47 protein-coding genes and 1 pseudogene (1 of these 48 running past the window's edge) are annotated in these 57,497 nt (G+C 71.4%); 23 read left to right on the forward strand and 25 right to left on the reverse strand.

Annotation, left to right across the window (positions count from 1 at the left end; translation table 11 throughout):
• Positions 1-99: 99 nt before the first annotated feature.
• Positions 100-426: pseudogene (locus ACFYZE_RS21130) on the forward strand (TetR/AcrR family transcriptional regulator); the annotation flags it as partial.
• Positions 427-491: 65 nt separating this feature from the next.
• Here ACFYZE_RS21130 and ACFYZE_RS21135 read toward each other — a convergent pair.
• A complete protein-coding gene (locus ACFYZE_RS21135) occupies positions 492-4,664 on the reverse strand; it encodes a hypothetical protein (protein WP_388996087.1) in 4,173 nt (1,390 codons plus the stop codon).
• A gap of 193 nt (positions 4,665-4,857) precedes the next feature.
• On the opposite strand from ACFYZE_RS21135, the gene ACFYZE_RS21140 reads away from it, so the two are divergent.
• Entirely contained in the window at positions 4,858-5,832 is a 975-nt protein-coding gene (locus tag ACFYZE_RS21140; protein WP_388996090.1) for a helix-turn-helix domain-containing protein, read from the forward strand.
• 264 nt (positions 5,833-6,096) lie between these two features.
• Here ACFYZE_RS21140 and ACFYZE_RS21145 read toward each other — a convergent pair whose 3' ends face one another.
• Positions 6,097-8,250, reverse strand: a complete 2,154-nt coding sequence (locus ACFYZE_RS21145; RefSeq protein WP_388996093.1) for a SpoIIE family protein phosphatase — start codon at positions 8,248-8,250, stop codon at positions 6,097-6,099.
• A gap of 194 nt (positions 8,251-8,444) precedes the next feature.
• On the opposite strand from ACFYZE_RS21145, the gene ACFYZE_RS21150 reads away from it, so the two are divergent.
• Genes ACFYZE_RS21150 through ACFYZE_RS21160 form a run of 3 tightly spaced genes read left to right on the forward strand, consistent with a single transcriptional unit; the run spans position 8,445 to position 11,228 of the window.
• Complete coding sequence (locus ACFYZE_RS21150) at positions 8,445-8,654, forward strand: ferredoxin (protein ID WP_388996095.1); 210 nt, start codon at positions 8,445-8,447, stop codon at positions 8,652-8,654.
• Positions 8,644-10,011: an NAD(P)/FAD-dependent oxidoreductase gene (locus tag ACFYZE_RS21155; protein WP_388996098.1), complete on the forward strand. Its 1,368-nt coding sequence runs from the start codon at positions 8,644-8,646 to the stop codon at positions 10,009-10,011. The genes ACFYZE_RS21150 and ACFYZE_RS21155 overlap by 11 nt, the downstream gene beginning before the upstream one ends.
• 29 nt (positions 10,012-10,040) lie before the next feature.
• On the forward strand, positions 10,041-11,228 hold the full coding sequence (locus ACFYZE_RS21160; protein WP_388996101.1) for a cytochrome P450: 1,188 nt from the start codon (positions 10,041-10,043) through the stop codon (positions 11,226-11,228).
• A 152-nt stretch (positions 11,229-11,380) separates the two neighbouring features.
• Here the strand turns inward: ACFYZE_RS21160 and ACFYZE_RS21165 are convergent, their stop codons facing one another.
• A complete protein-coding gene (locus ACFYZE_RS21165) occupies positions 11,381-12,010 on the reverse strand; it encodes a TetR family transcriptional regulator (protein WP_388996104.1) in 630 nt (209 codons plus the stop codon).
• Positions 12,011-12,302: 292 nt separating this feature from the next.
• Here ACFYZE_RS21165 and ACFYZE_RS21170 point away from each other — a divergent pair, with 292 nt between their 5' ends.
• Together ACFYZE_RS21170 and ACFYZE_RS21175 are read left to right on the forward strand one after the other, a co-directional pair.
• Complete coding sequence (locus tag ACFYZE_RS21170; RefSeq protein ID WP_388996107.1) at positions 12,303-14,777, forward strand: SpoIIE family protein phosphatase; 2,475 nt, start codon at positions 12,303-12,305, stop codon at positions 14,775-14,777.
• Between the two features lie 149 nt (positions 14,778-14,926).
• On the forward strand, positions 14,927-17,299 hold the full coding sequence (locus ACFYZE_RS21175; protein ID WP_388996684.1) for a SpoIIE family protein phosphatase: 2,373 nt from the start codon (positions 14,927-14,929) through the stop codon (positions 17,297-17,299).
• Between the two features lie 36 nt (positions 17,300-17,335).
• Here the strand turns inward: ACFYZE_RS21175 and ACFYZE_RS21180 are convergent, their stop codons facing one another.
• The 7 genes from ACFYZE_RS21180 to ACFYZE_RS21210 all read right to left on the reverse strand — a co-directional run bounded on the left by ACFYZE_RS21180 (position 17,336) and on the right by ACFYZE_RS21210 (position 24,853).
• Positions 17,336-17,809: a DUF1348 family protein gene (locus ACFYZE_RS21180; RefSeq protein ID WP_388996111.1), complete on the reverse strand. Its 474-nt coding sequence runs from the start codon at positions 17,807-17,809 to the stop codon at positions 17,336-17,338.
• A 120-nt stretch (positions 17,810-17,929) separates the two neighbouring features.
• Complete coding sequence (locus ACFYZE_RS21185) at positions 17,930-19,432, reverse strand: metallophosphoesterase family protein (RefSeq protein WP_388996113.1); 1,503 nt, start codon at positions 19,430-19,432, stop codon at positions 17,930-17,932.
• A 49-nt stretch (positions 19,433-19,481) separates the two neighbouring features.
• Positions 19,482-20,294: a lysophospholipid acyltransferase family protein gene (locus ACFYZE_RS21190; protein ID WP_388996116.1), complete on the reverse strand. Its 813-nt coding sequence runs from the start codon at positions 20,292-20,294 to the stop codon at positions 19,482-19,484.
• Between the two features lie 170 nt (positions 20,295-20,464).
• Positions 20,465-21,235 (reverse strand): GNAT family N-acetyltransferase, encoded by a 771-nt coding sequence (locus ACFYZE_RS21195; protein WP_388996119.1) that lies wholly within the window; start codon positions 21,233-21,235, stop codon positions 20,465-20,467.
• Between the two features lie 240 nt (positions 21,236-21,475).
• The gene (locus ACFYZE_RS21200; RefSeq protein ID WP_388996122.1) at positions 21,476-22,225 is read right to left on the reverse strand and encodes a succinate dehydrogenase/fumarate reductase iron-sulfur subunit; all 750 of its coding nucleotides are present in this window, start codon (positions 22,223-22,225) and stop codon (positions 21,476-21,478) included.
• Complete coding sequence (locus ACFYZE_RS21205; RefSeq protein ID WP_388996126.1) at positions 22,222-24,180, reverse strand: fumarate reductase/succinate dehydrogenase flavoprotein subunit; 1,959 nt, start codon at positions 24,178-24,180, stop codon at positions 22,222-22,224. Before ACFYZE_RS21205 ends, ACFYZE_RS21200 begins: the two co-directional genes overlap by 4 nt.
• A gap of 1 nt (position 24,181) precedes the next feature.
• Positions 24,182-24,853, reverse strand: a complete 672-nt coding sequence (locus ACFYZE_RS21210; protein ID WP_388996687.1) for a succinate dehydrogenase — start codon at positions 24,851-24,853, stop codon at positions 24,182-24,184.
• A 119-nt stretch (positions 24,854-24,972) separates the two neighbouring features.
• Between ACFYZE_RS21210 and ACFYZE_RS21215 the strand changes: the two genes are divergently transcribed.
• Positions 24,973-25,857 carry a LysR family transcriptional regulator gene (locus ACFYZE_RS21215; RefSeq protein ID WP_388996128.1) on the forward strand — a complete coding sequence of 295 codons (885 nt, stop codon included), beginning with the start codon at positions 24,973-24,975 and terminating at the stop codon, positions 25,855-25,857.
• A 12-nt stretch (positions 25,858-25,869) separates the two neighbouring features.
• On the opposite strand, the gene ACFYZE_RS21220 is transcribed toward ACFYZE_RS21215, so the two are convergent.
• A complete protein-coding gene (locus ACFYZE_RS21220; RefSeq protein ID WP_388996130.1) occupies positions 25,870-26,760 on the reverse strand; it encodes an NAD(P)H-binding protein in 891 nt (296 codons plus the stop codon).
• Positions 26,761-26,882: 122 nt separating this feature from the next.
• Between ACFYZE_RS21220 and ACFYZE_RS21225 the strand changes: the two genes are divergently transcribed.
• Complete coding sequence (locus ACFYZE_RS21225) at positions 26,883-27,746, forward strand: LysR family transcriptional regulator (RefSeq protein WP_388996132.1); 864 nt, start codon at positions 26,883-26,885, stop codon at positions 27,744-27,746.
• 4 nt (positions 27,747-27,750) lie between these two features.
• Here ACFYZE_RS21225 and ACFYZE_RS21230 read toward each other — a convergent pair whose 3' ends face one another.
• The 3 genes from ACFYZE_RS21230 to ACFYZE_RS21240 form a co-directional block, all read right to left on the reverse strand.
• On the reverse strand, positions 27,751-29,907 hold the full coding sequence (locus ACFYZE_RS21230; protein ID WP_388996135.1) for a putative bifunctional diguanylate cyclase/phosphodiesterase: 2,157 nt from the start codon (positions 29,905-29,907) through the stop codon (positions 27,751-27,753).
• Positions 29,904-30,716 carry an SAM-dependent methyltransferase gene (locus tag ACFYZE_RS21235; protein WP_388996138.1) on the reverse strand — a complete coding sequence of 271 codons (813 nt, stop codon included), beginning with the start codon at positions 30,714-30,716 and terminating at the stop codon, positions 29,904-29,906. Before ACFYZE_RS21235 ends, ACFYZE_RS21230 begins: the two co-directional genes overlap by 4 nt.
• 319 nt (positions 30,717-31,035) lie before the next feature.
• Positions 31,036-31,986 carry an SCO0930 family lipoprotein gene (locus ACFYZE_RS21240; protein ID WP_388996141.1) on the reverse strand — a complete coding sequence of 317 codons (951 nt, stop codon included), beginning with the start codon at positions 31,984-31,986 and terminating at the stop codon, positions 31,036-31,038.
• 297 nt (positions 31,987-32,283) lie between these two features.
• Between ACFYZE_RS21240 and ACFYZE_RS21245 the strand changes: the two genes are divergently transcribed.
• The 9 genes from ACFYZE_RS21245 to ACFYZE_RS21285 all read left to right on the forward strand — a co-directional run bounded on the left by ACFYZE_RS21245 (position 32,284) and on the right by ACFYZE_RS21285 (position 39,634).
• A complete protein-coding gene (locus ACFYZE_RS21245; protein ID WP_388996144.1) occupies positions 32,284-32,877 on the forward strand; it encodes a hypothetical protein in 594 nt (197 codons plus the stop codon).
• A 16-nt stretch (positions 32,878-32,893) separates the two neighbouring features.
• Complete coding sequence (locus ACFYZE_RS21250) at positions 32,894-33,658, forward strand: DUF4239 domain-containing protein (protein WP_388996147.1); 765 nt, start codon at positions 32,894-32,896, stop codon at positions 33,656-33,658.
• 241 nt (positions 33,659-33,899) lie between these two features.
• Positions 33,900-34,466, forward strand: a complete 567-nt coding sequence (locus ACFYZE_RS21255) for a hypothetical protein (protein WP_388996150.1) — start codon at positions 33,900-33,902, stop codon at positions 34,464-34,466.
• Between the two features lie 52 nt (positions 34,467-34,518).
• The gene (locus tag ACFYZE_RS21260) at positions 34,519-35,238 is read left to right on the forward strand and encodes a class F sortase (protein WP_388996153.1); all 720 of its coding nucleotides are present in this window, start codon (positions 34,519-34,521) and stop codon (positions 35,236-35,238) included.
• 260 nt (positions 35,239-35,498) lie between these two features.
• A complete protein-coding gene (locus tag ACFYZE_RS21265; RefSeq protein ID WP_388996156.1) occupies positions 35,499-35,960 on the forward strand; it encodes a universal stress protein in 462 nt (153 codons plus the stop codon).
• A 95-nt stretch (positions 35,961-36,055) separates the two neighbouring features.
• Entirely contained in the window at positions 36,056-37,480 is a 1,425-nt protein-coding gene (locus ACFYZE_RS21270; RefSeq protein WP_388996159.1) for an amino acid permease, read from the forward strand.
• Between the two features lie 134 nt (positions 37,481-37,614).
• On the forward strand, positions 37,615-38,163 hold the full coding sequence (locus tag ACFYZE_RS21275; protein ID WP_388996162.1) for a sigma-70 family RNA polymerase sigma factor: 549 nt from the start codon (positions 37,615-37,617) through the stop codon (positions 38,161-38,163).
• A gap of 136 nt (positions 38,164-38,299) precedes the next feature.
• Positions 38,300-38,815 carry a hypothetical protein gene (locus tag ACFYZE_RS21280; RefSeq protein ID WP_388996165.1) on the forward strand — a complete coding sequence of 172 codons (516 nt, stop codon included), beginning with the start codon at positions 38,300-38,302 and terminating at the stop codon, positions 38,813-38,815.
• A gap of 159 nt (positions 38,816-38,974) precedes the next feature.
• Positions 38,975-39,634, forward strand: a complete 660-nt coding sequence (locus tag ACFYZE_RS21285) for a zf-HC2 domain-containing protein (protein WP_388996169.1) — start codon at positions 38,975-38,977, stop codon at positions 39,632-39,634.
• A 41-nt stretch (positions 39,635-39,675) separates the two neighbouring features.
• Here the strand turns inward: ACFYZE_RS21285 and ACFYZE_RS21290 are convergent, their stop codons facing one another.
• Positions 39,676-40,536 (reverse strand): Fpg/Nei family DNA glycosylase, encoded by an 861-nt coding sequence (locus ACFYZE_RS21290; protein ID WP_388996171.1) that lies wholly within the window; start codon positions 40,534-40,536, stop codon positions 39,676-39,678.
• Positions 40,537-40,583: 47 nt separating this feature from the next.
• The gene (locus ACFYZE_RS21295; RefSeq protein WP_388996174.1) at positions 40,584-42,656 is read right to left on the reverse strand and encodes a SpoIIE family protein phosphatase; all 2,073 of its coding nucleotides are present in this window, start codon (positions 42,654-42,656) and stop codon (positions 40,584-40,586) included.
• 204 nt (positions 42,657-42,860) lie between these two features.
• On the opposite strand from ACFYZE_RS21295, the gene ACFYZE_RS21300 reads away from it, so the two are divergent.
• Entirely contained in the window at positions 42,861-44,285 is a 1,425-nt protein-coding gene (locus ACFYZE_RS21300) for a lipase maturation factor family protein (RefSeq protein ID WP_388996176.1), read from the forward strand.
• Here ACFYZE_RS21300 and ACFYZE_RS21305 read toward each other — a convergent pair.
• The 8 genes from ACFYZE_RS21305 to ACFYZE_RS21340 form a co-directional block, all read right to left on the reverse strand.
• Positions 44,273-45,112: an amidohydrolase family protein gene (locus ACFYZE_RS21305; protein ID WP_388996179.1), complete on the reverse strand. Its 840-nt coding sequence runs from the start codon at positions 45,110-45,112 to the stop codon at positions 44,273-44,275. The genes ACFYZE_RS21300 and ACFYZE_RS21305 overlap by 13 nt on opposite strands.
• Entirely contained in the window at positions 45,109-45,462 is a 354-nt protein-coding gene (locus tag ACFYZE_RS21310) for an L-rhamnose mutarotase (protein WP_388996181.1), read from the reverse strand. Before ACFYZE_RS21310 ends, ACFYZE_RS21305 begins: the two co-directional genes overlap by 4 nt.
• Complete coding sequence (locus tag ACFYZE_RS21315) at positions 45,462-46,445, reverse strand: aldo/keto reductase (protein WP_388996184.1); 984 nt, start codon at positions 46,443-46,445, stop codon at positions 45,462-45,464. Before ACFYZE_RS21315 ends, ACFYZE_RS21310 begins: the two co-directional genes overlap by 1 nt.
• Entirely contained in the window at positions 46,442-47,197 is a 756-nt protein-coding gene (locus ACFYZE_RS21320; protein WP_388996187.1) for an SDR family NAD(P)-dependent oxidoreductase, read from the reverse strand. The genes ACFYZE_RS21315 and ACFYZE_RS21320 overlap by 4 nt, the downstream gene beginning before the upstream one ends.
• Positions 47,194-48,534: an L-fuconate dehydratase gene (locus ACFYZE_RS21325; protein WP_388996190.1), complete on the reverse strand. Its 1,341-nt coding sequence runs from the start codon at positions 48,532-48,534 to the stop codon at positions 47,194-47,196. The genes ACFYZE_RS21320 and ACFYZE_RS21325 overlap by 4 nt, the downstream gene beginning before the upstream one ends.
• A 77-nt stretch (positions 48,535-48,611) precedes the next feature.
• Complete coding sequence (locus ACFYZE_RS21330; protein ID WP_388996193.1) at positions 48,612-49,637, reverse strand: ABC transporter permease; 1,026 nt, start codon at positions 49,635-49,637, stop codon at positions 48,612-48,614.
• Positions 49,630-51,126, reverse strand: coding sequence for a sugar ABC transporter ATP-binding protein (locus ACFYZE_RS21335; protein ID WP_388996195.1), 1,497 nt, complete (start codon positions 51,124-51,126; stop codon positions 49,630-49,632). The genes ACFYZE_RS21330 and ACFYZE_RS21335 overlap by 8 nt, the downstream gene beginning before the upstream one ends.
• On the reverse strand, positions 51,123-52,193 hold the full coding sequence (locus ACFYZE_RS21340; RefSeq protein WP_388996197.1) for a sugar ABC transporter substrate-binding protein: 1,071 nt from the start codon (positions 52,191-52,193) through the stop codon (positions 51,123-51,125). The genes ACFYZE_RS21335 and ACFYZE_RS21340 overlap by 4 nt, the downstream gene beginning before the upstream one ends.
• Positions 52,194-52,358: 165 nt before the next feature.
• Between ACFYZE_RS21340 and ACFYZE_RS21345 the strand changes: the two genes are divergently transcribed.
• Positions 52,359-53,060 carry a FadR/GntR family transcriptional regulator gene (locus ACFYZE_RS21345; RefSeq protein WP_388996200.1) on the forward strand — a complete coding sequence of 234 codons (702 nt, stop codon included), beginning with the start codon at positions 52,359-52,361 and terminating at the stop codon, positions 53,058-53,060.
• A 24-nt stretch (positions 53,061-53,084) separates the two neighbouring features.
• Here the strand turns inward: ACFYZE_RS21345 and ACFYZE_RS21350 are convergent, their stop codons facing one another.
• Positions 53,085-53,330 (reverse strand): hypothetical protein, encoded by a 246-nt coding sequence (locus tag ACFYZE_RS21350; protein ID WP_388996203.1) that lies wholly within the window; start codon positions 53,328-53,330, stop codon positions 53,085-53,087.
• Between ACFYZE_RS21350 and ACFYZE_RS21355 the strand changes: the two genes are divergently transcribed.
• The 3 genes from ACFYZE_RS21355 to ACFYZE_RS21365 all read left to right on the forward strand — a co-directional run.
• Positions 53,329-53,865, forward strand: coding sequence for a hypothetical protein (locus ACFYZE_RS21355; RefSeq protein WP_388996205.1), 537 nt, complete (start codon positions 53,329-53,331; stop codon positions 53,863-53,865). The two genes, ACFYZE_RS21350 and ACFYZE_RS21355, sit on opposite strands and share 2 nt — an antisense overlap.
• Positions 53,866-53,952: 87 nt before the next feature.
• Complete coding sequence (locus ACFYZE_RS21360) at positions 53,953-56,136, forward strand: alpha-galactosidase (protein WP_388996208.1); 2,184 nt, start codon at positions 53,953-53,955, stop codon at positions 56,134-56,136.
• A gap of 142 nt (positions 56,137-56,278) precedes the next feature.
• Positions 56,279-57,497 carry the 5' portion of an amidase gene (locus ACFYZE_RS21365; protein ID WP_388996211.1) on the forward strand. Its footprint extends 158 nt past the window's final position, so only the first 1,219 of its 1,377 coding nucleotides appear in the window; the start codon lies at positions 56,279-56,281; the stop codon falls past the right edge of the window.

Below are 57,497 nucleotides of genomic sequence, written 5' to 3' on the forward strand. Positions count from 1 at the left end.
GGGTGCGCAGAACGTTGGTGCTCATGAGCTCATCGCTTTCATCAGGCCCAGCAGGCGTGCGGGGTCGAGTTCGTTGTCGCCGCGCAGGGCCGTCACAACCTGGCCGACTCCCACCCGGAACTCATGCGGATCCTGCGTGACCGCGGTCTGGCATACATCCACTCCGACCGCGGCCTGTCCCCGCGAGCCCTGCGCGACCTGGAGATCGGCATCGCATCGGGCCGCTTCAGCTGCGGCAACGCGACCACCGCCCTGTCCGCGGTGGGCGGCACCCTGATGTCCCTCGTGGCACTGCGGCTGGACCGCCCCGACCTCGACGGGGACGAGGCCGCCTCGGACCTGGCGGAAATGGTCCTGCGCATGCTCGGCGTCCCCCCGGACGACGCCCGGCAAGTAACCCGGCGCCCGTTGCCCGGCCTCGACTGAGAGCCTCGACGACAGCGCAGGGGCCCGGTGTCCGGAAGACACCGGGCCCCTGCATACCCGGATGGTTACTTCATGGCTGCCAGGGCCGCGTCGACGCCCGCAGTGGGGGAGCCGAGGCCGGTGACGGTGTCGTAGCCGGGGCCTGCTGTGCACTCGGCGCCACACTTGCCGTTGGAGCCGGCGGTGATGTCCCGCAGGGAGGAGCTGCCGAGCCCGTAGACATCGGTGTGCGCGGTGTCGCCGTCGGGGCCGGCGGAAGCCAGGTGCGGCTTGTCGGCGGTGGCCCGGAGCTGGTCGGCCGAGGCGATGATCGCGCCCCAGATCGGGGCGGACAGGCTGGTGCCGCCCACCTTGAACCACATGGAGTGGGAGGCGCCGCCGTACGTCATCGTCAGGTAGACCGGCACGCCGGTGGCGGGGTCGGCCACGAAGCTGACGTCCGGTGTGGCCCTGAGTGGCGAGGGCTGCACGCCGTCCTGGTAGGCCGGGCGCGGCTCGAAGTAGCTCAGGCCGCCGCCGGTGGACCTCCACGCCGTCTCGTCGATGGTGTTGCCGTCGGCGTCCAGTCGGAGGTTGGTGCCGCCGATGGCCAGGGCGTAGGGGTTGGTGGCGGAGTAGCTGCCGGGGTAGCCGAAGTCTCCGGTGGACTGGACGCAGACCGAGTCGGCCAGCTTGCAGTGGCCGTCGTAGAAGGCTTCCTCGGAGAACTCGCCGGCGCCCCAGCTGTTGCTGACCGCGGCCGGGTGCAGCGCCGCGGCCGCGTCTTGGGCCCGGGACAGCGCGGCCATGGTCGGGTCCTCGGCCTCGACCAGGACGATCTTGGCGTGCGGGGCCGCCGAGTGCGCCCACTCGATGTCCAGCGCCGCCTCCTCGTTCCAGCCGGTGTCCACGTCCGGCTGGGTACCGTCCGCGTAGACCTGCTGGAAGTCGAAGCAGTCCTCTCCCGTGCCGGCCGTATCGCAGGTCTGCGGCAGGTTGAAGTGCGCGGCGAAGTGGTTGAGGTCCGCCTTGGCCGTCGGGTAGTGGTAGGCGTCGACGATCGCGATCGTCTGGCCGGTGCCGTCACCCTTGAGGCCCAGGCGTGCCTGGATCTGCTGCGGGGTGTAGCCGGGGGCGACCTCCTGGGCGTTGTCCTGGCCCGCGCTCAGCTTCTTGGCTGCCGGAGTCTTCGACTGGATCTCGATGGGGACCGAGGCGGTGCCGATCGGCATGCCGAGGTCCTTCAGCGGGCTCGCGCTGTGCATCCGGTCGCCGTTGAACTGACCCGCCTTGGCGGCGGTCTGCGGGGCCGCGGCCGACGTGTCGCCGTTCGGAGGAGTCGGAATCCGGGTGGGCTCGTCCTCGGAGAGCTTGTAGGTGGTCAGGCCGTGCGGGAAGTAGTCGATGTCGTTGACGGCGTCACCGATCGACTGCGCCGCGATGTTCAGAGCCCGCCAGTCGAGCGCGAGACCGATCAGGTCGTCGCCGGGGCCGTCGCCCAGCGCCGCTGTTTTCACCTGGCTCGCCCCCAGGGCGAAGTCCGTGGCGCTCTCGCGGAGGAACCCGTCGTTGTCAGCGAAGGGTGTGTCGTAGGACCACAGGTTCTGGTAGGCACCGACGAACGCCTCGGTTCCGCCGACGGATCTGGCGAACACTGCGGAGTGGAAGCCGAAGAAGGTGGGTACGTCGTAGGGCTCACCGCCGTTCGCCGGGTACACGAAGTCGTTGAACTCGCGCATCTCGACCAGGCCGGTCTTCTTGGACGCCACGAAGCCCTGCGACGTTCCGGGGCTGTCGTAGTTCTTGATCACCGCGCCGGAGCGCGCATCGAGGATCTGGACCAGGTGGCGGTAGTTCCTGAAATCGCCGGTGTAGGCGAAGGCGACACCGTGCCCGTCCGCGCTCGGGACGTTCGGGTCGGCCAGGGCGGGGTTGGTCGGCGCGATCGCGACGGCACCGGGATCGCTCGGGGTCTCGGTCCAGTTCGGGGTGCCGGTGGCGGCGTCCAGGCCGACCGCCGTCGGCGCCGGGTCGGTGGCCTGCGTGGGCAGGCCGATGCCGTGGTGTGTGCCGCCGTACTCGAAGAAGAGGTGTCCGGCGTCGTCCGTGGTGACGGTGGAGAAGACCAGGCTCTTCCCCTCCGTGCCCTTCGGCCGGTACGTCCACAGTTTCCTGCCCTGCGCGGTGTAAGCGGTCAGGCTGCTGCCCGGGACGACGATCTCGGAGCCGCCGTGGCCGTCGCCCACGACCGTGAGCGAGGCGACGTAGCCGCCGGTGCGCACGTTCGCGCGCACTTCACCGCTGTGCGTGTCCAGCACGGTGAAGCCGCGGTCGGTCGCTGCCACGACGGAGTCACCGGCCGCGTCCTTGCCGGAGTTGGGCAGGAGACGCAGGGCGTGCACCGAGGTGTCGACCGTGGCCCGCCACAGGACGGTCGGCGCCGCCTTCTTCAGGGTCCTGCCGTCAAGGGCGAAGACACCCCGGCTCTGGCCGGAGACGATCAGGTCCTTGGTCCCGTCCCGGTTCACGTCCGTGGCGACGGCCGCGTAGGGGTCGCCGGCCAGGGGCATGGCGTGCGACGTGCCGCTGTGGGGGTTGACGGTGTAGGCGGTGTCGTCATAGCCGACGGTGAGTAGTCCGCCCTGGTACTGGGTGAGGGTGTCGCCGGACACGGCGCCGTCCTGCCGCCAGTCGAGGTGACCGGTCGCGGCGTTCAGTCCGACGAGCTGGGTGTGCTCAGGACCCGCGGGGGTGGCGGCGGTGGCGGTCGTCGGGTCGGAGAGCGAGGCGAACACCTCGCTGCCCTTCGCGTCGGAGGACAGCTCCATGGTCGGGGCGTTCGGCCCGCCGATCGTGGAGGCCGTGGTGTACGACCAGAGGGTGTGGCCCTGGGCGTCCCAGCCGGAGACGGTGCTCTGACCGTCCGACATGTCGGCGTCGATACCGAGCTCCGCGACCGCGAAACGGGGCCGCCCCCCGTGCGCGTTCGGCAGGACCTCGAAAGCCTCCGGCACAGTGCCCTCACGTGAGGCCAGCACCGCACGGTCGCCGCTGTGCGCGTCGATCGCGGTCAGGTCCCAGCGCACCTTGTCGAAGGGGTCGTTCTGCTCGACGACCAGGACACGGTCCGCACTCGGGTCCTTGACCAGCATGCGCGGGTAGCCGGGGGTCTTGGCGTGCGCCGCGACGCTGCCGTCGGAGGTCTCGAGCACCAGCACGTTGCCGGCGGCCGGGCGCGGGCTTCCCAGGTCCATCGGGGTGTCGGACCACGACGCGGCGATCCGGCCCCTGCCCATCGACGTCAGATCGCCCCAGTACGCCCAGGGCGCGTGCGTCGAGTAGGTCCAGTCGGCGGTCGCGGTGAGCTTGCCGTCACCGGCGCGGGCGAAGCCGTACGCGGTCAGATTGCTGCGGCCGGCACCCTGTTCGGCCACCGGATCGCCGGACCAGTCCGGGCCGACCGTGTTGGCGACGACCAGCTTGCCGTCCTGGAACAGCATGGTGCCGACGTAGCCGGGAACCAGCTTGCTCCACTCCGTGCTTCCGGTACGGCCGTCCAGGACGGTGACGAAGGTGCCGTAGTCCACCTTCGAACCGGGTGAGGAGAACGGCCGGAACGGCCAGTCGCCCACCGCGTAGGCGACGGCGACGTCCTGGACACCGTCGCCGTTGAAGTCGCCTGTCACGTAAGGCTGCTTGCCGGTGGCCGACATCTGGTACGGGTTGTAGCCGGCATACAGGTTCGGCAGATAGGGGTAGGGCTGGAACCAGTTGTTCGGGGTCACCCGCCAGTCCTTGTACAAGGAGGTGGCTCCGCGGTTCCACACCTGCTTGCCGTGGGCGTCGTAACGTGCGACGGTGCCGCCGCTGTAGACGGCCACCCAGTCCTCGGTGCCGCCGAGCGGCAGGCTCTCGGCGAAGCCGCGCGCGGTCTCCCACTGGCCGGTCCGCTTGAAGCCCGGGGCGGTGGACGTGGTGTCCGTCTGCCTGCCCGAGCCGGGCGTCGCCTTGGGGGCCGTGCCCGGCAGCGCCGGTGCGGCGGTGGCGGGGCCCTCCTGGGCGGCGACCTGCCCAGGGGTGCCGTCGATCCGCGGTTGGTAGCGCCTGCTGAGCCTCTCCAGCGCGCCGGCGGTCAGTCGGATGTCCTTGGCGGCCTGCGGGGCATCCGCCTGGACCGGGGGTGAGACCAGCATGCCGGCGCCGATCGCCAGCGCGGTGGCGACGATGCCGGAGCGTATGCCCCTTCTCCTGCTTCTCAATGGACCACTTGTCTTTCGGACGGGAATGGACGGTCGCCTCGCTGGTGGCGGCGGGCGAACCGTGCCGTGCGGGATGCCGGTACTGTTCCAGCGCACCTGCCTCGCCGGGTGACGAATCGCTGGCCGATACCGGTCAGCAGCCGGTAGCGGCCATACGCCGTCCCGGTCGGGAACACAGGAAGGAGGCGAGCCCGTGCTGGAGTCCCTGGGTCTGGACGATCCGACCGAGCGCACCTACCGCCATCTGCTGGCTTCGCCGCCACTGACCGCGACCGAAATGGCCAGGCATCAGTCCTGCAGCACGGCACAGGCCCGTCGCATGCTCGACGACCTGGTCGCGACGGGCCTCGCGGTGCCCTCGGCGGGACGGCCGACCCGCTACGCCCCGCTGGATCCGCGCATCGGCCTCTCCGCCCTGATCCGCGCCCGCCGTCTGGAGCTGGAGCGCGCGGCGGCAGCGCTGGACGCCTACGGTGCCGAGTTCAATGAGCGCAAGCTGAGCTCCGATTCCAGCCGGCTGGTCGAGATCATCGAGGGGCCGACCGCGATCAGCGACTGGCTGACCGAGCTGATGTCGGGTGCCGAGCACGAGGTGCTGTGCTTCGACACCCCGCCCTATTTCACGGCCGACGCGAGCGCGTTGCAGTTCGAGGAGGAGCTGCTGGCCCGTGGTGTGCGGGCACGGGCCGTCTACTCCAGCCAGGTGCTGGCCGTCCCCGAGCGCGCGGAACTGCTCCAGCACCTCGTGCTGCTCGGGGAACAGGCCCGGGTGCTGCCCCATGTGCCGCTGAAGCTGCTGGTCTTCGACCGCCGCGATGCCCTCGTTCCGCTGACCGTCGGCGCGGACGGCCTGCGCAGTACGGCCGCCCTGGTCCACCGGTCACCGCTGTGCGACGCCCTCGTCGACCTCTTCGAGGCGAGCTGGGAGCAGGCGACCCCCGTTTTCGGCAGCGAGGCCCGGGAGAGCGAAGGCCATCCCGACCTCGGCGATGCCGACCATGCACTGCTCCACCTGCTCAACGCCGGGCTGAAGGACGAGACCATAGCCCGCCAACTCGGCGTCAGCGAACGTACCCTGCGCCGCAGGATCACCGACCTCACCACCCGTCTGGGAGCGACGAGCCGGTTCCAGGCCGGCGCGCAGGCGGTTCGCCGCGGGTGGCTGTGAATCCACTCGAGCGTGGTGCACGGGGCGAAAGACCGTGGGCGCCGGTGCTCCCTCAAGCACCGGCGCCCACTCGGGTGGCGTCATCGGCGATCACGGCAGTTGATCACCGACAGCACTCGGCCGAGTTTCCATACGCCGTATGGATGCACTCCCATTGGTACCATACGGCGTATGGAAACGCGAGCGCCCACGGTGGACGGCGGTACAGGGGATGCTCACTCACGAGGGCCGGAGTCAAGGCAGCCCGGCTCCGGCCCGCCCGCCTCAACAGGCCTTCAGAAGCAGCAGAGCTGTGTCGTCGGCACGATCGCCCGATGGCTGGGCGTGGGCGACGAGTGTGTCGGCGACGCGCTCCAGCGGGCCGGTGGCTTCGGAGAGGACCGCCGCCAGGTCGGTGAGGGCGGTGTCGTGGTCGGTGCCGGGGGTTTCGACGAGTCCGTCGGTGTAGAGGAGCAGGAGGGCGCCGGGTGCCAGGGGGATGTCGGCGGTGGGGTACTCCGCCGTGGGCTCGACACCCAGCAGAGGGCCCGGCGGTGCGGCCAGGACCTCGGTGTGCAGGTCGGGGTGACGCAGCAGGGGCGGGCAGTGGCCCGCAGTGGCCAACTGGGCCATGTGGCGGACCGGATCGATGTGCGCGTACAGGCAGCTGGCGAGCAGGCCGGGGTCGAGATCGTTGAACAAGTGGTTGGTGCGGGCCAGGACTTCGCCCGAGGGTGCGTCGGCGACTGCGTAGGCGTGGACCGCGGTGCGCACCTCGCCCATCAGGCCGGCGGCGCTGACACCATGGCCCTGCACATCTCCGATGACGGCGGCGGCCTCGGTGTCCGACAGGCGGATGAGGTCGTAGAAGTCGCCACCCACCTCGATGCCGTGGCTGGCGGGCAGATAGCGGGCGGCCACGTCCAGGCCGTGCATCGTCGGCAGGGTACGGGGCAGCAGGCCGGCCTGCAGGCCCTCCGCCAGCTGGTGATTGGCGTCGTACTGCCGGGCGCGGTCCAGGGACTGCGAGATCAGGGCACTGATGGCGGTGAGGTTGGCGCGCTCCTGCAACGTGAAGGAGCGGGGTTTCCGGTAGCCGACCACGCAGACCCCGAAGTACTGTCCGGAGGCCATGAGCGGCAGCCATGCCCACGCACCCAGACCGTCGTCGATGGCCGCGCTCTCGGGATACACCGCACGCAGCTCGTCCCGGTCGGCGAAGAAGGACGGCACCCCCTGGGGCAGCCCCCAGAACGGTGCGCCGGTGGTCAGCCCGGGGAGCGGCAGGTCGGAGGCGAGGGGGGCGTGGTCGACCAGGTCGACCAGCTCAGGGCTGAAGCCGTGGTGGCCGACGACCCGTACCCGGCCCGCCTCCGCGACGAGCAGGGCGAATGCCTGCGCGTGCAGGGTGACCAGAAGGTGGCCTGCCACCAGGTCCACGACCTCGTCGACGGACGCCGCCGCGGCCAGGCCGCCGGAGAGCCGCATCATGTGGTAGTGGGCATCGAGGTCGGCGGGTCCGAGCGCCGGCCCGGTACCGAGGGCCAGTTCGTCCTGGCTGTGCGGAGCGCAGGCCGGGGCGGAGATGCGCAAGCTCACGCCGGTGCGGTCCGGGTACAGCTGGAACAACAGCTCTCTGCCGGTACGGGGCTGTTTCACCGTGAAGGATGTCGGGAGCTGGCTCGCGAGTGCGGCCTGGTACCTCAGTCGGTGCGGGGCGTGAGCCAACCACGGTACGGCTTCCCACAACCGGGCACCCAGCAGGTGCGGGATGCTCTCGCCCAGCAGGTCGGCCGCAGTGTGGTCGACGAAGGTGGTACGCCCCCGCACGTCGAGTCGGCACGCTCCTTCGGGCAGAGCTGCTATGAACTCGGCTGCGGCCTGAGCCTGAGCCGGTGCCGAGGGATGCGCCGGCGTCGGGGGCAGGAGACGCGCCGCGAGCCCGGGCTGCAAAGGGTGCCCCGCCGCGGCGGCGTCCTGGAGCAGCAGGGCGATGCAGCGGGCCGCGGTGGTCAACCGGCCGTGTGCGCGCGCGTCCGGCGCAGGCGATTTCTGGGAGAACAGCACCAACAGGGTGCCCCAGACGCGGGAGTCGGCCACGAGCGGGGCCACCGCGACGGCGCCCACGAACGGGAAGGTCAGGGCCAGTTGGGGATAGCGACGGGCGAACTCCTCACCGGAACCGACCCACACCGGGCGCTGCTGGAGCACCGCTTCGGCAAGTGGGCCATCGGACACGGCAGTCACGCGCAGGCGTCGCAGCAGACCGACGAACCCGGTGGGCATTCCGAGGCTCGCGTCGAGGACCAGGACTTCACCGCCGGGCTCGAGCAGGAAGAGCGCCCCCGCGTGCGCACCCGTGCCGGCCACCGTCCGGGCCACTGTCTGATCCAGCAGCTCCCGGACGGCAGCGCTGTGCAGGTCCTCGCCACCGGCCATCCGCTGCGCTCGCTCCGCGGAGTCGTCCGCCTCTCTGCATGATAGGCGGGGCCGGGCAGGCCCGCTGCTGCACGCCGCGAAGCCATGGACCGCCGGCAGGTGGAGATCCGGGAGCAGCGGCTCACCGAGCACCCGATGCGGCACCGGCGTAGAAAGGGAAGGGGGAGCCCGTACGACTCAGGGAGTGGCTCGCCATGCAGATCGTCGTGGACCTCACCCGCTGCCAGGGCTACGCGCAGTGCGTTTTCCTCGCGCCGGAGGTGTTCGAACTGCACGGGGAGGAGGGGTTGTTGTACGGCCCGGCCGTTCCCGAGGATCAGCTGGAGCGCGTACGCCAAGCCGCGGCGGCGTGTCCGGTCCAGGCCATCCTCCTCGGTGAGGAGGTGAGCGCTGGTGCCCGGTGATCTGCGGGACGGCCGTATCGTCATCGTCGGCGCGTCGCTGGCCGGGCTGAGGGCCGCGGAGGCGCTGCGCGAGGAGGGCTTCACCGGCTCACTGACCGTGGTGGGCGATGAGCCCTTTCCCCCCTACGACCGGCCGCCACTGTCCAAACAGGTGCTGCTCGGCCAGGCGACGGCGGACAGCACCGGCCTGCCGATGCGCCGGGACCCGGACGCCGAATGGCGACTGGGAGTACGCGCCACCGGCCTGGACCCCCTCGCGAAGCGGGTGGTGCTGGACGGCGGCGAGTCGCTGCCGTACGACCGGCTGCTGATCACCACCGGGACCCGGGCGCGGCCCTGGCCCAACCCGGACGAGGGTGCCCTGGACGGTGTGTTCACCGTGCGCACCCGCGACGACGCCGAGGGGCTGGCCGCTCGGCTGGCTGCGGGGCCGCGGCGCGTGCTGGTGATCGGTGGCGGCTTCACCGGATCGGAGATCGCGTCGGCCTGCCGGGAACGGGGCATCGAGGTCACGGTCACCGAACGCGGCCCCGCACCCCTGGTGGGCGCGCTCGGCGGCACCCTGGCGAAGCTCGCGGCCGCCATGCAGCGCAACCACGGCGTCGACCTGCGCACCGGGGTGACGGTCACCGCACTGTGCGGGAACGGCAGCTTCACGGGTGCGGAACTGTCCGACGGCAGCCGCGTCGAGGCGGACGTGTGCGTCGTGGCCCTGGGTGCGATCCGCAACGTGGAGTGGCTCGCCGAGTCCGGGCTGGCGGCGGGCCCGCGCGGGATCGCCTGCGACGCCGGGTGCCGCGCCTTCAACATGTACGGCATCGTCACCGACGACATCTTCGTGGCCGGTGACGTCTCCCGCTTCCCGCACCCGCTGTTCGGGTACCAGATGCTCTCCCTGGAGCACTGGGGCAACGCGGTCGCGCAGGCCGAGGTGGCGGCCCACAACATGGTCAGTCCGGGGCCGCTGCGCCGTCCGCACCTCGCCCTCCCGACCTTCTGGTCGAGTCAGTTCGGGCTCAACATCAAGTCGGTGGGTGTGCCCACCTTCTCCGACCAGGTGGTCATCGCGCAGGGTTCGCTGGAGGAGCGCCGTCTGGCGTTGGTCTACGGCTACCAGGGGCGGGTCACCGCCGCGGTCACCGTCGACATGGCCAAGTCGCTCGACTACTACGCTCACCTGATCGAGACCGCCGCCCCGTTCCCGCCCGCGCCCGGCGCGGCGGACCGCCCGCTCGCGGCCGAGGTCCCGGTTCCCTCAGATGTGCCGGACCCGAAGGGGCTGTCCCACGGCCCCACCGTGGCGCTCACCGGTTACCTGCCGGACCGCCGGCTGACCGTGGTGCCGCCCACCGGCTGACCGTTCCGCCGTCCCCGAGGAGCTTCATCATGACCGCCGACACCCTCCTGGAACGGATCACCGACTACGCCAGTCGCCCCAACCCCTACCCGCTGTACGCGGAGCTCCGCGAGGCCGGCCCCGTGGTGCGCCAGGCAGACGGCAGCTACCTGGTCGGCACCTACCACGAGATCGCCGCTCTGCTCCACGACCCGCGGATGAGCGCCGATCCCCGCAGCCGTGGCGAGACGGCCGGAACACTGCCGTTCCTGCGGCTGGACGACCCCGAGCACCACAGACTGCGCAGGCTGGCCATGCGGCCGTTCGGCCCGCCGCACAGCCCCGGCCGGGTCGATGCCATGCGGGGCGAGATCGCCCGGATCACCGAGGAGCTGATGGAGGGCTTCGAGGCGGGCCGGCAGCTCGACGTCGTCGACGATTTCGCCTACCCGCTCCCCGTCACGGTGATCTGCCGCCTGCTCGGCGTGCCGCGCGAGGACGAGCCGCTCTTCCGGGAATGGTCCGACGCGATCGTCGCCTCCGCCGACGTCAGGCCCGAAGACCAGGCCTCCGCCGAGCGGGACCGGGCGGGCGATCAGGCACGGAGCGAAATGGGGCAGTACCTGGTGAACCTCGCCGAGCAACGCCGTGACAACCCGGGCGACGACATGCTCTCCGCCTTCGTCAACGAGCCGGACCCGGCCCTGCGGCTCACCCACGAGGAACTCGCGGAGACCGGCGTGCTGCTGCTCATCGCCGGCCACGAGACCACGGTCAACCTGATCACCAACGGCGTACTCACCCTGCTCCGCCACCGCGAGCATCTGGACCACCTGCACAAAGAACCCGACCTGCTCCCGCGCGCGATCGAGGAACTGCTGCGCTACGAGCCCCCGGTTCACATGCGCGAGCGCATCCCCCGTGCCGACATCGACGTCTCCGGCACCACCCTCCCCGAAGGCACGTCCGTCATCCTGGCGCTGGCCTCGGGCAATCGCGACCCCAAGCGGTTCCAGGAGCCCGACCGGTTCGACCCGGCCCGACCGGACAACGAGCACCTCGGCTTCGGCAGCGGTATCCACCTCTGCTACGGCGCACCGCTCGCACGCATCGAAGCCCAGGCCGCGCTCGACGCGCTGATCCCCCGCCTCGGCACGGCACGCCTGGTCGAGGACCCGCCTCCCTACCGGCAGAACGCCATGCTCCGCGGCCCCCGCCACCTGACCGTCGAACTATGAGGTGGCGTGGCGGCACCCGGGGCCGTGGGCAAGAGTGACGGTCTGCCCGGTATCCCCCTCGCGAGACCACGGCACTCGGGCCGAGTCGGGCTGCTCGGCGAGCGGAACGCGGTCGCCCCTGGTCCGCCGGGGCGCGACGCTCAAGGTCCTCTTCACGCGGCAGCGGAAAGGGGGCCGCGGGCGACGGCGCGGGCCTCGTCCGGGGAGAGGCCCAACATGTGCAGGAGCATCTCGGCCAGGGTGCCCGCGGCCTGGTCGATGTCGACCTGGGGCTTGCTGAACCACAGCTCCACAAGCGCCAGCAGGCTGCCGTTGAGCGCGGACAGGGCGATGACCGGGTCGATCACGATGAAGCGGCGCGAGGCGATGCCCTGATCCACGTCGCGCCGGGCGCGCGGAGCCAGTCCGCTGGCGGCACATATGCGGCCGAGCTCGCTGTGGCACAGAATCCGCATGATCTCCGGGTGTGACTCGACCAGGCGTGCACTGAGCCGCAGACCTCCGGCGAGACGCTCGGCGGGATCGTCGACGCCGTGCAGGCGTTCGTCGATGGCTTGGGCGAACTCCTCCATCGCATCGTCCACGGCCGCGTCGAACAGGTCCGACTTGGAGCCGAAGTGGTTGTAGAAGGAGCCGAAGCCCACGTCCGCGCGCTCCGCGATGGCCCGGATGCTGACGCTGGTGTCGCCGGACTCGGCCAGGATCTGCCGCGCGGCGCGGACGAGTGCCTGCCGGGTCTCGGTACGACGGCGTTCGAATCGATTGCTGAGTGGAACTGACATCGGCGTGCCCCGTAGATAGCAGCAGTTCTGTTGGGAGCCCGGCCATCGACCATGGTCGATGCGCCCCGGCCAGGGCACCCGGCACACATCTGATTGTTTGATCAATTCTGTGGCCCTCTTGACGATGAAGCTGTCATGGCTGATGCTTTCATCAGAAATAACGTAACACGCCCGGAGATGTCGTACTGACGGGCCTTGAGACCGATATGGGCATATAGCTCCTCCCGATCGGCAGACCACTCCCCACGCCCAGCGCTTCCCGGCACCTGCACACCGGAAGGGATGAACCGCAGTGAAGAGCAATCAATCGCAAGTCGCTGAGCCGGCGAACCGGAGCGAGACGCCCGACGCGGCGATAGCCATGCTCGATGCGGAGGGCACGGTGGTCGGATGGACGCGGGCCGCCGAGCAGCTGGTCGGGTACTCGGCCAGGGAGGTGGTCGGCCGGCCCGCGGCACACGTACTGCCGTCCGCCGAGGACGCTCTGAAGGCCAGAGCGCTCGCCGATCAGTGCCGTGTCCAGGGTGGCTGGTCCGGCACCCAGACGGTCCGCCACCGCGACGGCCACACGCTCACATTGACTCTGCGGGGCTCGCTGCTGTGGGGAGAGAACGAAAGCCTTCGATGGCTCGTATCGGTGACCGACATCGGCGCGCTCTCCTCGGGAACGATGAACGGGTTGCTTCGCGAGTCGCTGCTCACCCACGCACCGATCGGCATCGTCATCCGTGACCCGCAGCTGCGCTGCATGTGGGTGAACGACGCCATGGAGCTCCACGACGGCATTCCTCGCGACCGTCGGTTCGGCTGCCGCCTGAAGGATTCGCTGCCCGGTTTCGAGGCCGAAGCCCTCGAGGTGGTGATGCGGCAGGTGCTGGAGAGCGGCACCACCATGGTCCACGAGTACCGGGCGTGGCCGCCGACCGATCGGCGCCGGGAGCACGTGTTCTCGGCCTCCTTCTTCTGCCTCCAGGACGCGGACGGCGAGCCACTGGGGGTGTGCTCCATGAGCGTGGACGTCACCGGCAACCGACGGGCACGCGAGCGCCTCGCCATCCTGAGCGAAGCCAGCACGCGCATCGGCAGCACCCTCGACGTCATGCAGACCGGGCAGGAACTGGCCGATCTCACCGTGCCCCTGTTGGCCGACCACGCCCTCGTCGACCTGGTGGAGTCGGTTCCGTTCGCCCTGGAGTCCTCGGCGCGGATCGGCACGGGGAACGGCCGCCCTCCTGCGCTGCGCCGTGCCGGTCTGGCCTCCGTCGAGCTGGGCATCCTGGAACTGCCTTGGGCACGCGAGGAGTTGATCCACGTCCACCCGGCCTCGCCCTTCGCCGACGTGCTGCGCACGGGCAGGTCTCACCGGGTGCCGGTGCTGGACATGGACACCCATCTCGGCCCGTGGGTCCACCACGACCCGGCGCGGGCGCAGAAGGTTCGTGACAGCGGGATCCACTCGTTGATGGTCGTACCCATCCGTGCGCGGCGCTGCGTGCTGGGGCTGGCGGTCTTCGGCCGCTCCGAGGAGCCGAAGCCGTTCCAGGAGGACGACCTGCTGCTCGCCGAGGAGCTCGTCACCCGGGCCGCGCTCTGCCTGGACAACGCTCTGCAGTACGCGCGCGAACGCGCCGCGGCCCTCACGCTCCAGCGGGACCTGCTCCCTCACCGTGTGCGGGGCGGCGCCGCCCTCGAGGTGGCCTCGCGCTACGTGCCGGCAGACATGGACCACGGCGTGGGGGGTGACTGGTTCGACGTGATCGAGCTGTCCGGCGCCCGGGTGGCCCTCGTCGTCGGCGATGTGGTCGGACACGGCATCAACGCCGCGGCGACCATGGGAAGACTCCGCACCGCCGTGCGAACGCTTGCGGACCTGGACCTGCCTCCCGACGAACTGCTGGCGCACCTCGACGACACGGTCCGGCGACTGAACGACGAGAACGGGGTCGACGACGAGGACCCGGACCAGGTCCCGGCGGTGGTGGGCGCCACTTGTCTGTACGCCGTCTACGACCCGGTCACCCGGCGGTGCGCGATGGCGCGGGCCGGGCACCCCCCGCCCGCGATCATCGACCCGCAGGGCCATGTCGCCTTCCCCGACATGCCCGCCGGAGCCCCGCTCGGCCTCGGCCTCGGGGTGCTCGGCTTCGAGTCGGTGGAACTGGAACTGCCCGAGGGAAGCGTCCTCGCGTTCTACACCGACGGCCTGGTCGAGTCCCGCGACGACGACCTCGATGTCGGCATGAACCGCCTGGGCGCGGCCTTGGCACAGTCCGACCGTTCCCTGGAGGACCTGTGCTCCGAAGTGGTCGAGACCTTGCCGGCCCGGACACACTCCGACGACGTCACCCTGCTCCTTGCCCGGACCCGCGCCCTGCAACCGGCCCGGGTCGCGTCCTGGGACCTGCCGAACGAGCCGACCGCCGTCCGCACCGCCCGGCACCTGGCCGCCCGTCAGCTCAGCGCATGGGGGATGGAGCATCTCGAGGCCACCGTGGAGCTGATCGTCAGTGAACTGGTCACCAACGCCATCCGCTACGGCGGCGGGCAGGTCCGCCTACGGCTCATCCAACACCAGGTTCTGACCTGCGAGGTCTCCGACACCAGCACCAGCCACCCGCGCCCGCGGCATCCGAGCACTCTCGACGAGAACGGCCGCGGCCTCTTCCTCATCGCTCACCTGTCCCGCAGGTGGGGCTCCCGCTCAGCATCGGACGGCAAGGTCGTCTGGGCCGAACAGGACCTGCTCTCCACAGCCGCCGCACGGTGAAGCTTCGAGCCGCGGCACTGGCCCCCCGGCCGGGCGGTAACCACCAAGGTTGCCGATCTCCCGTCGGGACGGCCTCCGACAAAGAAGGTACGAACATGGGCACCAAGCACGTCAAGAACAACACATCGCCACATGGCGTCCAAGTCCCGATGGACCTGTCCGGCCCTGGCTCGAACGGCAGGCCCGACCCGTTCGACGGCGTGGCAGCCGCCGTGCTCGATCATCGGGGCACGGTGCTGCGGTGGACCGGGACGGCGAAGCACCTGACGGGGTTCCCGGCCGAAGAGGTGTGCGGCCGCCCTGTACAGGAGCTGCTGGCCGAACTCCCCGACGAACTGGGCACCGCCACGGAAATGCCGGCATCCGGCCACGCACGGCTGCGGCACCGGTCCGGCGACACCATCGACGTCACCTTCCGGATCTCTGCGATGGAAGGCCCCGCGGAGTTCCTTGTCCTGGCGGCGCACGCAGACCACGTCGTCCACCACGAGCAGGGCGCAGCACTCCTGCGCGCACTGTCCGCACAGAACCGGGTCACCATCGCCCTGCACGACACGGATCTGACCACGGTGCAGACGAACGCCACGCCGGACACTCCCGACGGCCGTCGAGTACAGCCCGGCACTCGACTGTGCGACGTGCTCTGCGCCGAGGACGCCGAGAACCTCGAGGCGGTACTGCGCCAGGTGCTGGAGACGGGCGACTCCGTGATCCGCAGGAGCCAGCACGTGAGCTGGCGGCACGATCCGGAGCGGCGGCGGGCCCTGTCGCTGTCCGCCTTCCGTCTGGAGGACGCGCGAGGACGCCCCACGGGGGTCGCGGCCCTGTACGTCGACAGCCCCCATGCGCGGGCTCGCCGTCACCTGGACCTCACCCGTGAAGTGGCCGAGCGTGTGGGAAGTTCCCTGGATGTCGTGCGCACCGCACGAGCGCTCGCCGACGTACTCGTGCCTGCTTTCGGGGATCTCGTCACCGTCGACCTCGCACAGTGCGTGTTCGACGGGGAGGAGCCCCCGAGGCATTCGGGCGGTGGTGATCTTGGTCTGCGCACCGCGGCCCTGGTGCCGGCCTCCACGGTGTGGCCGACCCGTACCGGGTGCGGCGACCTCTTCCCGCCCTTTCCCGACCACCCGCGCCTGCTCGACTTCCAGCAGGGCGAGACCCTCGTCCTCGGCGCCGGCGACTACAGCGCTGCGCTGGGCGATCCGCGGCTGGTCGAATTCGTCGTCCCACAGGGAGGCCATTCGGTGCTGGTGGCACCGTTGCACGCCCGTGGTCTCACGCTCGGCGGCATATCGATCTGGCGCTGCGGCCGGTCCGAACCGTTCACCGAGGACGAGGCCGATCTCATGACGCAGATCGCCTCGGGGGCTGCGCTCGCCGTCGACAACGCCCGCCGTTACACGCGCGAGCACCGGGCGGCCGTCGCGCTGCAGCAGCGCCTCCTTCCTCCGGCCACGACCGACACCCCGGCCGCCGAGACCGCCGGTATCTATGTGCCCGCAGGCGGCGGAGCGGAAATACGTGGCGACTGGTACGACGCCGTCGCCCTGCCTTCTCTCCGCCTGGCCCTGGTCGCGGGGGACGTGATCGGCCACGGCATGCCCGCGACCGCCACCATGGGCCGTCTGCGCACCGCCGTACAGACCCTCGCCGACCTCGAGCTCGAACCGGACGAGCTGCTCACCCGGATCGCGGACCTCGTCCAGCGCCTTGTGGCCGAAACCCCACCCGACCACCACGATGTCGTCGGCGCCACGTGCCTGTACGCGGTCTACGACCCGGTCACCCGACGCTGCACCATGGCCAGTGCCGGGCACCCGCCGCCGGTCCTGGTCCGGCTCGACGGAACCGCCGAGGCCGTCGAAGTCTGCCCGGGGCCGCCGCTCGCCGTAGGTGGAATGCCGTACGAGACCACCACGATCGACATCGAGCCGGGCAGCGTCCTCGCGCTCTGCACCGACGGCCTGATCCAACGGAGCGACCACGACATCGACCAAGGTCTCCAGTGCCTGGCGGATGCCCTGGCCGCCTCCTGCCGCCCGGACCGCGCTCTGGACGAAACCGGCCACGCTCTCCTCGGCAGGCTGCGGAACCAGACGCGGCGCGACGACGCGACCCTGCTGCTGGCCCGCACCCGCGCCATCCCGGCGGAGGACACCGCTCACTGGGAAATCCCGGCGGATCCGGCCGCCGTCTCCGAGGCCAGGGAATGGACGACCCGCCAACTCACCCTGTGGGGCCTGGAAGACCTCCTCTTCACCACCGAACTGATCGTGAGCGAACTGGTGACCAACGCCATCCGCTACGGTCGTCCGCCGGCGGACCTGCGCCTGATCCGCCACAACGTCCTGATCTGCGAGGTCACCGACTCCAGCAGCACCCAGCCCCGCCTGCGCCGTGCCCACACCACCGACGAGGGAGGACGCGGTCTGTTCCTCGTCGCCCGACTCGGCGGGCGATGGGGCTGCCGCCATGGCCAGAACCGCAAGACGATCTGGTGCGAACAGCCCGTCGAGTGAACCCGCTGACCAGTGGCTCGGCGCGCCGCCGAGTGGTCACAGGCCCAGGTCGCTCAGCCCCGGGTGGTCGTCGGGTCTGCGTCCCGGTGGCCAGTGGAACAGGCGGTCCTGGTCCTGGATGGGGAGGTCGTTGATGGAGGCGTGTCGCCGGCGCATCAGACCGTTGTCGTCGAACTCCCAGTTCTCGTTGCCGTAGGAGCGGAACCAGGTGCCCGAGTCGTCATGGCACTCGTAGGCGAACCGGACCGCGATGCGGTTGCCGTCGACGGCCCAGAGCTCCTTGATGAGCCGGTAGTCCAGCTCGCGGCGCCACTTGCGGGTGAGGAAGGCGACGATCTCGTCGCGGCCGGTGACGAACTCCGCCCGATTGCGCCAGCGGGAGTCCACCGTGTAGGCGAGTGCGACTCTCTCCGGGTCGCGGGTGTTCCAGGCGTCTTCCGCGAGCCGCACCTTCTCCGTGGCGGTGTCGTGGGTGAACGGCGGGAACGGTGGGCGGGGTGGGTGCGTCATATCGCCTCCGCGAAGGTGAGACCTGTGGTTCCCCATTCGGGCGACCACGGTACGAGACCACTGGTCCCCCCGCAGCCGCGACAGTCCGGGCGCGCGTGCAACGCCCGCTCCAGCCTTTCGCTATGACACGAGCGGAATGGTCACCTCGTCCTCGACGGGCGGGTCGAGTTCCTCCCGCCGGTTCCCGGTCGCCGCGAAGCAGCGCAGCCTGATCGCCTCGGGGGTGACGTCCAGGCGCAGGAAGCTCTTGAAGAACGGCGGGCTGTAGGTGGCCGAACTCGGCGAGAAGAGCCGGGTGTAGATCTTGCGGACGGGCAGCCGGAAACGGGAGGTCCGGTCGGGACGGCCTCCGGCGCCCAGCAGACTGGCGACGAGGCGGGTGCGCCGGGTGACCCGGGCGGGTGTGGCCGGGGCACGGGTCGGGGGGATGCCCAGGCGCTCGGCGACGACGGCGGTCGCCTCGGCCTCGGTGAGGGTGAAGAAGCGGCGCAGCCGCAGCCGGCGTCCGTAGAGTCGGCTGTAGAACGCGAGGGAGTCGCCGCGCAGCGGGTAGCAGCGGAAGTCCTTCTCGGTGACGTTCGCGATGGACACGCGCGGGATGGTGTGGGTGGCGTGCATGAACGCGCCGCCACCGCCGGAGACCACGTACTGGATGGTGCGGCCGTCCACGTCCACCGGGTAGCGCTGGTAGTTATGGATGTCTCCGCCGATCGCGGCGACGTAGTGGTGGTCCGGGTCGCGGACGATGTCGTCGACCGTGCCGCCGCCGTCGATGGGGCAGGGGTGGTGCTCGCCGTCCACGTACAGCGGTGAGCCGGTGACGAGGATCTTGGGGCGGGGGCCTCGGGAGACCTCCCGCAGCCAGCGGCCCTGTTCGGCGTCGATGGTGCCGAGCAGGCCGGTGTCGATGCCGACGATACGGACGGGTCCGGCGTCGATGGCCCAGTACGGGCCGGGCTGCACGGCGTGCTGTTCGGGCGCGGAGCGCAACGCGCGTGCCTCCGCGAGGCGTTGTCCGTCCTGTGCGCTCGGGCGGTGCCACAGCAGGGAACGCAGCCGGGCGCGGAGCGGCGGGCGGGAGGCCGGGGCCGGGGCGAGCGGTGGGGCGTCGCAGAAGACGCTCATGAACCCGTACAGGTCCTCGTACCAGTCGTGGTTGCCGGGTATGGCGTAGATGGGTGCCCGGTAGTCCTGGTAGGGGCGGAAGAACTTGGTCCCGTAGTCGGCGGTCGCGCCGACCGGGTAGATCACGTCGCTGGCTATGACGGCGAAACTGGTGTCCTGACTCACCTTCAGGAAGCCCGGCACCACCGCGTACTGGGGGTCGTCCCCCTCACCGGTGTCGCCGAGGACCATGAAGGAGAAGCGTTCCTGGTCGGCCCGCCGGATCACCCTGTCCGCGGGAGCGCCCGCCGCTTCGCACTGTTCTGCCCACCGGCTCCGGGTACGACCGGTGGGGTCGCCGAACCAGGAGGCCAGCACGCCGTTGCGTGCCGCCCAGAGAGTCCTCGGGTTCAGCCAGGAGAGCTTCTCGACATGACCCGGCATCAAGTCCCGGTAACTGCCACGTTCTACGGCGCCCCAGCCGGCGCCTTCGGCGGTCTCACGTGAGGATTCGGACACCGGTGCACCGTAGCAATGATCGACGGCGCACCGGAGCGGCGAGGGTGCCTCACAGGTGCGCGTGCGGGTCCGGTTGCGCACGCTCCGGGAGTCCGACGGCCCGCTGGGCGGCCAGGGTGAGGGCGCGGCGGTCCGGCGCTCCGCCCGGCGCCAGCACCGGCATGACCCGGACCTCGGCGACGAGTCCGCGTGCGGTGAGGACCCGCCACACGGACGTCAGCAGGGAGTCGCTGCCCACGAACGCGGGCGCGGTGCTCGCCGGGCCCCCGTCGTACCGGTACTGGAGCCGTACCGGCTGGACGGGCGCGCCCGCGTCCAGTGCCGCCTGGAAGGCGGCGCGCCGGAAGCGGCCCTGGGCCCTGCCGCACCAGGTGCTCCCCTCGGGGAACACCACGACCGCCGAACCACCGCGCAGGCCGTCCGCGATCCGGGCGACCGTGTCGGGCAGCGCCCGCAGCCGGTTGCGGTCGATGAAGAGGGCACCGCTGAGCGCGGTCAGCGGGCCCGCCACCGGCCACTGCCGGATGTCGGACTTGGCGAGCATCCGGCCGGGCCGCACGGCGGCGAGCAGCGGGATGTCCAGCCAGGAGATGTGGTTGGCGACCATCAGCAGGCCGCCGTCCGGCGGGGCGGACCCGGTGATCCGCACCCGGACGCCCGTGGCGCGCACGACCGACCGGCACCAGGCCCGGACGGCCCGTTCGCGCGGTGCGACGGGCATCCGGCGGACCACCGGGAAGAGCGCGAGCCCGGTGACCATCAGCGCCAGTACGGCCGCGAACCGCAGCACGGCGCGCGGTACGGCGGCCGCCGACGCCACGGCGTCCACGCAGGACTGCGGCGAACAGGGCGCGCTGGGCATCCACGGGCTCGCCGGGGTGGGCGCCGGCACGTGCACCTCGACGCGTCGCGGCCTGGGCACGGCCAACGGGGCCTGCAGCGCCGTCGTGCTGGCGAACGAGGTGCCGCGGCGCGGTCGCAGGGCAGAGCCGGGACGGGACACGTTCGTCACTCCGGTCCGGGGGGTGTTCATCACGCCGGGACGAGCGAGAGGAAGTGCCGCAGATAGCGCGCGTTGATCCGGCGCATCGACAGCAGCACGTACAGGTCGGCAACCCCGAAGTCCGGGTCGTGCGCGGGCTCCCCGCAGACCCAGGCGCCCAGGCGGAGGTAACCCCGCAGCAACGGGGGCAGCTCGGCGTGCCCTTCGGGGGCCGGCGTCTCGGGGCGCCAGGGCAGCAGCGGCCGTACCCGGTACTCCTCGGGCGCCAGGTACTTGGCCCTTACCCGCTCCCAGGTGGCCGCGGCGAGGGCACCGCCGTCGGCGAGCGGCAGGGAGCAGCAGCCGGCCAGCCACTCGTGGCCGCCGTCCACCATGTAGCGGGCTATGCCGGCCCAGATCAGCCCGATGACCGTCCCGTCGCGGTGCTCGGGGTGGACGCAGGAGCGGCCCACCTCGACGAGTCCCGAGCGGATCGGCGCGAGCGGGCCGAGGTCGAACTCGCCCTCCGAGTACAGCCGCCCCGCGATCGCGGCCCGCTCGGGGGGCAGCAGCCGGTAGGTGCCCACGACCTGGCCGGTCACCGTGTCCGTCACGAGCAGGTGGTCGCAGTACGCGTCGAAGGGGTCGATGTCCAGGCCGGGCTGCGGGGTGGACAGGAGGGCGCCCATCTCTCCGGCGAAGACGTCGTGGCGCAGCCGCTGCGCGGCCCGGACGTCGGCCTCGTCACGGGCGAGGGAGACGGTGTAGCGGGTGGGCGCCAGCGGCGGCGGGGGGCTGGCGAGGGTGGAAACGCCGGTCATGGCTCTCTCCTGGTCACGGGCCGGTTCGGCGGTGCGGCCGCAGACGTGAGCGGTTCGGTCTGCGCGCTCCTGTTCTTCCGATGCCGGTTGGCCTGCGCGTGACCCACGAAGGGAGAGCGGGTGTGAGGTTGTTGAATGCCAGGGGTGCCCGGACGGTGCCTGGCGGGACCGGGTCTTGAGCACCACACCCGGTCCCGCCCGTCCGCACCCTGCCGGCGAACGTCTCGTGTGAGGGCGGCCCTACCGCTTGGCCACCTTGCGGGTGGCCCGCAGCCACTCCTTGTTCATGTTCGTGATGGAGACCAGCGGGATGCCCTTCGGGCACGCGGTGGCGCACTCGCCGGTGAGGGTGCAGCCGCCGAAGCCCTCCTCGTCCATCTGGGCCACCATGTCCAGTACGCGGGTCTCCCGCTCGGGCGCGCCCTGCGGCAGGACGTTGAGGTGGTTGATCTTGGCCGAGGTGAACAGCATCGCCGCGCCGTTGGGGCAGGCGGCGACGCAGGCGCCGCAGCCGATGCACTCGGCGTGCTCGAAGGCGTAGTCGGCATCCGCCTTGGGCACGGGCGTGGCGTGGGCCTCGGGCGCGGAGCCGGTCGGGGCGGTGACGTAGCCGCCGGCCTGGATGATCCGGTCGAAGGCCGAGCGGTCCACGACCAGGTCCTTGACCACGGGGAAGGCGGCGGCCCGCCAGGGCTCGACGTCGATGGTGTCGCCGTCCTTGAAGGACCGCATGTGCAGCTGGCAGGTGGTGGTGCGCTCGGGGCCGTGCGCGTCACCGTTGATCACCAGGCTGCACGCGCCGCAGATGCCCTCGCGGCAGTCGTGGTCGAAGGCGACGGGGTCCTCGCCGGAGAGGATGAGCTGTTCGTTGAGGACGTCCAGCATCTCCAGGAAGGACATGTCGGGCGAGACGCCGTCCACCTCGTAGGTGGACATGGCGCCGTCGGCGTCGGCGTTCTTCTGCCGCCAGACGCGCAGGGTGAGCTTCATGCGTAGCTCCGCTGGGTGGGGTGGACGTACTCGAAGACCAGGTCTTCCTTGTGGAGGGTCGGGGCCTGGCCCGTACCCGTGAACTCCCAGGCGGCCCCGTAGGAGAACTCGTCGTCCTTGCGGGCGGCCTCGCCGTCCGGGGTCTGCGACTCCTCGCGGAAGTGGCCGCCGCAGGACTCGGTGCGGTGCAGCGCGTCGAGGCACATCAGCTCGGCGAGCTCCAGGTAGTCGACGATGCGGTTGGCCTTCTCCAGCGACTGGTTCAGTTCCTCGCCGGTGCCGGGCACCTTGATCCGCCGCCAGAACTCCTCACGGATCTGCGGGATCCGCTCCAGGGCCTTGCGCAGTCCGGCGTCGCTGCGCGCCATGCCGCAGAACTCCCACATCAGCTCGCCGAGCTCGCGGTGGAAGGAGTCCGGGGTACGGTCGCCGTCGACGGAGAGCAGCAGGTTCAGCCGGTCCTCGGTCTCGGCCAGCACCTCCTGCACGGCGGGGTGGTCGGCGGTGACGGCGTCTTCATCGGGCCGGTGCGGGTTGCGGGCCAGGTAGTCGTTGATGGTCGCCGGGAGGACGAAGTAGCCGTCGGCCAGGCCCTGCATCAGCGCGGACGCGCCGAGGCGGTTGGCGCCGTGGTCGGAGAAGTTGGCCTCGCCGATCGCGAACAGGCCCGGGACGGTGGTCTGCAGGTCGTAGTCGACCCACAGGCCGCCCATGGTGTAGTGCACGGCCGGGTAGATCCGCATCGGCACCTCGTACGGATCCTCGTCGGTGATCCGCTGGTACATGTCGAAGAGGTTGCCGTACTTGGCCTCGACGGCCCCCCGGCCCATGCGCCGAATCGCGTCCGCGAAGTCGAGGTAGACGCCCTGGCCGCCGGGGCCCACTCCCCTGCCCTCGTCGCAGACGTTCTTCGCGGCGCGGGAGGCGATGTCCCGCGGGACCAGGTTGCCGAAGGACGGGTAGATGCGCTCCAGGTAGTAGTCGCGCTCGTCCTCGGGGATCTCGTTCGGCGGGCGGTTGTCGCCCTTGGCCTTGGGCACCCAGATCCGCCCGTCGTTGCGCAGCGACTCGCTCATGAGGGTGAGCTTGGACTGGTGTTCGCCGGTGCGCGGGATGCACGTCGGGTGGATCTGGGTGAAGCAGGGGTTGGCGAAGTAGGCGCCGCGCCGGTGCGCCCGCCAGATGGCGGTCGCGTTGGAGTTCATGGCGTTCGTCGACAGGTAGAAGACGTTGCCGTAGCCGCCGCTCGCCAGTACGACGGCGTCCGCGAAGTACGTGTCGATCCTGCCGGTGATCAGGTCGCGGGCGACGATGCCGCGGGCCCGGCCGTCGATGACGATCAGGTCGAGCATCTCGGTGCGCGGGTGCATCTCGACGTTCCCGGCGGCGATCTGCCGCGACAGCGCCTGATAGGCGCCGAGGAGAAGCTGCTGGCCCGTCTGGCCGCGGGCGTAGAAGGTGCGGGAGACCTGGACGCCGCCGAAGGAGCGGGTGTCGAGCAGGCCGCCGTACTCGCGGGCGAAGGGCACGCCCTGCGCCACGCACTGGTCGATGATCTCCACCGAGATCTGCGCCAGGCGGTGGACGTTGGACTCGCGGGCGCGGAAGTCGCCGCCCTTGACGGTGTCGTAGAAGAGCCGGTGGATCGAGTCGCCGTCGTTGCGGTAGTTCTTCGCCGCGTTGATGCCGCCCTGCGCGGCGATCGAGTGGGCGCGGCGCGGGGAGTCCTGGTAGCAGAACTGGACGACGTGGTAGCCCTGTTCGGCGAGGGTGGCGCCCGCGGAGCCGCCGGCGAGGCCGGTGCCGACGACGATGACCGTGTGCTTGCGGCGGTTGGCGGGGTTGACCAGCTTGGCTTCGAAGCGGCGCCTGTCCCAGCGCTCGTGGATGGGGCCGGAGGGGGCCTTGCCGTCGACGAGCGGGTCGCCGGATGTGTAGTTCACGTAGTCGGTCATGTCAGCTCACCACTCCGGTCATGACGCCCACGGGAATGGAGATGAATCCGGCCGTGAGCAGCAGCGCGAGGACGTTGGCGACGGTCTTCAGGGCGCGGTCGCGGGTGCGGCTGCCGACGCCGAGGGTCTGGGCGGCGCTCCAGAAGCCGTGCCGGATGTGCAGGCCGAGCGCCAGCATCGCGACGATGTAGATGACGTTGCCGTACCAGGTGGAGAAGGTGTCGACGATGTTCTCGTACGGGTGGACGTCCTGGAAGCCGCCGGGGTGCACGGTGCCGGTGGTCAGGTCGAGGATGTGCCAGACGATGAACAGCCCGAGGATGACCCCGCCCCAGCGCATGGTGCGCGTGGCGTAGGTCGCCCGCGGCTTCTTGTGCACGTACTTGCTGGGACGGGCCTTGATGTCGCGCCGGCTGAGCTGGTACGCGGAGACGGCGTGGGCCACGACGGCGGCCACCAGCACGGCACGCACCAGCCATATCGTCCACATGTGGGGCATGAACGGCTGACCGACGTCGCGGAGCCAGACGGCGTAGTCGTCGATCGCCTGGGGCCCGAAGAACACCTTCAGGTTCCCGTACAGATGGACGACCAGATACAGCAGCATGATCACGCCACTGACCGCCATCACCGTCTTCTTGCCGACGGTCGAGTCCCACACGGTGCGCGCCATGGACGGCCGTCGGTCCGTCCGCGTTGCCAGAGCCATGCCCATGACGCTAGGTCCGAAGCTCCTCATCGGTCCAAGACATGGTCCGGCTCGTTTCGATAGGCCGCAACTATGATGGAAGGGTGCAGTTCCAACAGCTCCAGTACTTCGTGGCCGTCGCCGAGACCCGGCACTTCACCCGGGCCGCGGAGCTGGTCCATGTCGCCCAGCCCTCGCTGTCGCAGCAGATCAGGGCGCTCGAGCGGGAGCTGGGGGCGGATCTGTTCCTGCGGGCGCGGGGCAACATCACGCTCACCGATGCCGGGGAGGCGCTGCTGCCGCTGGCCCGCCGGATCCTGGCCGACGCGGACACGGCCCGGCACGAGGTGCAGGAGCTGGTGCAGCTGCGCAGCGGCCGGGTCCGCCTGGGCGCCACCCCGAGCCTGTGCACCGGCCTGCTGCCGGATGTGCTGCGCGCCTTCCACGACCGCTACCCCGGCATCCGGCTGCTGATCGAGGAAGGCGGCTCCCACGACCTCGTACGGGAGCTCGCGCGCGGCGCCCTCGACCTCGCGCTGATCGTGCTGCCGCTGCCCACCCCCTCCCCCGCCCTGACCACGGTGGAGCTGCTGCGCGAGGACCTGGTGGTGGTGTCCTCCCCGGACGCGCCACGTCCCGGCGGCGGTCGGCGCACGGTCCGGATCGCGGACCTGGAGGGCGAGCGCCTGGTGATGTTCCGGCACGGCTACGACCTGAGGGAACTCACCGTGGCGGCGTGCCGCGCCGAGGGCTTCGAGCCGGTCTTCGCGGTGGAGGGCGGCGAGATGGACGCGGTGCTGGGCTTCGTGCGGGCGGGCCTGGGCGTGGCCGTGGTCCCACGGATGGTCGCCACCCGTTCCGGGCGCGGGCTGCGGGTGACCCCGCTGGCCCGGCCCGGACTGCACCGGACGATCGCCCTGGCCCACCGCAGCGATGTGGCTCCGCCCCGGGCCGCGAGGGAGCTGCAGCGCATGCTGCTGGAGCGGTGAGGCGGGACCGGCTCAGCCCAGCACGGCCGGCTTGAGCACCTCCTCGCACCACCGGCGGAAGGAGGTGGGCGCGGTGTCGGGGGTGCTCGGCTCGGCGGCGCCGTAGAAGCCCTGGTCGTCGAGTGCTCGCACCATGTCGGCCAGGCCCTGCGCCCAGGCTTCGGTGGCGCCGTGACGCAGGAGCGTCGCCTTGTGGTCCTCGGCGCTGATCCGCTGGAAGCGGACGGGCCTGCCCAGCACCTCGGACACGATCCGTGCCATGCCTTCGGGGGTCAGTTCGTCCGGGCCGACCAGCGGCACATCCGCCTGGCCGGTCCAGGAGGCGTCGAGCAGCAGCCGCGCCGCGGTGGCGCCCACGTCACGGGTGGTACAGGTGCGCAGCACCCGGTCACCGTCGGCCGCCAGGGAGAACACGCCCCCGCTGCGCATCGACTCGGCCTGGTGCAGCAGGTTCTCCATCAGGAACGGCGGGCACAGCGCCCGGTGGTGGACGCCCGTGGCCCGGATGCGGTCGTCCATGGCCAGCGAGGCCGAGATCTGTCCGGCCTTCTCGGCGACCCCGCGGCCCAGGGTGGAGACGGCGACGACGCGCCCGACGCCCTGGTTCTCGATCGCCTCGACGAGCGGCCGGGTGAAGTCGAGGAAGTGGCCCTCGACGCTGTGGGCGGTGGGTGTCGGGGGCACCAGCCAGAACACCCGGTCGGCGCCCGCGCACGCCTTGGCGGCGACGTCGGGATCGGCGTGCGATCCCCGGACGACCTCGACGCGGTCGCGGACGCTCGGGGCCAGGCGCACGGGATCGCGGACGATCACCCGGATCGGCCCGGGCTTGTCCCCCGCGTCGAGGAGGGCGTCGAGGACCCGGCTGCCGATCTGTCCGGTCGGGGTGGTGACGAGAATCATGGGAATCTCCGGGAAGTCACGGGTTCGGAAGACGTGATCGAGACTGCTCCCCGGCCCACCGGAACTGAAGGACCGGTTCGCTCCCGGTTGTTACCCTCAAGGCAATACCGGGAGGGGGAACCGTGGAGTCCCGTCCGCTGCGCTACTTCGTCGCCGTCGCCGAGGAACTCAACTTCGCCCGCGCGGCCGAACGGCTGGGCATCTCCCCGCCGCCCCTGTCCCGTGCGATCCGGCAACTGGAGGCGGAGCTCGGTGTCACCCTGTTCGAGCGGACCACGCACAGCGTCGCTCTGACCCCGGCCGGCGAGGTGCTCCTCGAGGAGGCGCGGATCGCGCTGGACGCCCTGCAGGCCGCCGCTCGACGGGCGCAACGCGCGGCCGCCCAGGAGAGGAAGCTGGTCCTGGCCGTCAAGGCCGACGGCGATGCCGGACTGCTGGAGCCGATCCTGGAACGCGTCGCGGCCGAACCCGGGGCCGTGCCCGTCACGGTCCGGCTGTGCGGATGGCAGGAACAGCCACGGCTGCTGCGCCTGGGCGAGGCCGACGCCGCACTCGTCCACGAGCCGTTCGACCGCACCGGCCTGGACGTCGAGACGCTGTTCGCCGAGCCGCGCGTCGCCGTCCTCTCCGCGGCGCACCCGCTGGCCTCCAGAGACCGCCTCGGTCTCGCCGACCTCGGCCTGCGCCCCGGCGACCTGGACCGATTCATCGACCGGATACGGCGGGAGGGCCGCGATCTCGCCCAACTGCTCACGCTGATCCCACTGGGCGACCTGGTCACCCTGCTGCCCGCCTCCGTCGCCGCCCGGTACCCGCGCCCGGGTGTCGCCTACCGCCCCGTCGAGGACGCGCCGCCCGCGGTCCTGTCCATCGCCTGGCCGCAGCAGTCCCGTTCGACGGCCACCGCGGCGCTGATCCGGGCCGCCGTCTCCGTGGCCGAGGCCGTACGGGCACGCGCCGGGGACGTACCGGACGTACGACCGTGACGGCTCAGCCCGTCGCGTCCACCAGAGCCAGTTCGTGCAGGCGCTCCGGCGGGCCGGGGCGGGCGTAGTACCAGCCCTGGGCCGTGTCGCAGCCCATCATCCGCAGCTGTTCGGCCTGGGCGCCGGTCTCCACGCCCTCCACCGTGACCGCGAGGTCGAGGCTGTGGGCCAGGGAGACGATCCCCTCGACGATCTTCAGGTCGACCGGGTCCGCCGGGTACTGCTGCATGCTCTGGGTGAAGGAACGGTCCAGCTTGAGGACCCGCACCGGCAGCCGGCGCAGGTTGGCGAGGTTCGAGTAGCCGGTGCCGAAGTCGTCGAGGGCGATGTCCACCCCCATCTCGGCCAGCCGGCGCAGCGGCTTGAGCAGATCGTCGTCCGCGCCGATGAGCGCCGACTCCGTGACCTCCAGGCAGAGCGCGTCCGGCTCGAGGCCGGCCCGCTCCAGGATCTCCACGGTGTCGGATACCAGTCCCGGGTGGGTGAGCTGGCAGGGCGAGAGGTTGACGTTGATGCGGAGCGGGCCGGGCTGGTCCTGCCTCTCCTGCCAGGCGCGGGCCTGCCGTACCGCCTCCTCGAGCACCCAGCGGCCCAGCGGCACGATCAGCCCGGTGCGCTCGGCGAGCGGGATGAAACGGTCGGGGCCGAGCACCCCGTGCTGCGGGTGCAGCCAGCGCACCAGCGCCTCGGCGCCGTGCACCTTGCCGTCGCCGAGGTGCACCAGCGGCTGGTACTCGATGAAGAACTCGCCCCGGTTCAGGGCCGTGGGCAGCGCAGTGGTCAGTCCGTGCCGGGTGATGGTGCGGGCGTCGGCCTCGGGGTCGGCGAGCTCGTAGCGGTTGCCGCCCGCCGACTTCGCCCGGTACATGGTGATGTCCGCGCTGCGCAGCACCTCCGCCGGGCCGCGCTCCCCGACCGGGCCCTCGACGATGCCGATGCTGCCGCGCACGGTCAGCTCCCGCCCGTCGACGCTGATCGGGGTGACCAGCGCGTTCATGATGCGCCCGGCGAGCTCGTCGACACCGCGCTCGGTGTCGGGCCCGGTGGTCAGCGCCACGAACTCGTCACCGCCGAGGCGCGCGACCATCTCTCCGGGACCGGTCGCGCAGGCCTGCAGCCGGTCGGCGACCTCGACGAGCAGCCGGTCCCCGGCCGCGTGCCCGAGGCTGTCGTTGATGGTCTTGAAGCCGTCCAGGTCGAGGTAGCACAGGCCGAACCGCCGGCCCTCCCCCGCCGCCAGGGCCTTCTCCAGCCGCTCGAAGAACAGGGTCCGGTTGGGCAGGCCGGTGAGCGCGTCGTGCGTGGCCTCGTACCGCAGGCGGAGGTTCAGCAGCCGCCGCTCGGTGGTGTCCTCCATGAGGGCCAGCTGGTACTGCGGGTTGCCGTCGGCGTCCCGCAGCAGGGACACCGTGAGGTTGGTCCACAGGACCGTTCCGTCAGGCCGGTAGAAGGCCTTCTCCACGTGGTAGTGGTCCCGCTCGCCGCGCACCAGTTCGTCGTACAGGCGCCAGACCTGCGGTGCGTCGTCGGGATGGGTCCACTCGGCGACGTTGCGGCCGCGCACCAGTTGCTCGGAGCCGCCGAACATGCGCAGCAGGGCGCCGTTGACCTGGAGGACGTTGCCGTCGAGGTCGGCGATGCCGATGCCTATGGCGGCGCCCTCGAAGACCGCGCGGAAGCGGGCCTCGGTGGCGTGCAGGGCCTCGGCCACCTCGCCCTGGGCCGTGAGGGCTGCCTGCGCGATGGCCTCCTGTTCGGCCAGCGTGCGCTCCTTGAGCGCCGCCGCGAACCCGGCGGCCATGGCGTGCTGCAACCGTGAGCAGCGGGTGCGCCGGGCCTCCTGCGCCTCCGCGGCGGCGTCCGGGTCGCCGCAGTAGAGCACGAGGTAGGCGTCGACGCAGTCGAGGGTGCGGCTGAGGGCCTCCGGGTCGGTGCAGTGCGCGTCGATGAGCGCCGCGCCGATCCCCTTGGCCGCCGCGGCGTCGAACACCCTGGCCCGCAGCGCCTCGCTCAACTGCCGGGCCAGCGGCAGCAGTCGCTCCTCGAACTCCGGCCGGGTCAGCGACGTCGAGGTCACCGGGTAGACGGCCCGGCTCCAGATCGTCGCGAACCTGCGCAGTCTGTCCTCCGGTCCACCCGGTCCACCCGGTCCCGCGGTCACGCGGAGCGCCCCACGCCGGCGAACCCCGCGAACGAATAGGGGTCCTCGTCCTCGGGTGCCGTGTCGGGCCGCCACTTCGGCATCGGCACCAGCCCGGGTTCCACCATGTCGTACCCCTCGAAGAACCGCGCGATCTCGTCGCGCGAGCGCATGATCAGCGGATTGCGGATGGTGTTGTACACGTCGACCGCCCCGTCGGCCCGCTCCTTCGGCAGCGGGATCCCCTCGTACGAGGCGTGCGTGAGAACGAGCAGGCTGCCCGGCGCGAGCGCGTCGCGCAGCTCTGCCACCGCACCGTAGGGGTCGTCCGTGTCCTCCACGAAGTGCAGTATGGCAACGAGAAGGAGCGCGACTGGCCGGTTCCGGTCTATCAGTCGCTCCACCTGAGGGCTCGCCAGGATGTCGTGGGGCTTGCGGATGTCGGCCGCGACGACGTCCGCGTGCTCGTTGCCCTGGAGGACGGCGCGGCTGTGCGCGACCGCCACCGGGTCGTGGTCGACGTACACCACGCGCGCGCCCGGGTGCGCCTGCTGCGCCACCTCGTGGACGTTGCCGAAGGTCGGGATACCGGAGCCGATGTCGACGAACTGGGTGATGCCCTCCGCGACGGCGAAGCGCACGGCGCGGCGCATGAACGCCCGGTTCGCCTGCATGATCTTGGGAAGCCCCGGCATGTACTCCATGGCCCTGCGCGCCGCTTCGCGGTCGACCTCGAAGTTGTGGGAGCCGCCCAGGTAGAAGTCGTACATGCGGGCGACACTCGGCACGGAGATGTCGATGCTCCGAGGGGCCCAGGCGGGGCGCTCCATGCAGCTCTCCAAGGCGTTGACGACGGTGTAGGCGATCCGGTGTTCGAGCTGAGGCTACTGATCGTCCGCCAACGGAGCGAGCAGAAACGGAAATTGACCGTCCGTTCCCGGTCACGACGTGGTGTTTCCGTGGAGGCCTGAGCCCCGCGCCGCCCGCGCCGCCCGCACCGAAGGGCCCACCCCCTCCGTGCGGTGCGGAGGGGGTGGACCCGGTCGTGCGCGCCTGTGTCCCGTTCGTCCGGCTTGTGTGTCCACTCCCTTCCGCGTTTCCGTCGCTGACTGGGTGAGGCGGTCGATCGACCCTGGGGAGGTGTGATCTCTACTTCGGCGCGCCGACCGGCTTTCCGTCGGGCGAGACGGCGTACCAGGTGCCGCCCACACCCTGACCGTTGGTGTCTCCGGGGGCCTTGTCGCCGGAGAAGGTGTAGATCGGCCAGCAGTTGACGGTCATCTGCTTGGCGCCGTCGGGGCGGGTGAAGCCCATGAGGCCCTTCTTCTTGACGCCCTTGGTGTCGTCGGCCGAGACGGGGGCGACGACGGGCCACTTCTCCAGGCAGGCACCGGTGCAGTTCGACACCGGCTCGGGCCAGGCCTTGTCCTTCAGGAAGCGGTAGACCGTCATGCCGTTCTTGTCGACGACGATCGGGCCGAGCTTGGGGTCGTTGCGGACCGACAGGCCGGGCAGGGCGGCACCGGCCTTCTTGCCGGTGGGCGCGGTCGCGAACCAGGTGCCCTTGACGCCCTGGCCGTTGACGTCACCGGCCTTGGTGTCCTTGGCGTACCGGTACATCGGCCAGCCGGCGATGGTGAGCTGCTTGGTGCCGTCGGAGCGGGTGACCTCGCCCAGCAGGGAGGTGTCGATGCCGGAGGCGACGGTGGCCCCTTCGGCGGGGACCGGCGGCCACGTCTTCGCGCAGTCGCCGTCACAGGAGGACTTCGGCGGCTCGGCCGTGTCCTGGTCGAAGCGGTAGAGGGTGAAGCCCGCGCCGTCCGTGACGATCTTGCCGAGCTTCGCGTTGTCGACGACGGCCAGCTGACCCGCGGACTGCCCGCCCGCGGAGGCGGAGGCGCTCGGCGCGGCGGTGGAGTCGGCGCCATAGCCGTTTCCGGGGAGGGAGGGGCTGGAACCCAGGCCGCCCGGGAGAGCGGTGGCCCCCACGTTCTGGCTGCCCGCCGACTGGGTGCCGCTCTGCGAACCGCACGCCGTCGTGAGCGCCAGCACGGCGGCAGCGGTCGCCACGAGGGAGGCGCTCCGCCAGGATGTCTTCATTCTCAACTCCCGCTGTCAGCTTCGGTGTTGCAGCGTCCTCTGTGCGCCGCTGTGTGGTCATGGGTACGGGCGGGAGTGCCCGGTGTGTTCAATCGGGCCGGGAATTTCTTTCCGGAACCTGTGACGCGTTTCCGGCCACCGTCCCGCCCCGCCCCCGGCACCCCTCGCACGGATGTGCCCAACTCGGCGCGGATCGGGCGCGGTTGCCGAAACGCCACGAAGACGGATCTCCCCCCTTCGGGGCAATTCGCCGGGGCCCGGGCGTGCGGGGGCGCGGTGAAGCCGATGATCTCGGTCGTGCAACGACCCCAACGGCCCCGAACAGCCCTCGTCACCCGGGGGTTGGCCCTGGTGACGCTGGCGTGGTTCCTCGTCGGCGTTCCCGCCGGGGCGGCGTCGGCCGACGCGTGCGCGTACGCCTCGACCGGCCCGGGCGGCACGGAAGCGGTGGCGGTCGCGGGCGGCGACCTCTGGCCCACGCCGCCGTGCTCCGCACCGAGCCCGAGCCCCACGCCGCCGCCCAGCCCCACACCGACCCCGACTCCGACGCCCGCCCCCAAGCCGCCGCCCGAGCCACCGCCGCCCCCGCGGCCGCACCCCACACCGAAGCCCGTCCCGCCGCCCCCGCCACCGCGAGCCCTGCCCGCGGTCCCGCGCCCGGTCCCGAGACCCGCCCCGGTCCCCGTCCGCATCCCCTCCCCCACACCGACGCCGTCCCCGACGCCCCCGCCCGGGCCGAGCCCGCACCCCGCACCGACCGCGGTGCACTATCCGGCCCACCACCCCGTGTCCCACCCACGGCCGCCCCATGACGGACCGTCGCCGCTCACGTTCACCCTGCTCATCGTCGCGCCCGCGGTGTTCGCCATCGCCGCGCTGCGTCCGCGCTGATCTCTGGAGGCACCTGTTGTCGGAATGGCTTGTTCTCACCCTCGCGATGGCGGCCGCGTGCGCCGTCGTGGTCGTGGTGACCCTGCTGCGGGCCCGTACGGCCGCCGTGGACGAGGACCCGTCCGAGACCCCGGACGTGATCGAGTACATGACGATGTGGATCGGCGTGGTGTACGCCATCGTGCTGGGCCTGGCCATCGCCGGGGTGTGGGAGGCGCGCAGCGCCGCCCAGGACCATGTGCAGGCCGAGGCGCAGGCGCTGCACGAGATCTCGCAGCGCGTCCGGGTCTATCCGGCCGACGTCCGCGACCGCGTCCGCGCCGACGTCAACGCCTATGTCGGTCATGTCGTCACCACCGAGTGGAAGGTCATGGCCGATCACGGCGAGGTGACCGCCCGCGGCCAGGAGCTGTTCCAGCGGATCCGTCAGGACGTCACCGACTACCACCCGAAGACGGACTACGAGGCGCAGGCGTACCAGCCGCTCGTGGACCAGGTGACGGCGGCCGACGCTGCGCGCAACGCGCGTGCCGGCGCCACCGGCTCGACGATGCCGCCGGTGGTGTGGTTCGGGCTGATCGCGGGGGCGGTGGTCACCATCGGGATGGTGTTCGCGCTGCAGATCCGGCGTACGGCCCGCGAACTCGTCCTGGCCGGGCTCTTCTCGGCACTGATCGCCTTCCTGCTCTTCCTGATCTGGGACTTCGACGCGCCCTACAGCCGGGGCGTCTCGGCCTCCTCGGAGCCGTTCCTGGCGCTGTTCCCCCAGCTGCACGGCTGACGGGGTCCGGAGCCCTCAAGGAGGCGGGTGATCCACCCGAGCCCTCAAGGGGGCGGGCGCCCTTCGCGCCCGCCCCCTGCGCCGCCGCGCCTCCCCTGGGCGGCACACACCCGTACCCCATTCGCCCTACTGCGATCGCGCCCAGCCATCCCATTTCTTAGCGTTTCGGGCAACGAGGTGCATTTCCGACGCAAGCGGAACAGGTCCGCGGCACGGCTCCTCGGAGACCTGGAGGCTCACCATGCGCGCGATTCGCCTCGCTTCGGCCGCAGTGCTGGGCGTCAGTGCCCTGGCCCTCACGGCGTGTACGACGGCCGTCGCCCGAGGCGGGGACGCCGGCCACTCGAGTTTCTCCTACAACCTGGAACCGGCCGCGGTCGCACCCGGCGGGCGGATCAACCTGCCGGTGCGGGGCTGCAACGGGGACGCCAAGGTCTTCTCGGGCGCCTTCGACGACGACGTCACCATCCCCAAGGGCCGGAAGTCGGCCACGGTCAGGGTCGACCGGGACGCCCTGCCCGGCACAACGTTCGACGTGCTGTTCCAGTGCGGCCACCAGGCCGGCCACCGGCAGCTCGTCATGACCGCCGGGCGTGACGACCGAGACGAGGAGTCGGGGGACGAGGACTCCCGCCGCGGGAACGGGCGCGGTGAGCGGCCCCAGCACGGCGTGCACGCCGGTGAGGGCGGAAGCATCGGCGGCTTCGACCTGAAGAAGACCGGCCTCGGTGCCGCCCTCGTCCTGGTCTCGGTCGGCGCGGCCTGGCACCTCACGCGCCGCCGCACCCGCGGCAGCACCTCTTCTTGACCGTCACTGCGTGAACGGCGCGGCGAGACGGCGGCGCCGGAGGGGATGGCGAATGTCTGCGTCCGGGCCGGGCGAAGGAGGAGCGGGGCGCCAGCGCAAGGGCGCCCCGTGGGGCGTGATCGCGCTGGTGCTGCTGACGGGTCTCGCCCTGGTGCGGAACGGTTCGGGCGAGTCCCCTGTGGGCCCTCCCCAGCCCGCGAAGGCTGCGGCCCCCGACTCCCGCTCTGGGGCGGGGTCCGGCTCGGGCTTGGGCTCGGGGTCGGGCTCGGGCTCGGGCTCGGGCTCGGGCTCCAGCGTCTCGGAGACGCCCGATCCGCTGCCGTACTCCGCGGTCGAGCGCGTCCGCATCCCGGCGCTCCAGATCGACGCCCCCGCCATACCGGTGGGCCTGGACGCGTCCGGCTGGGTGGCCGCCCCGCCGCCCGAGGATCCGAACCTGGCGGGCTGGTTCACCGGCGCGGTCTCACCCGGCGAGAAGGGCACGGCCGTGATCGTGGGCCATGTCGACAACCGTGAGGGGCCGGCCGTCTTCTACGGGCTCGGTGCGCTGGGAAAGGGCCATCACATCGAGGTCCGGCGCCAGGACGGCAGGACCGCCGTGTTCGAGGTCTACGGCAACGAGGTCGTCGACAAGGCCCATTTCCCCGGTGACCACGTCTACGGGAACAAGGGGGCCCCGGAACTGCGGGTCATCACCTGCGGGGGAGAGTTCGTCGACGGGAACTACGCGGGGAACGTGGTGGTGTTCGCCCGGATGGTCGCCGTGCGCTGAGCGGGGACGGGCGCACGTGCCCCGCAGCGTGCTCAGGTCGACCGCCTCCCGGGCACGGTGAGGTGGCAGCCGGCGTCCAGTAGGAACGCATGATTCATCAGTCGCGCGGATCGGTGTTGCGCGGCCGCGCAACACCGACCACGGCGACGGGAATCACCCCATGGGACCCACCTACCCGCATGTACGGACCTGAGCTCACGTCCGGCCGTGATCCCCGGCCGCAACGGCCCGGAGCTGCGGATTCCGATAGCCTCGCCCATGTGACGGAACAGCACTCGCACCAGTTCGAGCGGGGCACGGACGGTCCCAAGGTCATCCTCGTCGGGGTGGACGGCTCCGACTCGTCGCTGCGGGCCGCGGCCTACGCCGGCGGTCTCGCCCGGCGGCAGCACGCGCTCCTCGCGGTCGTGTACGTGCAGCCGGTGATGGCGGCCGGGGCGGCGCTCGGCGTTCCAGTGGCGGAGACGACCGACCGGATCGCCGGGGAACTGGTCGCCCAGATCCGTGAGGCCGCCGAGCGGGTGAAGGGCATATTCGACGTGCGCTGGGAGTTCCACACCTTCCGCGGCGACCCGTACAACGGCCTGGTCAAGGCCGCCGAGGAGCTGAAGGCGGACGCCGTCGTGGTCGGCGCCTCCGAGCAGGCGGGCCACCGCATCGTCGGCTCGGTGGCGATCCGCCTGGTGAAGGCGGGCCGCTGGCCCGTGACAGTCGTACCGTAGGGGCGTCGCCGTCTTCCCTCCCCGGTGGGGCCGCGCCGTGATGATCCGGCCAGCGCATTGCCGTCCGCGAAGAGGTCCGCGAAGAGGTGAGGCTCATGGCCGGACTCCGTAAGGGCGAGGGAATTCTCCGCCGCAAACCCATCGAGCACATCGACGAGACGGAGGTCGGCGAGGGCACCCGGCTCGAGCGCTCGCTCGGCCTGTGGCAGCTGACCGCGATCGGCGTCGGCGGGATCATCGGCGCCGGCATCTTCACCCTCGCCGGCACGGTCGCGAACGGCACCGCCGGACCCGCGGTCCTGGTGTCGTTCCTGATCGCGGGCCTGGCGAGCGCGGCCGCCGCCCTGTCGTACGCCGAGTTCGCCGGGCTCATCCCGAAGGCGGGATCGGCCTACACGTACGGCTACGCGGTGCTCGGCGAGTACGCCGGCTGGTTCATCGGCTGGGACCTGCTGCTGGAGTACACGGCGATCGTCGCGGTGGTCGCCATCGGCATCTCCGGCTACTTCGGCTTCCTCGTGGGCGAGATGGGTGCGCACCTGCCGGCGTGGATGCTGGGGGCGCCGGGCACGGGCGCCGGGCACCGGGTGGACCTGTTCGCGCTGGTGCTGTGCCTGCTGATCGCTTACCTGCTGAACCTCGGCATCCGCAACGCGGCCCGTTTCGAGACGTTCGTCGTGGCGCTGAAGGTCCTCGTCGTACTGCTGGTGATCGGTGTCGGCGTCTTCCACATCGACAGCGGCAACTACCGTCCGTTCTTCCCCTACGGCGTCGGCGGCGCGTTCACCGGTGCGGCGACCGTGTTCTTCGCGGTCTTCGGCTACGACGCCATGTCGACCGCCGCGGAGGAGTCCAAGGACGCGCAGCGCCACATGCCGAAGGCGATCGTCTACTCGCTGGCGATCTCGATGGTGCTGTACGTGGCGGCCTGCCTGGTCCTGACGGGTATGCAGAAGTACCAGAACATCGACAAGGAGAGCGGCTTCTCCAGCGCGTTCAAGGCGGTCGGCCTCAGCGGGCTCGCGGACGTGATCGCGGTCGGGGCCATCATCGGCATCCTCACCGTCATGTTCACGTTCATGCTGGGCGTCACCCGGGTGTGGTTCTCCATGTCGCGCGACGGACTGCTGCCTTCGTGGTTCGCCAAGACGCATCCCACGCGTCACGTCCCGACCCGTGTGACCTGGATCGTCGGGATCGCCTCGGCCCTCATCGCCGGGTTCCTGCCGATCGCGCAGGTGGCCGAACTGACCAACATCGGGATCCTGTTGGCGTTCGTCGTGGTGTGCACGGCGGTGATCGTGCTCCGCTACCGGCAGCCGGAGCTGCCGCGCACCTTCCGCACGCCGTGGATGCCGTTCCTCCCCGCGGCGGGCGTGGTCTTCTCGCTCTGGCTGATCACATTCCTGCGGTGGGAGACATGGGTGCGGTTCGCCGTGTGGTTCCTGGTCGGCCAGATCGTCTACTTCGGTTACTCCTACCGGCGCTCCGAGCTGGCCAAGGCCCCGCACAACCCCTGAGCCGGCTCCGGGAGGTCCCGCACGCCTCTCCGGTCGACCGCTCACCGCACCGTTCACCGACGAACAGCGACCGCCCACCGCACCGCGCCGTCCCGGCCCTGTCCCGGCGGACGACGGCGCGTTGCCATACGCCCATGACGGCCGGAAGCACCACCCCCACCACCGGGACGACCGCCGAGCACGAGCTGGCCGAGCTGCAGCGCGAGCACGGCCGTCCCCTCTTCGCGCTGCTGCTCAGGCTCTCGGACGGTGACCGTCAGCGCGCCGAGGATCTCCTGCAGGAGACGTTCGTACGCGCCTGGCAACACCCCGAAGCGCTGCGCGCGCCCGATTTCGACTCCGTGCGCCCCTGGCTGCTCACCGTCGGCCGGCGGCTCGCCATCGACGCCAAGCGGGCGCGTCAGGCCCGTCCCGCCGAGGTCGGGGACGCCGTCCCGGAGAACGCCCGCGTGATCGCCGACCACGCCGAACGGGCCGCCGCGACGCTCGACGTGCGGCAGGCTGTGAAGACACTCACTCCCGAGCACAGGGAAGTGCTGGTGCAGGTGTACTTCCGCGGGGCCAGTGTGGCGGAGGCCGCCCGAACCCTGGGGATTCCGCCCGGTACTGTGAAGTCCCGTGCGTACTACGCCCTGCGCGCCCTGCGCCGGGTCCTTCCGGGATACGCGGCGGACCTGCGGTGAAACCGAAGCCATGGTCAAGCCTTCGTAAAGCGCCTTGCTGCGGACCATGGTTGAGCAATGGGCTTGCCTCATCCGTGTTGCGGACTGGGGCCCGAGTCTCGGGCGACGCGCACGCACCGGAGGAAGGCAGGAAGGGATGCTGCACAGAGGCCACGAGAGCACGGACGGCACCGACGGCGGTGAACTGACCGTCCCCATGGCATGGCTGTACGCCGAGTACATCGCGGACGAACTGCTGCGGACCGGCGACCTGATGCCGCCGACGTCCTTCGAGTTCCGCGCCGGGCGCGACGCCCTGGCGCTGACGATCTTCCTGTCCGACACCGGTGGCGAGCTCTCCCGCATCCGGGTCGTCTCGCAGCTGGAGACCTGGCTTTCGCTGACGGCGTACGACCAGCCCTGGCAGGACTGGGTGTGCGAGCGGATGGCGGAGGTGTCCGCGGAAGCGGCCCGGTCGGGCGGCCCGGCACCGGACCTGGAGCTGGCCACGGCGGCCTGGCGCTGGCTGGAGGAGACCGAGCTGCTCGCCCCCGATCTGGACGCCGTGCCCGGCGGCGGCCCGGTGGTCGCCGAGGACGACGGCCCCAAGGTGTGGACGCCGGCCTGGCAGCTGGGGCTCCCTCTGGGACATCTCGCCATCCATCTCTTCTGAAGAAGTTTCCCGGGACGACCAATCCGCCGGCCCGGCGGCTCCGAATGCCTCTCTTGGCCGCGATTCGGTAACGGCCTTGAGTGATTCGGCCGCCTGGTCCGTACCGGTGGGCGACAGCAGCACCACCCCCACCCCGCTCACCGGCCCTGAGGATTTGGTATGAGGTCCCTGGAACGCCACCGCGACGTCGGCGCCTACGCGCTGGGCGTGCTGGACGAGGCGGAAGCCTTCCGCTTCGAGGACCACCTCATGGAGTGCCCGACGTGCACGGCGCACGTGACGGAGTTCCGCCCCGCCGCACGTCAGTTGATGCTCTACCGCAGGGCGACCCCGCGGTCCGTGCACCCCTTCGCGGCGCCGGGGCCCCGGCTGCTGGAGCGGCTGCTCGACGAGGTGGCGACCAAGCACCGCAGCGGGCGCAGGCGGTGGCTGTACGCGGTCGCGGCGGCCGTGGTGTTCGCGGTCGGAGGGCCGACGACGGCGCTCGTCGCCGGGCACGGCTCGTCGTCCACCACCGCGACGGCCATGACCGCGACCGACCCGGACACGGGCGTATGGGCGCAGGTCACCGCGCACGACGAGGTCTGGGGCAGTCAGATCGACGTGACGGTCAAGGACCAGTCGGGGCCGCATCCCTGCCGGCTCGTCGCGGTCGGCAAGGACGGTTCGGAGCAGACGGTGGCGAGCTGGATGGATCCCGCGGAGGACGGGGAGCCGACCACGCTCCAGGGCGGCACGGGGATGCGGTCCGACCAGATCGACCACTTCGATGTGCGCACCAGGGACGGACAGCGCCTGGTCACGCTGAAGGCCCGCTGACCGGCGCTGCCCCCTCCACTCGAGCAGCCGGGAGAGTCTGCCTACTTGAGCAGCCGGGACAGTCTGCGGTCCGCCAGCGGCTTGCCGCCCGTCTGGCAGGTCGGGCAGTACTGCAGCGAGGAGTCGCTGAAGGACACCTCGCGGATCGTGTCGCCGCACTCCGGGCAGGGCTCCCCGGTGCGGCCGTGGACCCGCAGGCCGGTCTTCTTCTCCGCCTTCAGGCGTCCGGCGGCCAGGCCGCGCGAACGCTCGACCGCCTCGGAAAGCGTCGTGCGCAGTGCGTCGTACAGGCCGTGCACTTCCTCCGGCGACAGCGACGAGGCCAGCTTGAACGGGGACATACGGGCGGCGTGCAGGATCTCGTCGCTGTAGGCGTTGCCGATGCCCGCGATCAGACTCTGGTCGCGCAGTGCGCCCTTGATCTGGCGCCGCTCGCCCGCGAGGAGCTCGGCGAGGCGCTGCTCGCCGAAGCCGTCGGCCAGCGGGTCGGGACCCAGACGGGCGATGCCCGGCACCTGGAGCGGATCACTGACGACGTACACCGCGAGCCGCTTCTGGGTGCCCGCCTCCGTCAGGTCGAATCCCTCCCCGGTCTCCAGCGCGACCCGCAGCGCGAGCGGGCCCTTGCCGGGGCGGGGTGCGCCGTCGGGCAGGCGGTCCTTCCACTGGAGCCAGCCGGCCCGGGCCAGGTGCGTCACGAAGTGCAGTCCGCCGGCGTCCAGGTCCACGAACTTGCCGTACCGGCCGACGGCGGTGACCTCGCGTCCCTCGAGGGCGGTGACCGGTGGGTCGTACGTCTTCAGGACACTGATCGCGACGGGCAGGACCCGGACCACCTCGTGGCCGACGAGACGGTCGGCGAGGAAGTCCTTGAGCGCTTCGACCTCGGGCAGTTCCGGCATGTGTCCAGGGTGCCACCCGCCACCGGCGTCGCCACCCGTCGCGTCGGTCAGCCGCGTTCCTGGACGGTGAACTCGCCCCATACGACCTTGCCGCCGCCGCGGGCCTCCACGCCCCACACGTCGGCGAGCCGGTCGACGAGCAGCAGGCCCCGGCCGGAGACCTCCGACTCGCCCGGGTCCCGGCGGCGGGGCAGGGCGCTGGAGGCGTCCTCGACCTCGAGGCGGAAGCGGCGGGCGTGGCCGGTGAGGACCCGCAGGGTGACGACGGCGGTGCCCTCGGTGTGCACGAGCACGTTGGTGATCAGCTCGTCGGCGACCAGTTCGATCTCGTCGGAGCGCTCGCCGGCGCCCCAGGTGCGCACGGCGGCGCGGATCATGTGGCGGGCGGCGGTGAGGGCTTCCGGGTCACCTGGCGGGACGTGCTGCCGGAGGCGGTCGCCGGACCGCCGGGTGAGCCCCCGGCGCCGGAGAAGGAGCAGGGCCACGTCGTCGTCGCCGCCCCGCTCCTCGGCCACGTCGATGAGCCGGTCGGCGAGGTCGCGCACATCGCCCGGGCCGCTGCATACCAGCTCCTGAAGGGTGTGCACGCCCTCGTCGAGGTCGGCGCCCGGCTCTTCGATCAGGCCGTCCGTGCACAGCACCAGGGTCTGGCCGGGGTCCAGCTCCACCGTGGTGACCGGGTACTCCAGACGGCCGAACTCGGCGGACAGCCCGAGCGGCAGGCCGCCCTCTACGGGCAGCCGCCGGCAGGCGCCGTCGGACAGTCTGAGCAGCGGATCGATATGGCCGGCGCGGACCAGCTGCACCACTCCGGTGGCCAGGTCGGCCTCGGCGTACAGGCAGGTCGCGAAGCGTTCGGTGTCGAGCTCCTTGAGGAAGACGGAGGCGCGCGCCATCACGGTGGCGGGCGGGTGGCCCTCGGCGGCGTAGGCGCGCAGGACGATGCGCAGCTGGCCCATGACGGCGGCCGCGTGGGTGTCGTGGCCCTGTACGTCACCGATGACGGCGCCGGCCCGGTCCCCGGGCAGCGGGATCAGGTCGTACCAGTCGCCGCCGATGTCCCGGCCGAGGGACGCCGAGCGGTAGCGGACGGCGACGTCGGCGCCGGGCACGCTGGGGATGGAGCGCGGCAGCATCGCCTGCTGGAGGCCCTGGGCGAGGTCCTTCTCCTGTTCGTAGAGCATGGCGCGTTGCAGGCTCTGCGCGATGCAGCTGCCGAGCGCGACGAGGACGTTGCGGTCGTCGGGGGTGAAGCCGCGCCGGTCGTCGTAGAGCAGGCCCATGGCGCCGATCGGGCGGGCCTGCGCGACGAGCGGCAGATAGGCGGCGGAGGTGATGCGCAGGTCCGTCAGGTGCGGCCACAGGACGGGGTAGCGCTCGGCGAACTCCTCCGGCGACTCGATGAACCGCGGCCGGAGGGTCCGTACCACCTCGCTCATCGGGTACGCCTCGTCGACGCGGGTGACCCGGGTACCGGGCACCGAGCTGCCCTCGGGGCCCTCGGCGACGATCCGGATGCGGCCCGCCTCCACCAGGCCCATGACGAGGCTGGCCGCACCCAGGTGGGTGAGGCCGTGACTGTCCTTGAGGACGTCGATGACGTCCTGGACGGTACGGGCGTGGGCGAGCGCGGCGGTGGTGGACTCGACGATGTCGGTCTGCCGGCGCAGCGCCTCGTCCTGGGCCAGCTGTTCCCTGCGGGCCAGCCCGTCGCGCAGTTCCTGGGTGGCGTCACGCACGATGCCGATGATCCGGCGCGGGCGGCCCGTCTCGTCGCGCCGGATGTATCCCTGGGTGTGGGTCCAGCGCAGGGTGCCGTCGCGGCAGCGGACGCGGAAGTAGGTGCCGTAGTTCTCGCTGCCGTCCTTGATGGCCCGGGACACCAGGGCGTCGACACGGCGGCCCTCGGACGGCGGAACGTGCGACCGCAGGCTCTCGGGGCGGCCGTCGTATTCCTCGGGGCGTACGTCGAAGATCTCGTGGGCCCGGGCGTCCATGTGGAACAGCCCGGTGTCCAGGTCCCAGTCGAAGCTGCCCATGCGGTTGAGCGCCAGGATCGGATCCGGGTGGGCGGGCCAGTCCTCCGGGAGTGACAGGGTGCTCCCTCCCCGATCAACCATGGGGCCACCATGCCAGGGATTGCCGGATTCTTCGACTTCTGCCGGCTCGGTCGTCCGGACCACGGCCCGGCGCCCCGGTACGGCCGAGCGGGCCGGGCCGCCGTCGGCGGGTTACGCAACCCGGGCCGAGGTGTACACGGTGTGACGGGCTGACCGGTTCGGCCGGGGGTACCGGGTGACACTGGAGGGAGAGGAGCGGTCGCCGTGGACTGGTTTGTCGCACCTGAGTACTGGCTGAGCCGACTGGTCTTCCAGCGGGCTCTGGCGGTGGTGTACCTCGTCGCCTTCCTGACCGCCGCTGTGCAGTTCCGGGCGCTGATCGGGGAGCGCGGCATGCTGCCCGTGCCGCGGTACGTCGCCCGGGTGCCGTTCAAACTGGCGCCCAGCGTCTTCCACTTCCACTACTCGGACCGCTTCTTCGCGGCCTGGTCGTGGGCGGGGTGCGCGGTGTCGGCGGCGCTGGTCGCCGGGGCCGACTCGCTGGTGCCGTTGTGGGCGGGGATGGTGCTGTGGCTGATCCCGTGGCTGCTGTACCTGTCGATCGTCAACGTCGGCCAGACCTGGTACTCCTTCGGCTGGGAGTCGCTGCTGCTGGAGGTCGGCTTCCTTGCGGTGTTCCTGGGCAACGACGAGGTGGCGCCGCCGATCGTGGTGCTGTTCCTGCTGCGCTGGATCCTGTTCCGCCTGGAGTTCGGCGCCGGGCTGATCAAGATGCGCGGGGACGCCTGCTGGCGGAAGCTGACCTGCCTGGACTACCACCACGAGACGCAGCCGATGCCGGGCCCGCTGAGCTGGTTCTTCCACCATCTGCCGAAGCCGCTGCACCGGGTGGAGGTGGCGGCCAACCACGTCACCCAACTGGTCGTCCCGGTCCTGCTGTTCACCCCGCAGCCGGTCGCGACGGCCGCCGCGTCCCTGATGATCGTGACGCAGCTGTGGCTGGTCCTCTCGGGCAACTTCTCCTGGCTGAACTGGATCACGATCGTGCTGGGCCTGTCGGCGGTCCTGTTCCCCACCACTGCCCCGAAGGTCTCCGCTGCTCCCCTGTGGTACGAGGTCCTGGTCCTGGCGGTCGGCGCGGGCCTGCTCGCCCTCAGCTACCAGCCGGTACGCAACATGATCTCCCGCGGCCAGATCATGAACCGCTCCTTCGACCCGCTGCACCTGGTCAACACCTACGGCGCGTTCGGCAGCGTCAGCCGGATCCGGTACGAGGTGGTGGTGGAGGGCACGGCGGACGACGTGCCGCGGGAGGACTCCGAGTGGCGGGAGTACGAGTTCAAGGGCAAACCGGGCGATCCACGGCACTGGCCGCGCCAGTTCGCCCCGTACCACCTGCGGCTCGACTGGCTGATGTGGTTCGCGGCGCTGTCCCCCGCGTACGCGGGGTCCTGGTTCGGCGGCCTGGTCGAACGGCTCCTGGAGAACGACCGCGACACCCTGAGGCTCCTGCGCCGCTCCCCCTTCCCCCCGGACGAGCCGCCGCGCTACATCCGGGCGCGCCTCTTCCGCTACCGGTACACGACGTGGCGTGAACTGCGGGAGACGGGGGCCTGCTGGCACCGCACCTACGTCCGCGAGTTCATGCCGCCCACCCGGCTGGCCGCGCCGGTGGCTCAGAGCCGGTAGACGCGGGTGGCGGTGTCCTCGAAGATCTGGTGGCGCTCGTCGTCGCGGAGGCCCCGCGTCAGCACCGCCGCCGTGTCCGACACGTCCGCGTACGACGCCGCCAGCGTGCAAACGGGCCAGTCCGAGCCGAACATCAGCCGGGACGGGCCGAAGGCGTCCACGACCGTGTCCGTGTAGGGGCGCAGGTCCTCCACCCGCCAGGTCTTCCAGTCCGCCTCCGTCACCATGCCCGACAGCTTGCAGACCGTGTTCGGCAGGGCGGCGAGGGCGCGGATGTGGGATGCCCACGGCTCCAGGGTTCCGGAGGCGATCGGGGGTTTGCCCAAGTGGTCCAGGACGAAGGTGAGTGCGGGGAGCGACTGAGCCGCCTTGACGCACGCCGGGAGCTGGTGGGGCAGCACCAGCAGGTCGTAGACCAGGCCGGCGTCCGCGACGGCGGCGAGGCCCCGACGTACGTCGGGACGCAGCAGCCACTCGGGGTCCGCCTCGCCCTGGACCTGGTGGCGGATGCCGCGCAGATACGACCCCCCGGGCAGCTCCCGCAGGCGGGCCAGCGTCTCCGCCACGTCGGCGCTCGTCAGGTCGGTCCAGCCCACGACGCCCGCGACGATCTCGTTGCGCTCCGCCAGGGCCAGGAACTCCGGCGTCTCCTCGGCCACGGTGACCGTCTGCACCAGTACGGTGCGGTCCACGCCGACCGGGCGGGCCTGACGTTCCAGGTCCGCGATCGTGAAGGTGCGGCGGATCGGCTCGAGTTCCGGGCCCGTGATCCAGTCCTGGTCGCGGACGGAGAGGTCCCACACGTGGTGGTGGGCGTCCACGCTCACGGCAGCTCCCAGACCACTGGCAGGCCCGCGTCCGCGCCTTCGGTCGAGTAGTCGTGCACCACGTCGAGCAGCTCCGCCATCCGTGCCTGCCAGGCGACGTTGACGGGCAGCCTCTCCAGCTCGGCCGGCAGACGCCCGTGGTCCTCGCACTCCAGCACGTGGAACAGGTCGGTTTCTCCCCCGAGCTCTCGGCTTCGCTCGCGCAGGGGGTACCCCCATCGCCAGATGGTCCAGGAGGTCGCTCCGGCGGCACGGATCGCTTCCGTGAGCTCCTTCGGCACTTCCCGGTGGGCGGCCTGGCACTCCTCGACGCGGTCGGCACGGACCTTGGTGTCCAGGGCGACTCTCATCACGGCTCCTCGGTGGGCACGGGGGCGTGCGGCGGCAGGAGGCCGGCCTCTCTCAGCTCCTGCCAGAATCCGGCCGGCACGGTCGCGGCGAACTGCTCGGCGCAGTCGCGCACCTCACCGGCCGAACGGGCGCCCACCAGTACGCTCGCCACGGCCGGGTGCGCGGAGCAGAACGCCAGGGCAGCGGCCCGCAGTGTGGTGCCGTGGCGCTCCGCCAGCGTCTTCAGGCGCAGAGCACGGTCGAGCAGCTCGTCGGGAGCCGTCGCGTAGTTGAACGTGGCGCCCGGACGCGGATCGGCCAGCAGGCCGGAGTTGAAGGCGCCGCCGACGACGACCGACACGCCGCGCTCGACGGCCGCGGGCAGCAGTTCGGTCAGGGCGCGCTGGTCGAGCAGGGTGTACCGGCCCGCGCACAGCACCACGTCCACGTCCGTCTCGCGCACGAACCGGGTCAGCATCTCGGCCTGGTTCATGCCGGCGCCGATCGCACCCACCAGGCCCTCGGAGCGCAGCTTCTCCAGCGTCGGGTAGCCCTCGCGGAACGCCTGCTCGGCGTGGTCGTCCGGGTCGTGCAGGTAGACCACGTCGACACGGTCCAGGCCGAGCCGTTCGAGGCCGGCCTCGAGGCCGCGTCGTACGCCGTCCGCGCTGAAGTCCCAGACGCGGCGGTGGGTGGCGGGTACCGCGAAGCCGTTCGCGAGGTCGTCGCCGCCGTCGTCCGTGGGCTCAAGCAGGCGGCCCACCTTGGTGGAGACCGTGTACGACGTGCGGGGGTGCTCGCGCAGGGCCGCGCCGAGGCGGCGTTCGGAGAGGCCGAGCCCGTAGTGCGGGGCGGTGTCGAAGTAGCGGATCCCGCTCTGCCAGGCGGCTTGGACCGCGTCGTAGGCCTGCTCCTCGCTCACCTCGGTGTAGAGGTTGCCGATGCCGGCGGCGCCGAAGGCCAGCGGGCTGACCTCGACGCCGCTCCGGCCGAGCGCGCTCACCGGCCCACCGGCCGCAGCCTGAGGCCCTGCATGCCGCCGTCCACGGCGAGCGCCGTGCCCGTGGTCGCGCCGGACAGGGGGCTCGCCAAGTAGGCGATGGCGCCCGCCACTTCGGTGGCCGTGACCAGGCGGCCGGTGGGCTGGCGGGCCTCCAGCGCCGCCCGTTCGGCGGCCGGGTCCGGGGCCGCGTCGAGGAGGCGGCCGATCCACGGCGTGTCGACCGTGCCGGGGTTCACGCAGTTGACGCGGATTCCCTCGCGGACGTGGTCGGCGGCCATGGCGAGGGTGAGCGAGTACACGGCGCCCTTGGTGGCGCTGTACAGGGCCCGCTGCGGCAGGCCCGCCGTGGCGGCGATGGAGCAGGTGTTGACGATCGCCGCGTGGGCGGACCTCCTCAGGTGCGGCAGCGCGGCGCGGCTCGTGCGGACGATGCCGAGGACGTTGACGTCGAACACCCGCCGCCACTGCTCGTCGTCGTTGTCCTCGACCGTGCCCTGGGCGCCGATGCCCGCGTTGTTGACCAGCACGTCCAGGCCGCCGAGGTCCGCGACGGCGGCGGCCACGGCGGCCCGTACGGACGCGTCGTCGGCCACGTCGGCCCGGTGGGCGAGCAGCGGCTTGCCGACCTGCGAGGGGTCGAGGTCCAGGACGGCCACCTCGGCCCCGCGCTCCGCCAGCAGCTCCGCGGTGGCCCGCCCGATGCCGGAGGCCCCGCCGGTCACCAGGGCCCTGAGGCCCTCGAAGTCGCTCATGCGGCCTGTCCCTTCTTGCCCTTGAGGTCGGCGGCCCAGAAGGTGCCGCCGGGGAACGTGTACTGCGCGAGGGACTCGGCCCGCATCGCGGCGGAGAAGCCCGGCGCGGCGGGTGCCGTGTAGTGCCCCTCGCGGATCACCACCGGGTCGAGGAAGTGCTCGTGCAGATGGTCCACGTACTCGATCATCCGGTCCTCGGTCGTGCCGGAGAGCGCGACGAAGTCGAACATCGACAGGTGCTGGACCAGCTCGCACAGCCCGACGCCGCCCGCGTGCGGGCACACCGGAACGCCGAACTTGGCGGCCAGCAGCAGGATCGCGAGGTTCTCGTTGACGCCGCCGACGCGGGCCGCGTCGATCTGGAGCACGTCGATCGCACCGGCCTGGAGGAGTTGTTTGAAGATGATGCGGTTCTGCACGTGTTCGCCGGTGGCGACCCTCACCGGGGCCACGGCCCTGCGGATCGCCGCGTGGCCCAGGATGTCGTCGGGGCTGGTCGGCTCCTCGATCCAGTACGGGTCGAACTCGGCGAGCGCCTTGGTCCAGGTGATCGCCTCGTCCACGTCCCAGCGCTGGTTGGCGTCGATGGCGATCCGCACGTCCGGGCCGACGACGGAGCGGGCGACCCGGCAGCGGCGCACGTCGTCGGCGAGGTCCGCGCCGACCTTCAGCTTGATCTGCCGGAAGCCGTCGGCGACGGCCTGCGCGGCGAGGCGGGTGAGCTTGTCGTCGGCGTAACCGAGCCAGCCGGCGGAGGTGGTGTAGGCGGGGTACCCCCGGGCCAGCAGGTGGGCGGCGCGCTCCTCGGCGCCCTGCTTGCCGCGCCGCAGCAGCTCCAGCGCCTCCTCGGGGGTGAGTGCGTCGGTGATGTAGCGGAAGTCGATCTGGCGGACCAGCCACTCGGGGTCGGCCTCGGCCAGCAGCCGCCACAGCGGCTTGCCGGCGCGCTGGGCGGCCAGGTCCCAGACGGCGTTGACGACCGCGCCGATCGCCATGTGCATCACGCCCTTCTCGGGGCCCAGCCATCGGAGCTGGCTGTCGCCGATCAGGGCGTGGAACACCGAGCCGGGATCCGCGCACACCTCGTCCACGCTCCGCCCGACCACGTGTCCGCGCAGCGCCTCGATCGCGGCGACCTGCACCTCGTTGCCCCGCCCGATGGTGAACGTGAGCCCGTGCCCCTCCAGGCCGTCCGCGGCGTCCGTGCGCAGCACCAGGTAGGCGGCAGAGTAGTCGGGGTCGGGGTTCATCGCGTCGGAGCCGTCGAGCTCGCGCGATGTGGGGAAACGGATGTCGAAGGTGTCGATCCCGGTGATACGGGCGGCAGTTGGGGACACGGGAGGCCTTTCGGTCCGGGACACAAGGTCGCACACGAGGGCGTGCGTCGTACGGCGCTGTACGACAACGAAGCAGGTCAGTCCTGGGCACGGCCCGTCGTCACCCGGGCGATCATCAGGGCGACGAGGATGATTCCGCCGTAGATGGCCTGGATCCAGAACGACGGCACCTGGGCGAGGGTGAGCAGGTTCTGCACGACACCCAGCAGGAGCACACCGGTGAGGGCGCCGAGCATCGTGCCCTTGCCGCCGTCCAGGCTGATGCCGCCGATGACGGCCGCCGCGAACACCGTGAAGATCATGTTCTGGCCCTGGTTGGCGCTGATCGCGCCGACGTACCCGGTCTGCATGATCCCGCCGACGGAGGCGAGGAGGCCCGCGACCACGAACACGCCGAGCATCACCCGCTCGACGCGGATGCCGGCCGCGCGGGCCGCGTCCGCGTTGCCGCCGATCGCGTAGAGCGCGCGTCCGACGCGGTGGTAGCGCAGGACGAGCCCGGTGACCGCGAAGGCGGCCGCGGCCAGCCACACGGACATCGGCACGCGCAGGAAGGTGGTGGTGGCCAGGGTGAAGAAGGCGTCGGGCATGCCGAACAGCGTCTTGCCCTTGGTCGCGCCGACCAGCAGACCGCGCAGGACGATCAGCATCGCGAGCGTGACGATGAACGCGTTGAGCTTGAACTTGACCACCAGGATGCCGTTGAAGGCACCGATGGCCGCGCCGACGACGAGGATCGCGACCAGCGCGAGGGCGGCGGGCCACCGGGTGCCCCAGCCCGACTGGGCGGCGGGCAGGACGAGCAGGGCGCCCACGGCCGGGGCGATGCCGACCACGGACTCGAGGGACAGGTCGAACTTGCCGGTGATCAGGACGAGCGACTCGGCGAGCACGACCATCGCGAGGGCAGCGGACGCGCCGAGGATGGAGATGATGTTGCGTTCGGTGAGGAAGGAGTCGTTGACGAACGCGCCGAGCACCATCAGCAGCACCAGGGCCGGGAGCAGGGCGAGTTCGCGGGCCCGGCGGAGCAGGACGGCCTTGGCCGAGCGGGCGTCCGGGACCGGGAGGGGGGTGAGCGGCGGGGCCTTGGTGTCAGCCATGGTCCACTCCTTCGATGGAGGCGATCAGCTCGTGGTCGTGCCAGCCCGCCGGGTGCTCGGCGACGATCCGGCCGTGGAAGAGGACGAGGACGCGGTCGCAGCGGCGCAGGTCGTCGAGTTCGTCGGAGACGACGAGCACGGCGGTGCCGTCCTCTCGGGCGCTGTCCACCCGGGACAGCAGGGACTCCTTGGACTTGACGTCGACACCCGCGGTGGGGTTGATCAGGACCAGCAGGCGCGGGTCGGAGGCCAGAGCGCGGGCCATGACCACCTTCTGGGCGTTGCCTCCGGACAGGTCGGAGACGGGCTGGTCGGGTCCCTCGGCGTGGATGTCGAGGCGTTCGATGAGGCCGGTGGCGAAGCCGCGTTTGCGCCGGGTGCCGACGAACCCGTGGCGGCCCAGGCGGTCCAGGACGCTCATGGTGGCGTTGTCGCCCACGGACATGCCGTGGACGAGGCCCTGTTCGTGGCGGTCGCGGGGTACGCAGCCGACGCCGGCCCTGAGCGCCGCCTGCACGTCGCCGAACGGCAGCGGCCGGCCGTCGAGCCGGGCCGTGCCACCGCCCGGGGTGTGCAGTCCGGCCAGGGTCTCGGCGAGTTCGATCTTGCCGCTGCCGCTGGAGCCGGCGAGTCCGACGACCTCTCCATGGCGGACGGTGAGGTCGATGTCCCGGTACGCCTGGCCGGTGAGCCCCTGGGCTTCGAGGGCGACGGGTGCGTCGTCCACGACCGCGTCCCGCACGGCCGTCGCGCGTTCGGCGACGGCCTCCCCGGCCATGGCCTCCACCAGGGCCGCGCGCGGCAGGTCGGCGACCGGGGCGGTGGTGATCCAGCGGGCGTCGCGCAGCACCGTGACGGTCTGGCAGACCTCGTAGACCTCCTGGAGGTGGTGGGAGATGAACAGGAAGGTGACACCGGAGTCCTGGAGGGCGCGCATCCGCGTGAACAGGCGCTCGATCTCCCGGTTGTCGAGCTGGGCGGTCGGTTCGTCGAGGACGATGAACCGGGCGCCGAAACTGAGCGCCCGGGCGATCTCAACCATCTGGCGGTCCTCGACCTTGAGGTCGGCGGTGCGGGCCTCCGGGTCCACGTGCACGTCCCAGGTGGCGAGGACCTCGGCGGCCTCGGCCTTCAGTTTCCGCCAGCTGATGAGGCCGCCGCGCCCGGTGGGCTGCCGGTTGATGAGCAGGTTCTCGGCGACCGTCAGTTCGGGGACGACCGTGGGCTTCTGGTACACGCAGGCGACCTTGCGGCGCCAGGCGTCGCGGTCGGCGAGCGGGGGTGCGGGCTCGCCGTCGAAGCGGACCGTGCCCTCGTCGGGTGCCTGGAGTCCGGTGAGGACGTTGACCAGTGTGGACTTGCCGGCGCCGTTGCGGCCGACGAGGGCGTGGGACTCGCCGGGGAGCACGGTGAGCTGTCCGTCCTGTAGGGCGACCGTGGGGCCGTACCGCTTGACGATGCCCCTCGCCTCGACCAGTGGGGTGCTCATTTGACCGTGTTGCCCCAGAGCTTGGGGTCGTCGACGTTGTCCTTGGTGACCAGCGGGGCCGGCAGCTGGTCCTCCAGGATGCCGTTCGGCAGCTTGACGATGGTGGAGTCGTGGTCGGTGGGGCCGGGCGTGAACGTCTTTCCCTCCATCGCGGCCTTGATGTAGTACATGCCGTACTTGGCGTAGGCGTCCGCGGGCTGCGAGACGGTGGCGTCGATCTCGCCCTTGCGGATGGCGTCGAACTCCTGCGGGATGCCGTCGTTGGACACGATGACGATGTGGCCGTTCTGGCCCGCCGTCTTCAGCATGTTCTTGGACTTCAGGGTCTGCAGGGTGGGCGCGAGGTAGACGCCGCCCGCCTGCATGTAGATGCCCTTGATGTCGGGGTTGGCGTTGAGCAGGGTGTCAAGCTTGGAGGCCGCGGTGTCGGACTCCCACTTGGCGGGGACCTCGAGGACCTTCAACTTGGGGTACTTCTTCTTGACGCAGGAGCGGAACGCCTCGGACCGGTCACGGCCGTTGACGGACGCGAGGTCGCCCATGATCTGCACGACCTTGCCGCTGGTGACGTGCTGTCCGAGGTAGTCGCACGCCTTCTCGCCGTACGCGACGTTGTCGGCGCGCACCACCATCGCGACCTTGCCCTTGTCCGGCGCCACGTCGACGGCCACCACGGGGACGCCCTTGCGTTCCGCCTGGTCGAGGCCCGCCTCGATGGCGGCGCTGTCCAGCGGGGCGACGACCAGGCCCTTGACGCCCTGGTTGAGCTCGTTGTTGATGTCGGTGATCTGCTGCGAGGGGTCGCTGTTGGAGTTGACGGTCTTCAGGGCGTCGACCCCCTCGGACTTCGCCATCTTGGGCACGTAGTCGTTGTACGACTGCCAGAACGGCGACGTCAGCAGGGGCAGGATCACCCCGACCTTGCCGGTGCCGTCGCCGCCGGCGCCGGCCGCGCCGGTGTCCTTGGTGCTGCCGCACGCGGCGAGCACGAGTGAGGCGCCGACGGCGAGGGCCGCCGCGCCGATGATCCGGGGCCTGTTCCGCTTCCTCAGTGTTCTGCCGGGCATCTGGCAGCTCCTCGTTGAGCGAGTTTCGAGCAGATGCCCGCATACTTATCAGACCACTCGCCCACCAGAACACCCCTCGACAGCATATTTTCCCGCTTCCAGGCCGTAGTGGTCAGACCACCCTGGTGGTTAGACTGCGACGCACCCGGTGACTGGAGGAGTGGCGTGGACGAGACAGCCCCGTACAAGGGCACCGTGACGCAGCGCGCCATCGAGCAGATCAAGGGGATGATCGCCGAGGGCCGGCTCGAGCCGGGCCAGCGCCTGCCGACGGAACGCGACCTCGCGGCACAGCTCGGGATCTCGCGCAGTTCGATGCGGGAGGCGATCCGCGCGCTCACGGTCCTCGGCGTGCTGGAGGCCCGGCACGGCTCGGGCATCTACGTCACCCAGCTCGAGGCCGGGGACCTCCTGGAGACCTTCGGCGTGGTGGCCGATCTCTCGCGCGGGCAGCGCCTGGTGGAGCTGCTGGAGGTGCGCCGGGTCCTGGAGTCGACGGCGACGGCGCTGGCGGCCGCCCGTATCACCGACGGCCAACTCGCCGAGGTGGAGGAGCACCTGGCGGCGATGAACGCGACGGACGATCCGGAGGAGATCCTCGCGCACGACCTCGCCTTCCACCGGGAGATCGCTGTCGCGGCGGGCAACGAGACGATGGCGGCGATCCTGGAGGGACTGTCCTCGCGGACGTTCCGTGCCCGGGTGTGGCGCGGCTATGAGGAAGAGGGGGCGTTCGCACGCACCCGCCGCGAGCACGCGGCGATCCACCGCGCCCTGGCCGCGCACGACCCGGAGGCGGCCCGGGCGGCGGCCGCCGCGCACGTCGGCGAGGTGGAGGAGTGGCTGCGCAGCCAGCTGCCCTCCTGAACGGCACATGTGCGGCGACGCTGTCTAGCGGTGCGGCTCCGGCGGCTCGTTGTCCAGTCCCAGATCGGCCTCGACGTCGTAGCCGACCGCGCCATGGCCCACCGTGGGATGCGCCATGTCGGCGCCCAGGTCGAAGCCGGCGTCTTCCGCGGCACGCTCCAGCTCTTCCTCCTCGCGACGCCGGACGGCGTCCCTGTGGTGCTCGTTCATCCGTTGGACAACACCCCGGACGCCGTGGTGGTGGTCCTCGGGGGCATCGGCTTCGCTCATGGCCCACATGTTCGGCGTGCGCACGGAGTCCCGGCAACGGTCCGCGAACGGCGAGCGGCGAACTCCGCACGCTCAGGCAAGGACTGTGCAGTCCTGGACCACTGCCCCTGCCCGCAATCTGCGAGAAGGACAGCACGCACGTGGAAGGAGCGCACGTGGCCGACGCAGCGACAACTCCAACGGCAACAACATCTGGGCCGGCACCAAGAACCCGGACCTGACCTGGCAGTGGGTTTCCTACGTGGGCTCCGAGTCCTGCCAGTCGAAGGCTTCGCAGACAGGTACATTCTTCCCGTCGATCCCGGCCGCCATGGACTCCTCGGCCAAGGCGCCGGCCGCCAGGGGTGTGGACCTGTCCGTCTTCACCGACATGATGAAGAACAAGGTCCTCCACCCCTCCCCGGTCTACGGCAACGGCACCGCCCTGCAGGACGCGCTGGAGCCGTTGTTCGAGGCGTACTTCGCCGGCCAGAAGGACGACTCCGTGTTCACGGACATGCGGGACAAGAGCAGGACGCTGCTCGCGAAGAGCTGACCCACCGAAGGCAACCGGTTGTCCGGGCGCCGGACGCGGCCCACGACCAGGGTCCGTCCGGCGGGCCGGGCCATGAAAGGACTCTGCATGCCCGACACCACCGCGCGGATCCTGGCTCTGCGCGCGGCCGGCACCTCACTCGTCGTCGAGCTCGCCGAGCCGGTGCCCAGAGTCCTGCACTGGGGAGCCGACCTGGGCGACCTGTCGGAGGCCGGCCTGACTGCGCTCGCCCTGACCGGTGAGCCCGCCGTGCTGAACAACTCCATCGACATCCCGCGCCGGTTCACCGTCTGGCCCACCGAGGCGGACGGCTGGTCCGGCACCCCGGCCCACCAGGGCCATCTGGCCGGTACCGCCGCCGCGCCGCGGCTCAGCCTGGCCGGAGCGTCGTACCGCCCGCACGCCGAGGGCGGGGAGCTGTCCCTGGACCTCACCGACCCCGGAGCCGGACTCGACGTCACCGTCACCTACCGCCTGGAGCCCTCCGGCGTCCTGGGCGTGCGGACGCGGATCGGCCGCTGGCCGGACGCCGCCCCGGAGCCGTACGACCTCGCGCAGGTCACCACGATGCTGCCGCTGCCCCGCCGGGCCGCGGAGATCCTGGACTTCACCGGCAAGTGGAGCCGGGAGCGCTCCCCGCAGCGCCGCCCGCTGGGCTTCGGCACGTACGCCCGCGAGGTGCGGCGCGGCAAACCCGGTCTGGACTCGCCCTACCTGGTGACGGTCGGCGTGCCGGGGTTCGGTTTCCGCCAGGGCGAGGTGTGGGGAGTGCACCTCGCCTGGAGCGGTGACCAGCGGTATCTGGTCGAGCAGCTGCCGGAGGGAGCGGGCACCCATGCCGCGGTCCTCGGCGGCGGGGAGCTGCTGCGGCCCGGGGAGATCCGACTCGCCCCCGGTGAGTCGTACACCACGCCGGTGTGCCACTTCACCTGGTCCGACCAGGGCCTCGACGGACTCGCGGACCGTTTCCACACCCTGTTGCGGGCCCGGCCCGCCCATCCGCGCACCCCCCGCCCGCTGATCCTCAACAGCTGGGAGGCGGTGTACTTCGACCACGATCTGGACCGGCTGCTGCGGCTGGCCGACAAGGCCGCCGAGGTCGGTGTCGAGCGTTTCGTGCTCGACGACGGCTGGTTCCGCGGTCGCCGCTCGGACAACGCCGGGCTGGGCGACTGGACGGTGGACCCGGTGGTGTGGCCCGAGGGGCTGACGCCGCTGGTGGACCATGTGCGCTCGCTCGGCATGGAGTTCGGGCTGTGGGTCGAGCCCGAGATGGTCAACCTGGACTCCGACCTGGCCAGGGAACACCCCGACTGGGTCCTCGGCCCGGCGCGCGGCGTCGGCCCGTCCTCCCGGCACCAGCACGTCCTGGACCTGGCCAACCCGCAGGTGTGGGACTACCTGCTGGGCGCGCTGGACGTCCTGGTGGAGAAGTACGGCATCGCCTATCTGAAGTGGGACCACAACCGGGAGCTCCACGAGGCCGTGCACGGCGGCGCCGACCGCCCGGTCGCGCACGCCCAGGTCCTCGCGCTGTACCGGCTGATCGACGCCCTCAAGGATCTCCACCCCGGGCTGGAGATCGAGAGCTGCGCCAGCGGCGGCGGCCGGATCGACCTGGGCATCCTGGCCCGCACGGACCGGGTGTGGGCCTCGGACTGCAACGACCCGGTGGAGCGGCAGATGATCCAGCGGTGGACGGCGCAACTGCTGCCGCCGGAGCTGGTCGGCGCCCATGTCGGCTCCGGCACCAGCCACACCACCGCCCGGGTCAGCTCCGACACCTTCCGGCTGACCACGGCCCTGTTCGGGCATGCCGGCATCGAACAGGACATCACCCGGTGCACCCCCGAGGAGCTCGCCCGGCTCACCGCCTGGGCCGCGCTCTACCGCGAACTGCGCCCCTTGCTGCACGGCGGCCGCACGGTCCGCGCCGACCTCGCCGGCGACGCGACCCTGCTGCACGGTGTCGTGGCGCACGACGGCGCGGCCGCGCTGTACTGCTGGGCCCGGGTGGCCACCTCGCCCGAGGGGCAGTCCGGGCGGGTGCAGCTCCCCGGACTCGCCGCCGAGGACACCTACCGGGTACGGGTCCGTACCGAGCTGGGGCTGCCGTCCCTCCACCAGACCTCCGGGCCGGCGTGGCTGACCGCCGCGCTGGGTGACTGGCTGACGCTGCCCGGTGCGGTGCTCACGGTGGCCGGACTGCCCATGCCCAACCTCAACCCGGACCAGGCGCTGCTGCTGGAGGTGCGGCGGAACGACCAGTGACAGGGACGGGTCGTCCGAGGGTGACCCTGGTGACAGCTCTCCCCCGGGCTCTCGACGTGGCGCCGCCCGCACGGCACAGTTCTGCTCGTACTCGCCAGTACGCTCATGCGCCAACCACGCCGAGCACCGACAGGGAGCGCCCGTGACCAGCTGGGTCGGCCGGACCGCCGCCGAGATCGCCGCCGCCGTACGGGAGAAGCGGGTCACCCCGCGGGAGGTGGTGGCGGAGCACCTCGCGCGGATCGAGGAGCTGGACGGCCGCGTCGGCGCCTTCCGCCGGGTCCGCACGGAGGCGGCGCTCGCCGAGGCCGACGAGGTCGCGGAGCGCGACGATCTGGCCGATCTGCCGCTGGCGGGCGTTCCCGTCGCGGTCAAGGACAATCTGGCGGTGCGCGGCGAGTCGACCCGCAACGGCTCGGCCGCGACCCCCGACACGCCCGCCGAGCGGGACCATCTCACGGTGGCCCGGCTGCGCGCGGCGGGCGCGGTGGTGGTGGGTCTGACCAACGTGCCGGAGCTGTGCGTCTTCGGCACCACGGAAGGGGTGCACGGGACCGCCCGGAACCCGTGGGACCTGACGCGCACGGCGGGAGGCTCCTCCGGCGGCAGTGCGGCGGCGGTGGCCGCCGGGATGGTGCCGGTCGCGCTCGGCAACGACGGGATGGGGTCGCTGCGCATCCCGGCCGCGAACTGCGGCCTCGTCGCCGTCAAGCCCGGCCACGGCGTGATCCCCGCGGGCATCGGCAACGGTGACTGGTTCGGCATGTCCGAGAACGGCCCGCTGGCGACGACGGTCGAGGACGCACGGCTGATGTTCGGCGTCCTGGCGGGGACGGGCGAGGATCAGGCTTCGGGAACCGCGAGGCGCAGGATCGCGTTCTCCCTGCGCAGTCCCCTGCTCGGTGTCACGGTGAGCCGCCCGTACGCGGACGCGGCCCGCGCGGCTGCCGCACTGCTGTCGAGGGCGGGTCACGACGTGCGTCCGGACGAGCCGCCGTACCCCTGGTGGCTGGGCACGACGTCGCTGGCGCACTGGACGGCTGGTACGGCGGTGGACGCGGATGGCCTCGACCCGCGGCGGCTGGCCCGGCGCACCCGGGTGCACGCGGCGGTGGGGCGGCGTTTCGTCGGGAGCGTGCGGTCCGGAGACCGCCGCGGGCAACTGCGCCGGCTCCTCGAACCGTTCTTCGCCGCGCACGACGTGCTGCTCACGCCGGCGCTCGCCCGTCGCGGCCCGGTCGCCGGTTCCTGGCACGAGCGCGGCTGGCTGCGGAACGTGCTGGCGAACACCGCCTACTCCCCCATGACCCCGCCGTGGAACCTCACGGGCTGGCCGGCGATGTCGGTCCCGTTCGGCACCC

Origin of the sequence: Streptomyces sp. NPDC001796, assembly GCF_042892355.1 — a bacterium.
Taxonomy (GTDB): domain Bacteria; phylum Actinomycetota; class Actinomycetes; order Streptomycetales; family Streptomycetaceae; genus Streptomyces.

Coding starts and splice junctions, on each gene's coding strand:
- ACFYZE_RS21145 (WP_388996093.1), bottom strand. CDS start 8,250: ATGGCCGGTGGCGAGGACCTGCACAGCGCTGCCGTCCGGGAGCTGCTG.
- ACFYZE_RS21150 (WP_388996095.1), top strand. CDS start 8,445: ATGCAGATCGTCGTGGACCTCACCCGCTGCCAGGGCTACGCGCAGTGC.
- ACFYZE_RS21160 (WP_388996101.1), top strand. CDS start 10,041: ATGACCGCCGACACCCTCCTGGAACGGATCACCGACTACGCCAGTCGC.
- ACFYZE_RS21165 (WP_388996104.1), bottom strand. CDS start 12,010: ATGTCAGTTCCACTCAGCAATCGATTCGAACGCCGTCGTACCGAGACC.
- ACFYZE_RS21175 (WP_388996684.1), top strand. CDS start 14,927: ATGGACCTGTCCGGCCCTGGCTCGAACGGCAGGCCCGACCCGTTCGAC.
- ACFYZE_RS21180 (WP_388996111.1), bottom strand. CDS start 17,809: ATGACGCACCCACCCCGCCCACCGTTCCCGCCGTTCACCCACGACACC.
- ACFYZE_RS21190 (WP_388996116.1), bottom strand. CDS start 20,294: ATGCCCAGCGCGCCCTGTTCGCCGCAGTCCTGCGTGGACGCCGTGGCG.
- ACFYZE_RS21195 (WP_388996119.1), bottom strand. CDS start 21,235: ATGACCGGCGTTTCCACCCTCGCCAGCCCCCCGCCGCCGCTGGCGCCC.
- ACFYZE_RS21200 (WP_388996122.1), bottom strand. CDS start 22,225: ATGAAGCTCACCCTGCGCGTCTGGCGGCAGAAGAACGCCGACGCCGAC.
- ACFYZE_RS21205 (WP_388996126.1), bottom strand. CDS start 24,180: ATGACCGACTACGTGAACTACACATCCGGCGACCCGCTCGTCGACGGC.
- ACFYZE_RS21210 (WP_388996687.1), bottom strand. CDS start 24,853: ATGGCGCGCACCGTGTGGGACTCGACCGTCGGCAAGAAGACGGTGATG.
- ACFYZE_RS21220 (WP_388996130.1), bottom strand. CDS start 26,760: ATGATTCTCGTCACCACCCCGACCGGACAGATCGGCAGCCGGGTCCTC.
- ACFYZE_RS21235 (WP_388996138.1), bottom strand. CDS start 30,716: ATGGAGCGCCCCGCCTGGGCCCCTCGGAGCATCGACATCTCCGTGCCG.
- ACFYZE_RS21240 (WP_388996141.1), bottom strand. CDS start 31,986: ATGAAGACATCCTGGCGGAGCGCCTCCCTCGTGGCGACCGCTGCCGCC.
- ACFYZE_RS21255 (WP_388996150.1), top strand. CDS start 33,900: ATGCGCGCGATTCGCCTCGCTTCGGCCGCAGTGCTGGGCGTCAGTGCC.
- ACFYZE_RS21260 (WP_388996153.1), top strand. CDS start 34,519: ATGTCTGCGTCCGGGCCGGGCGAAGGAGGAGCGGGGCGCCAGCGCAAG.
- ACFYZE_RS21270 (WP_388996159.1), top strand. CDS start 36,056: ATGGCCGGACTCCGTAAGGGCGAGGGAATTCTCCGCCGCAAACCCATC.
- ACFYZE_RS21275 (WP_388996162.1), top strand. CDS start 37,615: ATGACGGCCGGAAGCACCACCCCCACCACCGGGACGACCGCCGAGCAC.
- ACFYZE_RS21280 (WP_388996165.1), top strand. CDS start 38,300: ATGCTGCACAGAGGCCACGAGAGCACGGACGGCACCGACGGCGGTGAA.
- ACFYZE_RS21285 (WP_388996169.1), top strand. CDS start 38,975: ATGAGGTCCCTGGAACGCCACCGCGACGTCGGCGCCTACGCGCTGGGC.
- ACFYZE_RS21290 (WP_388996171.1), bottom strand. CDS start 40,536: ATGCCGGAACTGCCCGAGGTCGAAGCGCTCAAGGACTTCCTCGCCGAC.
- ACFYZE_RS21295 (WP_388996174.1), bottom strand. CDS start 42,656: ATGGTTGATCGGGGAGGGAGCACCCTGTCACTCCCGGAGGACTGGCCC.
- ACFYZE_RS21310 (WP_388996181.1), bottom strand. CDS start 45,462: ATGAGAGTCGCCCTGGACACCAAGGTCCGTGCCGACCGCGTCGAGGAG.
- ACFYZE_RS21320 (WP_388996187.1), bottom strand. CDS start 47,197: ATGAGCGACTTCGAGGGCCTCAGGGCCCTGGTGACCGGCGGGGCCTCC.
- ACFYZE_RS21330 (WP_388996193.1), bottom strand. CDS start 49,637: ATGGCTGACACCAAGGCCCCGCCGCTCACCCCCCTCCCGGTCCCGGAC.
- ACFYZE_RS21335 (WP_388996195.1), bottom strand. CDS start 51,126: ATGAGCACCCCACTGGTCGAGGCGAGGGGCATCGTCAAGCGGTACGGC.
- ACFYZE_RS21340 (WP_388996197.1), bottom strand. CDS start 52,193: ATGCCCGGCAGAACACTGAGGAAGCGGAACAGGCCCCGGATCATCGGC.
- ACFYZE_RS21355 (WP_388996205.1), top strand. CDS start 53,329: ATGGCCCACATGTTCGGCGTGCGCACGGAGTCCCGGCAACGGTCCGCG.
- ACFYZE_RS21350 (WP_388996203.1), bottom strand. CDS start 53,330: ATGAGCGAAGCCGATGCCCCCGAGGACCACCACCACGGCGTCCGGGGT.
- ACFYZE_RS21360 (WP_388996208.1), top strand. CDS start 53,953: ATGCCCGACACCACCGCGCGGATCCTGGCTCTGCGCGCGGCCGGCACC.